The following is a 45,086-nucleotide window of genomic DNA, read 5'->3' as shown; positions in this document are numbered from 1 at the left end:
CACGGAAAGCGAAGTAATTAGTCGGAGCATTGCCAATATACATCAAACATTTCAAAATAACTACTTGGCTTAACGCAGTCATTGCACTGATTTTATACTTTCTTAACTTAGAACAAAAGCGCAAGCGACAAATAGAAACGGAGCGAGTCAACGGAGATAAAGGAAGCACGGTGAGCTTGCGAGCCGATGATGACTTAGCTTAGGGCGATTCGTGAATTCGCCTCGTTTCTGGGCGCTGGAGCTTGAGACACGGCTCAACACGCCCATTTTTATCCACATGGGCTAATTTTAATTTTTCTAGACAACAAAAAAACTGACAAAGATTGTCAGTCCTTTTTATAATGCATAGCAATTAAGGTAGTATCATCCTGGCGATTAGATTCACTTACATATTCAAACGTCTGCGTAATTGCCTTGACATCTTCATTTAAAAAATATTTTTCCGACAGATCTCTATCCGAAACTCCATCAGAAAACATGATAAACATCATATTTGATTCTAGCTTTTCTTGAATGATTTTAAAGGGACGGTGATAGCCTGCCAAATAACCAGCATTAGGTATATTTCGCTTTTTCTTTTGATTTTTCACGATGGTAAGGATACCAATGTTTCCAATCGAAGAAAAAGAGTACATTCCTGTAGTAAAATCGAGCTTAAGAATACCAACTACAACACCACGTTTGCCATATAACTGTTCGTTACATTTTTTTATAATACCTTCTATTGACGTATGAGCATTATCTTGAATAATATTAATCACAATTTGGGACGATTCCTTTGCAAATTCACCACTACCAAGTCCATCTGCCACAGCACAAATAAATTCTTTATCTGTTTCCTTGTAAAAGTAACTGTCCCCACAATAATAATTACCTTTCTTCGCTCTTTGAAAGACAGATACCTGTACACGTTTCATAATTATTCAAGAACCTCCGTACTTTCTGACTGTATGGCCTCTCTTAGCTTACGCAAGGATCGACGCTGAAGTCTAGAAACATGCATTTGCGAAATCCCTAGTAACTCTCCAGTTTCCTTTTGACTCATGTTTTCAAAATAGGTATATTTCAAGATTTGCTGTTCACGCTCAGATAAAATAGGGAGTATCTTTTCTAGTAGCATTCGTTGATCGATCGTATTATATCCAGCCTCTTCATTGCCAACCAAATCTAAAATTGCTACCGTACTACCATCGGAATCTGCTTCAATTTTTCTGTCTACAGATAATGCTTTATAGCTTTTTCCCATCTCCATTGTCTCAAGAATATCCTCTTCCGATACTTCTAGATAGTCTGCTATTTCTCTCACTGTTGGGGATTTCTGATTGTTTGTCGTTAGTGTATCTACTGCTTTTTTTATTTTTGGTCCTAGTTCTTTTATTCGTCTTGGTACATGGACACTCCAGGTTTTATCGCGAATAAATCGTTTAATTTCTCCGATTATAGTAGGTATTGCGAAAGATTCAAAGGATTTACCAAATGACGGATCATACCTTCTAACTGCAGCTAATAGCCCGATCATACCAACTTGAACAAGATCTTCATGAATAGCACTATTTCTTGAGTACTTGCGTGCAATCGACTCGACTAGATCCTTATAAGTAAGAACTAGCTTCTCTTGTAATGCTTCATCAGTCGGTTCTTGTTGGATAGCTTCAATTAGCTGGTAAACCTCATCTCTTCCGCTATTGTGTGGTTGAGATTTGGTCGTCATCAAAGTCCACCTCAGTTTCGTGTATATACTTAGTCATCAATACAATGACACCATAGTTATTGTTAATTTGTACTTTATCCATTAGTGCATCAATTAAGAACAGACCAAAACCCCCTTCTCTTAGATCTTCAATTGATTCCGTATTTTTATATGGTCCAATACCATCTTTGACTTCATTTAGGTTAAAGCTTCCTCCATGGTCTGCTACCATTACCTCTAAACGGTCCTCATAAACTCCAAAACCTATTGTTACTTCGCCATCATCCTGCTCATGATAAGCATGAGTCACAGTATTTGTAATTGCTTCAGAGATAGCGACTTTCAAATCCTCAATATCCTCGTAAGAAAAACCCATTCTATTCGCTATGCCTGAGATACTTAATCGAACAACACCGACATATTCTGCTTTCGCAGGAACTTTCAATTCAATAAAATCAAATCTCTCCATTATTCGCTTCCACCCCGAATCGCAGCATTTATATCCATAATTTCATCTAGTCCTGTTATTTTAAATAATCGAAGCACACGATCTTGTATATTTACTAGCCGCATCATACTTTCATGTTCTTTTGTAGACTTCAATGCACTAATAAATATCCCTAAACCAGTGCTATCCATATACGTGACATTTTCAAGATCAACTTCGACTATATTTCCACGTTGTTGCGTTAACGGAAGTAACGTCTCTTTTAATTGTGGTGCTGTATACGCATCTATTTCACCCGAAAGATTGACGATTGACTTTTTCGTCTCTTCCACTACATTAATGGTTAAATTCATAATTGCTTCCTCCTATATCTTCACGATAAGACATATTGTATAATATCGCTTCTTATAGTTTGACTTCTCCATAACATTTACCCACATAACACCACGATTAAACTTCCCGTCGTAATATAAGTAACGTAAAGTCATCTCGCAGTTCAAAATTCTGTAGACGTTCGAAGTATTTAAAAACCTGATTTACCATCTCTTGAGCGGGTAGATGCGCATATTGTCTGATGACACTCAATACTTCTTCACTTTCAATAAAACGATCACCATCTCTACACTCTGTAACTCCATCTGTAAGCATGATAACTAAGTCATTTTTATGAATGTTTAATTCATATTGACCATAATCGGCATCAGGGGTCACACCGAGCACGAGACCTTTTGTTTCCATCTCTTCAAATATATCCTTCTCAGCGTTATAATAAAACCCAGGCTCATGACCAGCTGAGGCGTAACGAAGTGTGTGTTCGGAAGGTATATATTGTGCATAACACATAGTAATAAACATACTGGGGTCAACATTTCTTTCGACTACACGATTTAGATTCTTTAAAATTGCCCTTGGTTCCATTGCCTCCTCAGGATAACTATCCATGGCATATTTAATCATAGACATACACAAAGCTGCTGGAATTCCTTTACCAATAACATCTGCCATAGCAATACCTAATGAACCATCACTTCCCTTTACAAAGTGATGATAATCACCATTCATTTGGTGCGCAGGTACACTAATAACACCAATATCCAGTCCTTCTATTTCTGGTTTTATTGTTCCAAGTAGTGTTTCCTGCATACTAGCGGCTACGGATATTTCGGATTTCAATTCAGACTGCTTTTCACGTAGCATTTGGTATTCCTGATGTGCGATACCATAGGCAATCATAGCTTCTAATAAAAAATTCATGGAAGACTGTATATCTTCACTTAGAGAAGGATACAGCTCCGCTAAAGCCTGAATGTGCATATTCACGATCTCATCTGGTAGGATATGATTTTTTATAAAGGATTTACTGACCTGCTCTACTTCATAAAGTGATTGTTCATCCTTTGTTTCAATGTAACGCTTCATCAATTCTTTATAATTTTCTACGTCTATTTTAACGGTATCATCCATACGTATCCCCCTAACATCCAACAAAAAGCAAGAGCATTTGACAGTATATATAAAGATAGGGTGTGCACTTCTTAATCATGTACACACCTCGGTTCCATTAAAGTGAAACTTCAATTAGTGGAGGTTTTGTCTTATCCCCCACGGATGGTTAGTACACTAAGGGTATGACCTCAAGGCCTTTGAACCAATTGGACATTTACTGCAGTCGATCTCCCACTTTCCATATAAATTTCACTTTATTGCATGAAATGGGGGTTTACTGCCAGTTATATGTGGGATAAAACTATCTTAACCACTTTATTGCTTTTATTCTTGTACCTTTCCCGACTTCTGATTGCAAATCAAACTCGTCCATTAATCGCTTTACTCCCGGTAATCCAGCCCCCAGTCCACCTGAAGTAGAATAACCATCCTCCATTACCTGACCAATATCTTCAATGCCTGGACCGACATCAATGGCTATCATACACATTCCTTTATGCTCAAGGTTATCAATAACTTCGAAACATATCTGTCCATGCTCCGCATATAAGTAGATATTCCTAGCCAGTTCAGATATTGTTGTAGCAATCCGAGCTTGATCAACGATACCGAAACCAACCTTCTTCGCAATATCTCTCCCTAATTGCCTGGCACCTACTATATCCCACTCTTTCTTTATATTTACGCAAGATTGAGGTTTCATAGGCTCTATTCCCCCAATTCCTGGTAGAGTTTGATAAGGCCTTGTTCTAAATTTAATGCAGTTGGAACATTTTTTAAATGAATCCCTAAATCAATTAATGTCATTGCAACTGCTGGCTGAATACCTGTTAAAACTACCTTCGCCCCCATAAGATCTGACATTGTAACCACATCACCTAAAACTTTAGCAATAAATGAATCAATGATTTCGACGGATGTTAAATCAATGACTACACCAGAAGAACCACTTTTATGAATTTTATCTAAGAGATCCTCCTGAAATTGAATTGCTGTTTGATCATCTATCTCTGTCTGAATGGAGATCAATAAATAATTATGGAGTTTTAAGATTGGTATTCGCAATGCCTTCACTCCCCTTTCAATGACTGAATTAATTCTTCAATACTTTCTTCTTTCGTTTCTAAATCAACTATCTTTCGGTTTGTTATTTCCAATGCGCTTCTAAAACCTTTTTTCAGCGAGCTCTTTGTCGGAAACTTCCCTAAATCAATACCAAGATTTACAATTGTTTGGGCAATTTCTGGGCGAATCCCAACAAGAATACATGTTGACCCGATTAAACGAACGGCTTCCGCAGCTTGAATAATATGATGCGCAACCATCGTATCTACAACAGGAACACCAGTAATATCAATTAGCACCACTTCCGAGTTATGCTTAATCACGCCGTCTAACAAATTCTCCATGATTAACTTTGCTCGCTCTGTATCGATCGTTCCAATTAATGGCATAATTGTAATACTATCCATAACAGGAATTAATGGAGCTGATAGTTCCTGAAGAGCGACTCGCTGTAAAGAAACAATATTCTCCCAGCTACCAGAATACTCATTTACCAATTGTCTAATTAACGGCTCCACCCATGCATCTACGCTTTTAAGAACATTAGAGATAAAAGCAGAGTCTACTTGTTCAGATTGACTTAAAATATAATCTACAGTGACTCGGCGAAATACTTGTAGACCATCAGTGATATAGCTTAATGGCCAACCAAGATTAATAATCTTTTCGGAAAAGCTCTCAACTGCCTTCGGTGGCCCTGCATTTTTTATACTTGTAAAGATAACATTAACAAACTCTCTATTGGTGCTTTCAAATAATTCATCGGAAATACTTGAAGTATAATTCCCATCTTTCAATGAATTGATTTCTTCCATCCACATTTGTACAATTGAGTCACTGTTTTCAATCGCAATCTTCTTAAATTTCTCGTCCATTGGATTACCCCCATTTATGGTTAAATGATTGTTAATGATTGTTATAGGTGTAAAGTGAAAGTTCTCTTCAAAGTGACTGTTACTAAGCAATATACGAAACTTTTATTATAGCTAACTAAATACAATTATGTCAGTTACGTTTATTGACTATTAACCCGCAATAAAACAATTTTTCATCTGACATTGCTACTTATTTTTTTGTTTATAACCCTGTCTTGTCAAAGTTAATTGTAACACAGATCAAAATTATGTATGAAGAATAATGTCGTATTTCTGCATGCAAAAACACCCTTGTTCTTCTATAAACAAGGGTGTTTTTATTGACCATACATATCTTTCAGCCCTAGACTGATTTCTAATGCTTGGTTAATCTTATTCATCATTTCTTTATCTAACTTTGTTATTTTATCTGTTAATCGTTGTTTATCAAGCGTTCTAATTTGTTCTAGCAAAATAACGGAATCCCGATCAAATCCATAACGTTTTGCGTTAATCTCCACATGCGTTGGGAGCTTCGCTTTCTGAATTTGTGCTGTAATTGCTGCGACAATAACGGTAGGACTGAAACGATTCCCGATATCATTTTGCAGGATCAATACCGGGCGCACGCCTCCCTGCTCTGATCCAACAACAGGGGAAAGGTCAGCGAAATATACTTCGCCTCTTTGTACGATCAAATGGTTACACCCCGATCACAGAGCGTTCCAAGGTATTTTTTGCCTCCTCTTCAGCTTGAAAAGCTTCTGAAGCAATTGTTAAATTAATGCGGCCCATTTCTTCATAGCCTCGTTGCATCGTTTCACGAAATTGTTGGATATGCTCATCTCTTTTGTGTTGAAGATAGCTTCTAGTTGCCTGACAAATGAAATCACTTAAATCACTATTCTCATATTTCATTAGACCATCCACCTCATTTAACAGGTTTTTCGGTATCTTAACTAATACTTCTTGTAAGCTCTCTGACAAAACCATCACACCTCCGCCAACTGTTGAACGAACTTTGTAAAAGTCATTTTTAATGATATCATTGAATTCGCCCATTTGCAAAGGGTTCCCTAATTTTTTTCAAAAAATATCTTGTTTTGTCGTTTATTCTTTCTCTAAATGTGGTATATCATGTAATTAAGTTAATTATGATGAGCTTTTCCTTAAAGGCCTTTATATATTCGTGGAATCCGCTTATTAATTACACAAGGAATCTCGTAATTAATTGTCTCTGCATGCTCGGAGATTTCATCCATTGCAATAAACGTGTCGTCTTGCCTGCCAATAAATGTGACCTTTGTTCCGACAGGGTAAGCGCGGTCCAGTCGAACCATGGTTTGATCCATGCAAATTCTGCCGACTATTGGTAATCGTTTTCCATTGATTAATACTGAAAAACCCTGCATTTTTCGCAGCCACCCATCACCATATCCAATAGGTATTGTACCAATCCATTCTTTTTCATTTGCCGTATACGTACAGCCGTAACTTACAGTATCTCCAGATTCAATTTGTTTGACATGCACTAGATTGCTGTGTAACGAAAAAGCCTGCTTTAAGTCTATCTCCCCCTTATCTTTTACTGCTTTAGAAGGATATAATCCATACATGGCAATACCAAATCGAATATAATCGTACATATCTTCTGGTAAACGAATAGCACTCGCACTATTGCCTATATGAATATCAAGCTCCCCAGCCCAATGCTGCTTCAGTTTCGATAACAGTATTTCAAATCGCTCCTTTTGCTGTAAAAAGTAAGCTGACTCTGGTTCATCTGCTGTTGCAAAATGGGTGTATACTCCTGTTAAATATATGCTTTTATTTTTATTTAATGCATATAGAATAGAATATAGCTCTTTCTCTGACCTTATGCCGATCCTCCCCATACCAGAATCGACTTTTAAATGAAGCTTTAATGGTTTAGCAAGTGTATAACTATTTACTTGATCTAGCCAATCCTGTTGAAAAAAGGTTAATGTAATATCAAGTTCGGCTGCTACAACAGCTGATTCAGGAGGAACCCAGCCCAATACCAAGATCGGCGCTGTTATTTGAGCCTTTCGTAATTCAATTGCCTCCTCAAGCAATGCCACAGCTAACGCTTCCGCTCCAGCTGTCAGGGCTTTTTTTGCTACAGGAATACTCCCATGACCGTAGCCATCCGCTTTTACAACAGCAATTACTTTACTTGTTATCGGGAGCTTTTGTTTTATTTGTTTTATATTATATGCAATTGCCTCCAAATCTATTTCAACCCAAGTATATCTATGTAATTCCACTAGCTCTAACTCCTTTCGCAAATAACGCGAGGTTTCTTACGTTAATGGTTATATAAATTGAAACTTCAATCAGTTCGTGAGTTGGTTTAGCCCCCACTGATAGTTCGTATCACAAGGATATGAACTAAAGGACATTGAACCCTCGAGCATTTACTGACAGTCGATCCCCCACTTACCAATAGTGGATTCTCTTTATCGCGCTTGAATTGGAGGTATTACTGCCAGTTATATAGGGATAAAAATAATAATACCCCTATTATTTCTTGGGGAGAGGTTGATGTCAATATTATGATAATGAGTAATTGCAAAACCTGAAGTAAAACCACAATCGAACGTCTTGAATATAGCTGCAATTCATTCGCTTAATCAGATCACTTATGTTAAAAATAACCAAAAATAAAAGCAGACCCCAAGTAATTGCGAGTCTGCTTGTTAGAATTTCATGTTACTTCACTTCTTTACTTTGCACAGATTGAGCAACCTGAATTAGTTCTTGCTTCGTTAATTCATCACTTGCTAACATGAAATCTACCCCATTATGAGACCACTCTAACTTGTTAGCTGAAATTGCTCCAACAGCAAATCCTAGATTGACAATTTCTCCCTTCACTTCATTTGGAGACATCATTGTCGTTTGTACCTTTGATTTTTCTTCGACCAACGTGAAATTTTTTTCACCCTCAAAGGTCAAAATTACACGTTCCCCTTCTTCCGTTGAGGCTTCTTTTTTCTCTGTTAATTCAGATCCTGCCATATAAGAAGGATAAAATACAGTAAGTGTATCTTCCACACCATCTCCAGAAACCTCTTCCTCAGCTACTGCTCCACTCGCCATATTCTTCTTCATAGTAAAGTCATTGTCTTTAAACGTAGCTTTTTTGTCAAAGCTCGAAAACTTTACTTCTACCAATGCATTCTTATCCTTATCTAGTACATTTACCTGAACAGGCTGAAAGGTTTTCTTATCAAAGTAAATTTCTTGATATGGCAAATTATTGTTGCTTTGATAATTTGTTTTTGTTTTAAAGATATAATGGGAGTCACTCACTTCAAATGCTGCTTCCTTATCTTTTTCAATATCCTTAACTAAGGATTGATAAAGATATGGTTGACTGCTATTATCTGGCCATTCTGATTGAAATTTAAAGCTTTTGCTTAATGCAGGCGTTAAAACAAATACACCATCTTTATTTTTTAGGATAATCTGATTTCCTTTTTCGTCTTCATTGTTAGATAAGGCAACGCGATAGAGATCATCCTTTTTATGCCAAACATCAATATTGAACTTTTGCTGCTCCTGGCCGGTATTCATACTCATTTCTGCTTTAGCTTTGTAACCATCCATTTCATCCAAATTGTCTTTTAATTCTGCAACAACATCCTCCTGTGATTTTTCTCCACAGGCTGATAATAATAGTACGAAGCCAAATACAATGATCCAACCGCCAATTTTTCTTTTCATGGACATATCTCCCTTGTCTCAGTTAAAAACAAAGGGAACGTTATCACCTAATACCTCTCAAGAAATAATACGAAATACCTTCGCAAGCCCATCGATCACATCACTAGCGAGTAGGTCATGATAGGAATGCTTTTCACTTATTAATTCATCTGCGGACCTTCCATGAATATAACAAGCATTACACAGCGCTTGAAAAATCGTTTGTCCCTGCATAATCATTGCTAAGATAATGCCTGTTAACACATCTCCACTTCCCCCTTTGGCAAGACCAGGATTACCAGACATATTCACAACTTGCTCACCTTCAGGAGATGTAATAATGGTAATCATTCCCTTGAGAACGACATAGGAGTTATTTTTAATAGCGAATTCACGCGAATACCTAAATGGTTCTAGGAGTAACTCATTTACAGTAATCCCTAAAAGCATTGCCATTTCTCCAGGATGCGGTGTGATTACTGTTGGATAACGCCTATTTTCTATATCTAAAAGATCCTCTTTTATATGATATAGGCCATCCGCATCTATCACAATCGGACATTCAGCTGTATGAACTAAGCTTCGAACCAAATCACCGGTACACGTTCTTCTTCCCATGCCCATTCCTATAGCGACAGCATGATAGCCTTCTAGACTTACATCAGTTCGGTTATCAAGAAAACCATTTGTTTCAGATAATTCTTTATAGGTAGCTTCTATACAATTAGCAGAAATCATCCGAATGACGCCTTCGGTAGTTGCTCCAGTAATGAGACCCGCTCCAGCTCGTAGCGAAGCTTTTAAACTCATAGCTAGCGCACCCGGCATCTCCTTACTCCCTCCTATCACCAGACCCTTACCGTGCTTTCCTTTATGATCATCTGGTTTCCGATCAGGTAAACTATTCCGAACATCATCTATTCCCCATACGAATCTAGATGTGTTAGTTTTGAAAGCACGGGAAGGTAAACCAATGGAAACAGGCTCCCACTTTCCGTAATAAGGAGAGGTGTGATTCAAAAACGCACTGACCTTCGGCGCACCTATAACAAAAGTATAGTCTGCTTGAATAGAAATAAATTCCCCTTTACCTTCATCTGCCGGTAGTCCCGAGGGAATATCTACAGAAATTACTTTTTTCGCTTCACGGTTAATATAATGAACCAACGATGCTAATGGTTCACGTAATATCCCCTTCGAACCAATGCCAATTATTGCATCAATGATTACATTATTACTAGTTATCATTGATGTACATTTACCATCAAATAAGGATATGATGCCTCCGCACCTTTCAAATAGTCGTTTATGATAATACGCATCTCCAAGGATTTTATCATTAGCAACCACCTGTAGTACCTGAACAGCATAACCTTTGTCTAGAAGTGTTCTAGCTATAACAAAACCATCTCCACCATTATTACCTGAACCAGCAAGCACGCAAATCTTGTCCGTATCCTTAACAATTGCTGTCACACGATCAGCAACAGCTCGTCCAGCATTCTCCATTAACAATTTCCCATCTAAACCAATTTCGGTCATTGCAAAGTGATCGATATCGTACATTTCCTTTGCGGTGACAATATACAATGTGTTCCCTCCTACCCGCACTAAAATATATGAGACAACCTGAGCGATTATGCATGTCCTTATAGAGCTTCAATCACAATTTGCGCAGCAGCATAATCAGCCGTATGTGTAATGGACAAAAATATTTTCTCTTTTCCATACCCTTTAGCATGTAAAATTGGAGCACCATTCTCTCCAATTTGAATCTCTATATCCTGAAAGCTAAGCCGTCCGATGCCTATTCCTACAGCTTTAGCAAATGCTTCTTTCGCTGCAAATCTACCAGCTAAAAATTCCACCTGCCTCCTCTTGTTATGGAGAGCATAGAATCTCTCCCTTTCGATCGGAGTTAAAATTCGTTCTATTATACGTGGAGTTCTCTGCATACTATTTTCTATACGATATAACTCAATAAGATCAATTCCTATTCCTCTGATCATGAACATCTTACTCCTTTTCAAACTGGCTAAAGTCGTTAAATACGCCTGAAGAATCCAATCGAATTACTTCTCTTATTATTGCATCAGTCTATTCGTGCAAATTACTATGTTTTTAATTATTATTTTAGTACGATAAAATTGGTCATACTATACATGATCGTATATTACAATAATAATAATAACAATAACGAATGGAATACCATAGTAATTCTATTTCTAAAAAAGTATAAGTCGGGGGAGTCCAATGTTTATACGAAATGAAAGAAGTATAAAAGAATTTAGGCAAGCATATCCTATTGTAACTACTTTAGTTATTATTCATCTTGGATTATGGATAATCATTGATCTTTTACAGTTACCATTCGGTGACACGCTCTATCAGTTCGGAGCAGGTAGCAATTACTATATTCATCAAGGAGAGTATTGGCGTCTAATAACACCAATTTTCCTTCATGTAAACTTGACACATGCATTATTCAATTCATTCTCCCTCGTATTATTCGGACCTGCTCTTGAGCAAATGCTTGGTAGAACAAAATTTATAATTGCTTATTTAGCAGCTGGATTTATTGGCAATTTAGGGACATATCTCTTCGGCTCATTGGATTTCTCCTTTGTCCATGTCGGTGCATCTGGTGCTATCTTTGGTTTGTTTGGGATTTATATATTTATGGTTACATTCCGTAAACATCTCATTGATCAAACAAGCTCACAAATAATACTAACGATCGTAATCGTGGGACTTATTATGACATTCATCCGTCAAAACATTAATATTTATGGACACATTTTTGGTTTTATTGGTGGATTCGCGATTGCCCCCATCGTACTGACAGGCGCAAAAATGTATAATCCCTGGGCTACAGTTGCCACAAGAAGAAATCATTCAGATGACTCGATCCAATTTGACCCTAATCGCTGGAATAAAAAACGCTTTCCAGCAAAATGGAAGAATCATATTTGGTGGATTATTTTTGCGATTTTAGTTTTTCTTGGATTAATGAGTAGAATTTTATAATTATCTTAAAAAAGGCTAACCCGCTCAGTACTCGGGTTGGCCTGTTCTGATTATCGTTCATAACTATACAAACCTATTACAGGAGAAAAAAATGACAAATATTAATGATATTGCAAAGATAGCCGGAGTATCCGTATCAACGGTTTCGAGAGTGCTAAATAATTATAAATACGTTTCTGAGGAAAAAAGAAACGCCGTTCAAAAAGTCATTAACGATTTAAACTACACACCTAATAAAAATGCGATTGATCTAATTCGCGGAGAAACAAATATAATTGGAGTAATCCTACCTTATAATAATAATCAAGCTTTTGATCAAATGTTACAAGGAATCCTTCATAGATCAGTAAAAATGGACTTTTCTGTCATTGTTCTTCCTACCAAATATGATAAAAAGAAAGAATTGGAATACCTCGCTATGCTAAAAAATAAATTACTAGACAGTATCATCATAACCTCAAAAGCAAATGCGTGGGATGAAATCTTACCGTTTACAACTTATGGATCCATCATCTCTTGTGAATATACAGACTTCAAGAAAATAGGCTGTTCTTATATTGACAGATATGCTTCCTATATAGACGCCTTTCAAACATTAAAGGAATTGGGGCATTCCTCTGTTGCTTTTACGACTGCTAGGGGAGAAGAAAGTCTTAGTACACAGCAAACTTGCCAAGCGTATAAAGAAGTATTCGGAGAACTTAGACCCGGCACGTATATTTCGCAATGCTATTGTCTAGAGGACGGCTTTCAGGCAGCCAAAAGGTTCTTCGCCCTTAATAATAAACCAAGTGCTATATATGCCAACGGCGACGAGGTTGCGGGTGGAATTTATCAATATGCGCAATCTTCTGGCTTAAAAGTACCTGAAGATTTGGCAATAATCGGACAGGAAAACCAACCAGTAGGGGTGGCACTGGGTTTAGCTACTGTAGATCATCATTTAATGCATGTTGGCGAGCAGGCTTTTGAGCTTGCTATCAGAAAATCCCGTGATAAAATAAAAATTCCATATAATATTATTCGGCGATCTTCAATCTGACTATTGACCTGAAATCCATTTCATCATCTACCATAAATGTATCATAAGATGGGAGATGAATAGGCATGTATAAAAGCTTTATATTTGATTTAGATGGAACGATTATTGATTCAGAAAGAATTGGGCTTGAGGCATTACAATCCACATTACGACAAATCGGAATTCTAAAAGATATTGAAGAGTTACGTTTTTCCATCGGGATTCCTGGATTAAGAACTTTGGAAATCCTTGAGATCGCAGATATTCCAACCACACTCAATACTTGGTTAGAAAAGCAAAAACCTTTCATGAAACATGTACCTGTATTTCAAGGTATGATTGAGGTCATTGCCAAACTTCCAAATACGGCAATCGTAACTTCTCAAAATAAGAAAGAATTGCAAGCCGGATTTGAAAAATTAAATATTGCTCATCACTTTCAATCCGTTATTTGTGCAGATGATACCGAAAAACACAAGCCTAATCCAGAACCACTAGAATTAGCACTTAAAATATTGAATTGTAAAGCAAGTGAGGCAATCTATATAGGTGATTCTGTATATGATTTAAGATGTGCAAAATCCGCTGGTGTTGATTTCGGGTTAGCCTATTGGGGGGCAAAATCCAAAGAAGGCTTTGAAGATGCAAATTATATATTCACTACCCCCATTGAACTATTAAATTGTAAGCAGACTATTTAGAAAATACGTGATAGAGAAACTAATACTGGAACATAAAAAGTTGGGGGTTTTGTTTATTCCCCACTAATGGTTAGTACCACAAGGGTATGACCTAATGGTCTTTGAAGCCATCAGACATATACTGGCAGTGAGTCACCTACTTACCACTATTGGTTTCACTTTATTGCTTGAAGTGAGGGTATTACTGCCAGTTATAAGTGGGGAAACTTCGAAAAAATTCAAAATTAATAGTGGAAGCATAGTTGTAAATAAAGCATTGCACCATCTTCTGCAAGCGCACGATTAGAAACGTAGCGACTGGAGCGAGTTAACGGAGATAAAGCTACTTGACGTGGCGTATATAGAATTCCCCTGCCTTTTCACCTGATCCCATTGCAAATTAACCAATCAGATATTCATATGCATCACCTAAAACATCACCTTTTTGTAAGGCAACCATATTTAAATTAGCACGTTATTAAAAAGCTGCCGAGAAAAAATTTCTCGACAGCTTGAAGCTTCTTACAACGAAGAAGTTGTAATGATATGATTAGGAATCACGATTCCTGCGCTTCTGGTAATTTCCCTTTCTATTACGTCCACCTTGATTGCGCCCTCCTTGGCCACCACGACCGCTTTGACCACGTTTACCATAGAACCGTTTATTATTTGATCGACGATTATCCTTAGAACGCTGCGCCTTCTTCACGCTAACAGGGGCTACAGAAGATATTTTGACTGGTGTATCTTTTCGTTCCTTTGTAAGCAATTTAAGAGCTGCTGCAATTACAGAGACAGAATCGTGCTCCTCTAACAATTGATTAGCAGTTTGATGATAATCCTTTAGATCTTTCTTCTCTATCGTATCCATAATTTTCTTCAGCGCTACCTGCTGTTGACCTTTTTGAGCATCATGATTAGTCGGTGGAACTAAACGCTTCATTTTACTCTTCGTTACTTTCTCGATCAACTGCAAGTGTGCCATTTCTCGTGGAGTAATAAAGGAAATAGCCTCACCTGTACGACCTGCACGACCTGTACGCCCAATACGGTGTACATAGCTCTCTGGATCCTGTGGAATATCAAAATTATATACATGGGTAACACCGGATATATCAAGACCTCTAGCAGCCACATCCGTAGCCACTAAAACATCGACACGCCCATTCTTAAACTTGTTTAACACTGACATCCGTTTCCCTTGTGTTAAATCACCATGAATTCCTTCTGCGCGATAACCTCTTGCTTGTAAACCTTCTGTTATTTCATCTACCCGCTTTTTCGTACGACTAAATACGATTGCTAGATCAGGTGAATGAATATCTAAATGATTATTCAACGTATCAAACTTATATTTTTCAGGAATTTCTATAAAATATTGGTCAATATTTTCAACTGTCATTTCCTTCGCTTTGATCTTAATCTCTTTAGGTTGCTTCATTAAATTTGTTGCAATATCACGTATTTCTTTTGGCATCGTAGCCGAAAATAGAAGTGTTTGTCTTTCTTCAGGTATGCCTTTTAGAATATCGCGAATATCATCAATAAAACCCATGTTTAGCATTTCATCTGCTTCATCTAAGACAGCAGTTTGAATATTATTTGTACGTATCGTTTTTCTACGCATATGGTCAAGTAATCTACCTGGAGTTGCAACTACAATTTGGGGACCATCCTTTAGTGAACGAATTTGACGGTCCATATGCTGTCCACCATATACCGCAAATGCACGTACCCCTTTTAATTTTCCAAGTCGATTAAGTTCTTCCGCTACTTGAATTGCTAATTCTCTTGTCGGGGCTACAACTAGCCCTTGGATTTTTCGTGCTTTGGCATCCAATTTTTCGATCATAGGAATACCAAAAGCAGCGGTTTTACCTGTTCCTGTCTGCGCTTGTCCAATAACGTCATTACCCTGTATCGCTAATGGTATTGTTTCTGCTTGAATTGGGGTTGCTTCTTCAAAACCCATTCTCTCCAATGCTTTCATTATGGGATTTGAGATGCCTAGTTCTTTAAATGTTGTCACCTATTCCTCTACTCCTTTTTTGTGTAAAAATTTTATTGTAAAAGAGGCCGTGTTGCTTCTATACTTTAGTCCTTGTTATGGTCCCCGCTTTCACAGCATCGTATTAGAGGATCTTCAAAAAGTCCATGAAATAGTATGCAGATCGTATTCTGCTCCTCAGACCATTATATTACTAACCATATAAAGGCTGTACTTCTTGATCCAATCTTGCCCTTTTGTAAGAACACACACTATAAAATTTATTTAAAGGGAATCTACACAAATCGTATCACTTAAAATTTATATTCTATTAATAGAATGTATTTTTATACTTCCTAAAGTACAAAAAGGCTTCACCTTATATGGTAAGAGGCCTCAATCGTAAACTCATGCAATCAATATCATAACATATTTTTCACAAGGATACTAATTAGATAAATGATTTTTTAGTAATACCATGATAAAATGAATGAGATATACAAGATAGAAATAAGGAGGTTTGGGATGCGTCTTCCTCCATTTAATCCATACATTGCAGTTGTAATCGGAGTAATTTCTGTATCGACGTCTGCTATATTTGTCAGGCTTGCTGATCAAGCACCTGCTTCAATAATAGCCAATTACCGATTAGTATTTGCTGTATTATTGATGGCTCCCATCATTTTATTAAAATATCGTCATGAATTAAAGTTAATAAATAGAAAAGACTGGCTTCTATCTATTCTTGCAGGAGTTTTTTTAGCCTTCCACTTTATATTATGGTTCGAATCCTTAAATTTTACTTCCGTAGCTAGTTCTGTCGTACTAGTATCCTTACAACCAATTTTTGCATTTTTAGGTACGTATTTCTTTTTTCAGGAACGTTTTTCATCTGGAGCAGTAATAAGTATGTTGATTGCATTAATCGGAAGCATTATCATAAGCTGGGGTGACTTTAAAATAAGTGGAATGGCTTTATATGGAGACATATTGGCATTGGGCGGTGCTATAACGGTTACGGCATACTTTTTACTTGGACAACGAGTTAGAAGAAGCCTTTCTTTGATGAGCTATACATTTGTAGTATATAGTGTTAGCGCCATTACACTTATACTATATAATTTAGCTTTTCAACATCCTTTTTTTGGATATCCAGCAGACCATTGGTGGGTTTTCTTAGCACTAGCTATCATTCCTACTTTTCTTGGTCATACCCTGTTTAATTGGGCGTTAAAATGGCTGAGCACAGCGACTATCTCAATGGGAATTGTATTTGAACCAGTTGGAGCCTCCATACTTGCCTATATTATTTTAGAAGAGAAGGTAACCGCCTTTCAATTACTGGGTGGTACCATCGTTTTATTTGGATTGTTCCTATTCATTTTAAGTACAAACCAGAAAAAGAAGGTAACCATTGCAAAAAAAGAACAACAAGATTAATTTATATGAAATGGGTGAAGGCATGCACATACAATTAATGACAGATGGCGGAGCTGATATTCCACAGCGTTTGCTTCGTAAAACAGAGATTATTCAAGTACCGTTATACCTGCACTTTAGTGATGGTCAATACAAAAGCGATGTCGATTTAGACTTACCAACTTTTCATAAAAAAATAAAGGAAATGAATGAACTTCCACGTTCTGCTGCTCCTAGTCCAAATGACTTTTACGAGGCATATAAACAAGTAAGTAAACAAACTCCTATACTTATGCTTAGTCTTACTAAAGGATTAAGCAGTACGTATGAAAATGCAGTTATGGGAATGAATATGCTGTTAGAGGAAGAGCCTGACCGGATCATTGAAGTGATTAATACGAAAACAGCCTCTTGTGGTATCGCTCTTCTACTTCACGAAGCAATCAATAAAATAGAAGATAATTACTCGTTTGGAGAGCTTGTGGATCACATACATTACCTAGTCGAGCATACAACTACATTATTTGTGCTCAAGACATTAGAAAACTTAGTACTAGGTGGTCGTCTAGATAAGGTTAAGGGGACAATTGCCAAAACTCTTAATATAAAGTTGTTAATGAAAGCTAGTGAAGAAGGAGCAATCGAAGTAACGGAAAAGGTTAGAGGCGATAAAAAATCGATTAGACGTTTTATTGAACAAATCGGAGAATACACAAAAAATTTCGAAGATAAAGTAATATCTATGTCTCATTGTAATGCAGAAGAAAGAGCGAAAAAAGTACTTGCCGACATACGTAGTAAATATCCCTTTAAGGATGCTTATCTCATGGATACCGGTCCGTTAATTTCAACTTATGGCGGGGAAGGAGCATTAGTTATCTCCTTTTTTAATACAAATAAATAATAGAAAATAAGATGAGGGATTTGCCACTGATTGGTAGTACCACAAGAGTATGACCAAAAGGTCTTTGAACCAATCGGACATTTACTGGCAGTTGCCCCCCTAATTACCCATAGTGGTTTCACTTTATTGCTTGCAGTTGGGGGATTACTGCCAGTTATATGTGGATAAAGTGTCCGAAGTAACTGAGTGTTAAAATGATATTACTACCGCCTATTCATTCGATACTGGTTCTTTCGTAAGGAAAGAAAACACCATCTGGTTCAGTGTATCCTTATCATCTCCTAGACATATTAAGTGCCTAGATCGTTCAAAAAAGACAACCTCTTTTCGTTTAGAAGTAATTTCTTTATTTAAGTAATATGCAGTTTTATATGGGACCATCCCATCCTGCTGGCCTTGTGCAATAAGTACTGGTGAATCAATTTTTCTTAAGTAACGACGTGTAAATTTCACCAATTTAAGAAATTCAATATTCGATTTTAACGGCACTGCTCCTATTTTTTTTCGATAATTTTGATACAATTTGTTTTTTCTTAAGTTCCCCTTCATAGCATCTGTTAATACACCAGCAACGTCTAATCCAATTTGTTTAAAGGATAAATATTTCCCTGATGTAGCTAGAAGGACAAGTTTATTGACGTTATATTTAGCTGCTAAATAAGCAGCTATCATTCCCCCCATAGAAAAACCAATAAGGTAAATCGTCTCAAACTTTGCCTTTAACTGCAGCAAGCTATTCTCAGCTGCCTTTATCCATTTCTTATGTGAAACATTCTTTAAGTTTAATTTTCTTCCATGTCCTGGTAACGTCGGTACCTCCACATGCCAATTCGTATTTTCTTGCAAATAGTTGGCTAAAGGTTCAACCTCATAGGGACCTCCTGTATATCCATGAATAACCAAACATGCTATCATTTATATTCTCCTCTTCAAGTCCTACCTTTCGTATACCCGATCATTCGTTAGATTATTACAAACTTCTTCGAGATACCGTGTGATTTTTACTCCCATGATTTCTAATTTTTAACAAAAGCAATTTCGTTACTCCTACAAAATAGCTTACAGCTTGACCTTAAAACGGTTGACAGAAAAAGCTGATGTGGCTAACATCAGCTTTTTAGCCATCAATTATCTAAATGCCTTTATTAATGAACCGAACTGTTTTACGATTGGCGATACTTGATGATACGTGTTTGCTAATTGACCTACCGTTGATAACATTTTATCTAAGTCTAATTGTTGCCCTGCTTCACCTGGTTGCTGTGCTTGCCCACTGTTTTCTGGAGCATGCATATTATGCATCTCTTGTTGAAAATTCGGCTGTGATGCTTGGGATTTAATACCTGGCCAGCTCATAGGTTGTTGCGGTTTAGTAAAATAGTCATAAGGGGTTTGGGGATAATAAGATTGAAAACTTTGCTGAATCGTTTGATGAAAGTTTTGTTGCTCGGGATCAATGTTCATATAGTGGGAAGTTGGTTGAGGATAGGGATAATTACGCTGGCCATCATAATGATTATATACATGATCAAAATAAGGCCGATTATACATTTGACACACACCTTCTCTAATTCTTCTTTTACAATAGCTTATGCAATTACGAAAGGTGTGTGACTGATACCGATACTACTTTCGATACCCCTCAAATAAGGAACTATAATGTGATATACCTGTATTTTCTAAACCCAAACGATATTTAATTTTATTTTTTTGGAAACCTAAAATTGGTTCACTTTCTTCTTTAATAAAGGTTGCTGGAGTACCGTATATACCCTTCTCTTGCAGTTCTTTCATATAATTGCTATTCTCGTTAACATTTTTTGTACGAAAAGAGATATCCCATTCCTTTAAATGTTTCAAAAGATTTTCACATTCTTTACAGTCACTGCTTATATAAACGAGCACATCTGATTCTTCCATAGCACAAACCTCCTTTAAAGCAACTAAGATTTCTAATTGTATAATACCCAGCAATAGAGTAACACAAACTGAATTATGTTAAAAACATTACAATTCATTTACATAATTTAGGTACTATTTCTTACACTGTCATTCGAATAGAAGAAAGTCACCCTTTTTAAACGATTATAGGCGGGATAAAATAAACCTACTTCTAGGATTACAACATACCTAGTAGTAGGTTTTAATTTAATCTCCACGCACAACATCTCCTTTTAGAAACCTTCAATCCATACAATATATAGGTTACAGCAATACTGTTTCCTATATGGGAAAAAGCAAAACATATATCTTCTATTGAGATAAATATTTTGCTTCTTCATTGCCAAGCATATATCGCTTGTCTATTCATTTTAAAGAGCAGGGATCCCACATCCCATTTGAATATTACCATATTTTTCTATTAAAGGCTGTGACATTTATCACACCCTATAAGTTATTTCTTGAAAGTAATCCTATAATGTACGAATGGACGTACCTAGCTTTTTTAATAGCTCTATTGCTATCTCTTTCTCCGCTACATTTAGTCCATTTGTTATCTCTTCGATTCTTTCCCAATGTCCTGGAAAGATCGTTTGCAATAAATCGGCTCCCTTCTCCGTAATCTCTGCAAATGTAACGCGACGATCATCCGGGTTTGGAATTCGTTTTAAATAACTCTTCTTCTCTAATTTATTGACAACATATGTAATACTGCCACTTGTTAGCAATATTTTCTCGCCAATATTTTTTAATGGTTGCCCTCCCTTATGATACAGTAATTCCAATACTGCAAAATCTGTTAAATTAAGCCCTCTACGTTGAATATCTGCTTCTACTTGTTCCATAATTGTTCGATACGCTTTTGATAATACAACGAATAACTTTAGAGAGGTGTCTTCCTTTTTTTCTTTTAATGTACGATCTATGATCATTCCCTCTCCTCCCTTTCCGAATCCATAATTAAACGTATGATAGCATAGTTCCTTCGTCATTTTGTAAATTAAGCGAACGTCTTTGTCACTACAATACTTACACTATCCATAACGATTGGTTTGTTGGATATTTTTCCCTATTCCTACGCATCATCCACTTAAAAGGATTCAAAAAACACAATTTCTTAGGAGAAATTTTCAAAAGAACTGCATGCTACGTTATTATCGTTTGTGCGGAGAAGAAAATATGTGAGAACAAGCATTACTCAGGGGTAGCTTGCCAAAACATAAAGATGATTACCTGCACCTATTCAAGTTGTGTTAGGTGCGAGTCTATTCGATGAAAACGACGAATACCATAATTTCCCAATCAAAAAAGCTTATGAAAACAGGGGTGTCTCTACAAGCTGACAATTGCTTATTCGGAATTGTGTAAAAATCAAATTCATTTTTTTATTTTACAGATCCACATATCATTTTCAGGTGTGATGGTACTACCTCAATGGTTGAAGGAGTACCAGCTGCTATTTCCCCATCGGTATCCACTTCTTTTTCCTCCTCTGTATACACCTCTAAATAATCCGTTTGGAAGTATGTGACTTCCCTTAAGTTGTCTGTATCCATTTCTGGATTGTTCATCGATAATAACTCTCGAAATGAAGCTAAGTTAGAGTTTTTCACAATTAAGACATCAAGTAAGCCATCAGAAGGATGTATCGATGTAATTGGAAGTTCCCTTGTTCCGATAAACTTGCCATTTAATACTAATATCATAACAGCTTCCCCATTATAGCTATCTTGTCTCGTAGTTATATTATATGTGAAGCTTTTCGCCTGACTAACCGTTTTAATTGTACTCATAAAATAACTAAGAACACCAAAATTTTTCTTTTGATTTGGATCAATATTTTGTGATGTCTCCGTTACTAGCCCCACGCCCCAAAAATTCAAAAAGTAACGTTCGTCTGCCTTTCCGATATCAATATCCATTATTGTACCTTCAAGGATCGTTTGTGCTGCTTCCTCCAAACTTTGCGGCATCAGCATCATCCTACTAAAATCATTTGACGTACCGCCTGGCAAGACTGCAAGAATTGGCCGCTCCTTCAAAGAAGCAATCTTATTTATACATGCGTGTACAGTACCATCGCCTCCAAGAATAATAATAAGTTCTACTTGCTTCGCATACATTTCACATGTGCGTTTAGCATCCTCGACAGAATTGGTTTGGATAACAGTAAGCTGCTTAATTGCCTGCGATAGTATAGGTATGGTTTGGGCTAGCTTATCTTCTATTACATCACCACCAGCATTACCATTATATAAGAATAGTGCCTTTTGAAATGTTGACATGACATTTCTCCACTCCTCTATACCTATTTATTACCTTCTCTAGGATAAAAGAAATCTACTCCGGTACAAGTATATCCTTATTTACAGCATTCGATAAACCACACTTTGTAATGAATTTGTAAATTTGTAGAATTTTTTTGAAATCAACCTAGCATTTTTGTCCTAAATAGTATTTAATTAAAGTGTACATTTTAATTTTTTAGGAGGGTCAAGATGAAAAAGTGGCTTAGTCTATTTTTAGTCTTATTTTTGGCAATTGTACTAGCAGCATGTGGAAGCTCTGATGAATCCAAAGATAGTAATGGGGACAAAAGTAGCGAAGGTAACAGTAAACCAGAGACATTAGTAATGGGGTTCGTTCCATCACAGGATTCGGATACGATTGCTGATACCGTTGAACCTTTAGCAAAGCGTTTGAGCGAAGAATTAGGTATAGAAGTAAAAGGTGAAGTAATGACAAATTACAACGCTTTGGTTGAAGCGATGGGTGCAAATCAGGTACATATTGGCTTTATACCAGCGTTTGGCTATGTTTTAGCAAATGAACAATATGACGTGGAAGTAATCTTAAAATCTATTCGATACGGCTCCGGTACATATAAAGCACAATATCTAGTTCGTTCTGATTCAGATATCAACTCATTGGCAGACTTAGAGAATAAAGTTTGGGCATATGCAGATAAAGGCTCTACTTCTGGATATCTTTTCCCTGCATATCAATTAATGCAAGAATTTGATTATGCTTCTGGTCCTGAACTGGAAAGTGATTTCTTTAGTGCAACTACTTCTGCCGGCGGTCACGATAGTGCTGCCATCGCTGTTTATGAAGGAGATGCAGATGTGGCAACAACTTTTGATGATGTACGCACGGAGCTAGAAGAAGAATATCCAGATGTTATGGATAAATTAAAAGTACTTGACTATACTGAAGAAATCCCGAACGATACGATTTCTGTCACCAAAGAACTAGATGATGAATTAGTACAAGAAATTAAAGAAACTTTCCTTTCCTTTAATGAAGATAAAGAAATGATAAAAATTATGAATGATGTTTATAATTGGGATGCAATTGATGAGGCAACAGACGAAGAATATGAAATCGTTAAAGAAACATACCAAAAATTCAAAGATGATATTGAACTATAGATTGATAGTGTAAATTGAATAATAAAAAGGGGGAGCACAATCTCTCCCTTTTTTTCCTAGTTCAGAAGATTACCGAACAATCTAAGTTTGTTATGGGGGAAATACATACAATGATTCAATTTAAAGACGTTGGGCTTATCTACCCAAATGGTACAGAAGGCTTGAAAAATATTAATGTAACCATTAACGACGGTGAGTTCGTCGTTATTGTTGGTCTATCAGGTGCAGGGAAATCAACATTTATAAGGAGCATAAACCGCCTTGTCACACCTACTAGCGGTTCATTATTGGTTGATAATGAAAATATATTAGATTACCGTAGCAGTGACTTACGTCAACTACGTACGAAAGTTGGCATGATCTTTCAAAACTATAACTTGGTCAAACGGACAAATGTGCTTAAAAATGTCCTAGCAGGTCGACTAGGCCATACTGGCACGTTACGTTCGATCTTGAACCTCTATAAAAAAGAGGATATTGGATTAGCATATGAAAGTCTAAAACGGGTTAACATTGATGAAAAAATTTATAGCCGAGCAGATGAATTAAGTGGGGGGCAACAGCAGCGAGTGAGTATTGCCCGAGTACTTACCCAAAAACCACATTATATTCTGGCAGATGAACCTGTTGCATCCCTTGATCCACCCACTTCTCATCAAGTAATGACATACTTGAAGAAGATAAATAAAGAAGATAACATTACAACGATTGTAAACCTGCATTTTATTGATATGGCAATGGAATATGCTGATCGTATTATTGGTATGCGAGCAGGTGAAGTAGTATTTGACGGACCCGTTTCTGAAGTGTCTGAGCAGACCTTCGAAGAAATTTATGGTCGCTCTATACGTGAGGATGACTTGCGTGGGGGGGCAGATCAATCGTGACAAAGAATACAACAGGTGGTGGTAAGACACCAGCGCTTTATCCAGTGAAAACGAAAGTGCAAATAACCATTATTTTCTTTATTGTTCTAGGCTTTTACTTGTTTAGTATGGTTTGGACACAACGGGAAATGGTTGGTGGTCTTGGTGACGCATTAGGTAATATGCTTGTTGTCATCGAAAAATTCTTCCCTCCCAATTTAGAGGTCATTCCGAAAGTTTGGGGAGAAATGGCACAAACGATTCAGATGGCAATTATTGCTACAACAGCGGCGGCAATATTAACTGTCCCCCTTGCCATCCTTTCAGCTCAAAATGTAACAACGTTTAAACCGTTATATTATCTAACTAGGACATTATTAAATATTTTAAGAACAATACCTGACCTTGTACTTGCAGTAATTTTTGTTGGCCTATTTGGAATTGGGGTATTACCCGGAATTTTAGCTTTATTTATTTTTTCTTTAGGCATTCTAGCGAAATTAATTAGTGAAACGATTGAATCTGTTGATATGAATCCTTTAGAGGCAATGCGGGCTTCTGGAGGCAATGTGTATCAAGTAATCTTTTTTGGACTAGTACCACAGGTTCTACCACAATTCACTTCATTCGTCCTATATGTGTTCGAGATTAATATCCGTGCATCTGTAGTATTAGGTTTAGTTGGTGCTGGTGGGATTGGGCTAGTACTAGATCAGCAGTTAGGGTTTTATAATTATCAAAACGCCATGGCAATTATCATCTTAATATTTGTTGTTGTTATTGTCATTGAATATATAAGTAATAAATTAAGGGAGGCATTGATATAATGGAAAATTATTCATTACCTCCAAAGCAAGAAAAATCGATATGGAAACGATTAAAACGAATCATAATTGCGCTTTTCGTCATCGCTCTATATGTCTGGACATTCGTAGGGATCGATATTGATTGGGGACGTGCGTTGGAACGGGTTATCAGTAATTTTGATCGTGTTATTCCAAAGCTATTTTCCCCCGATTGGACAGCAGTTGGTGAAGTTGGGTTAAAAATAGCGGAAACTGTGCTAATCGCATTTGCTGGATCATTTATGGCCGCAATTCTTGCCATTCCATTAGGCTTTCTAGCAGCGCAAAATATGACAGGGAGTAAAATCCTAGCAACAATTGGAAAATGGATTCTATCGGCAGTACGTGCATTCCCTGATATAATCCTCGCTATCTTGTTTGTAGTAGCCGTAGGACCAAATGCATTTGCTGGTGTACTGGCTATTGCAATTGGTTCAACCGGAATGTTAGGAAAACTGTACTCAGAAGTAATTGAAGCGATTGATATGAAGGTTGTTGAAGCAATGGAAGCAAATGGCGCAAATAAAATTCAAATTCTTTTTTATGGTGTTCTCCCACAAATTATTCCTGAATTTTTGTCCTATGCGATTTATCGATTTGAAATCGATATTCGTGCGTCTTCCATATTAGGGATAGTCGGTGCTGGTGGGATTGGGACAATGATCATCTTTGCTGCTAATAATCGAAATTGGAATGAAATGGGCTTAATTTTGCTAGCTATCATCATTGTCGTTACCATCATTGATTTTATTTCAGCAAGAATTCGTAGAAAAATTGTATAAACGCTCGTATTTGTCCCTCAGGAATCCTGCGGGACAGCTTCTTTTCATTTGAATTAAGTTAATAGAAAGGATGCTCACTTTGCAAAACAACACAGCGAAACTCACCATTTTATATACAAGTGATGTACATGGACATGTTATGCCAATTCATTATGGAACGAATGAGAAAGCAAATCTTGGACTTGCTAAATATGCGACTGTCGTAAAACAGACTCGAAAAAAATCAGATCACGTTATTGTATTAGATAATGGCGATTTGATTCAGGGAACCCCCCTAATGACGCATTATGTTAAACAACATACCGACAAAGAAAACCCAATGATAAAAACGATGAATACGATTAATATAGATGCGGGTGTTATCGGCAATCATGAATTTAATTTTGGCAGTAACATCTTGGCAGATGCTATTAATCAATCCAACTTTCCTTGGCTTTCCGCTAATATTATTGATAAAGAAACAGGGCGCCCAAAATATGGACCCCCATACACAATAAAGACTTTTGCTAATGATATCAAAGTCGCCATTATAGGAATTACGACACATTATATTCCGAACTGGGAATCTGCTGATCATATTAAAGGTATTTTATTCAAGGATGCACTTAATACATTAAAAGAATGGGTTCCCTACATACAGCAAAAAGAACAACCAGATATCCTTATCGTATGTTATCATGGCGGATTTGAAAAGGATTTGGAGACTGGCGAACCTACTGAAAGCTTAACAGGAGAGAATCAAGGCTATGACATGTGTGAAATTGAAGGTATTGATATTTTATTAACAGGACATCAACATCGAAAAATAACAGGAAGAATAAATGATGTACTTGTTGTTCAACCAGGAAATAATGCAGCTGCTTATGGTGAAGTAGAGATAAACCTTGAAAAAGTAGCAAATCATTGGTGTATTCGCAATAAAAAAGCCTTTATAAGACCGCTAGAGCACATACGTGATGATAAAGAGATTATGAGTAACATGGCTTTTCTCGAGGAGTCGACGCAAAAATGGCTTGATCAGCCAATTGGCTACATAGAAGGTGATATGACAATTGATGAACCATTTCATGCTAGGATAAACAAACATCCATTTATAGAGTTTATTCAAAAGGTACAAATGGAAGCAAGTGGAGCAGACATATCCGTAACCTCTTTATTAAATAACGAGTCCACTGGCTTTTCATCAACTGTAACCATGCGTGATATCGTTTCTAATTATATGTACCCTAATACATTAGTTGTTTTAGAATTAACTGGAAAAGATATTAAAGCAGCGCTAGAAAAAAGCGCAGAATATTTTATTCTCGATGACCAAGGAATTGTTACTGTAAATCCAGTTTTTGAACATCCAAAACCTCAGCATTATAACTATGATATGTGGGAAGGCATCCATTATACCATTAATGTATCAATGCCTATAGGACAAAGAATAGAAGGGCTAACCTATCATAATCAGCCTGTAGCGGATACTAAAAAATATCCAGTCGTCCTCAATAACTATCGTGCATCTGGTGGAGGCGATTATACGATGTTTACCAATAAACCGATCATAAAAGAAATTCAAAAAGATGCCGTTGAAATTATTCGTGAGTATTTTGAAAGATATCATACTGTAAAAGCAACGAAAACAGATAATTTTAAAGTGAAGCCAGTAAAAAGGGGCTGGGACATAACTAGCCTGGAGAAGTAAAAAAGAGATTCCAGTTATCAAAAATAGATAGCTGGAATCTTTTTCATTATCATAAATACATGAATTTTGTGTTATGGCGGTGTACTTTCTTAAGTTCACCGCCATAAAGGCAAATCCTAATTCATTTTCCACTTTCGAATTGCCTCTCACCGACATTCGAGTGAAACGCAAATTGGCCTTCAAAAATCCGAAGACAGGTTCTACATCTATTTTTCGTTTACCATAGATTTTTCCTGTTTCTTCTTTTGAAAGCTGCTCTCTTATATATGCTTTTTGCTGTTCCCATTGAGCATTGTAATAAATCTTTCGATTCCCTTTTGCTTTGGTACAATGAACGCGTAATGGACATCCCGAACAATCTTCACATTCATAGACACGAAAGGTTCGTTTAAATCCGGCTTTATCTGTTCGATTCGATAGATATTGAAAAGGTACTTTCTTTCCATTTGGACAAGTAAAAAAGTCTCCGTCTGAATCGTAGTCCCAGTTGGATACATGGAAAGGATTTGTTTTATATTTCTTTTTCTTTTCCATCCGATAGGAATTATAAGTAATCAGTGGCGTTCTTTTTCTATGAAGTACATTACTGTAATTTTGTTCACTACCGTAACCTGCGTCGGCGACAATATGCTCGGGCAATTGAAAGTACCTATCTTCAATACTATCGAGAAAAGGAATAAACGTGCGAGTATCCGTAGGATTTGGAAATACATCGTAGGCTAATGTGTATTGACCTTCGGTCGCAATTTGTACATTATAACCTGCTTTAAGTTGACCATTTTTCATATAGTCATCTTTCATTCGCATAAAAGTGGCATCATGATCTGTCTTAGAATAACTATTGCGATCGCCTAAGATTGCCATATCTTTTTGATATTTGTGTTTACGAGCTTCAAAATCTTGGAATTGTTTACGGTATTGCTTGGGTTCTTTTCGTTCGGAACGAAGTTGTTTGCGTTCTTTTGCTTCTTTGCTTTCTTCGATTGCATTATCATATTTTTCTACTTTTTCATCTAGCTTTTTAACCACTTCACTGAGTTCTTCCTTTGAAAGTTCATCGGAACTTTCCCTTTCTATTTCAGGAATAATTTCTTTTTCCAGTAATTCCTCATACATTTGATTCGACTTCTCTATTAAATCGGTGCTGTATTTTTCAATGGATTTTTTCCATACAAAGGTAAACTTATTGGCATTTGCCTCTATTTTCGTACCATCAATAAAAATAGCCTCTTCTTCAATCGCCTTCTCTTCAACAAGTTGACAACGAAATAAGACAAAACACTGACGTAATAATTCTTTTACTTCGGAATGAACACGAAAACGATTAATGGTACGATAACTTGGTTCATAGCCTTGTGCTAACCACATCATACGTACACTGTCTTTGATTAATCCCTCTATTTTTCTGCCAGAAAAAACAGACTGTGTATAGGCACATAAGATAATCTTCATCATCATGCGTGGATGGTATGCAGGACAACCTGTTTCACGCAAAAATCCCACAAATGATTCCTCTGGGATATGTTCTACAATATGGTTAACCGCATAGGCGATATCATTTTCTTGTAATTTCATTTCAAAATCTAAAGGCAAAACGACTTGATTCATGGTATAATGTTTAAACATAAAGGATACCTCTTTTCTAAGTTTTTGTGTAGTTACTTTAACTTTATCAGAAGGTATCCTTTTTGCGTATATAATAAATATTGAAAAAAGTAAAAAAAGTGATACGCCCTAAATTGGCGTACCACTTTTTTCAGTTACTGGGTTTTGTCCCAGCCCCTTTTTATCCCGCCTATAACTGGCAGTAATATCCCCATTTTATGCAATAAAGTGAAACCTATATGGTTACAGGGAATCAACTGCCAGTAAATGTCCGATTGGTTCGGGCCTACATGGAAGTAGGTCACAAAGGCGTTACCACAGGACGTGGCGAATGAAGCCTTTGTACGTATTTGTTTCAGTAAAAGCCGGATGGAAATTTCACTTTATTTAATCGTCATCGTCTTCTGTATCAATGTCCATTTCTATAATATCACCGTTCTTTGCATCAAGTTCAAAGTCTGCTTCTTTCTTACCATTTCTTAATTCAACTTCATATACTAGCTGATTGTCATCCTCATCTAGCTCAATGCTTATTACGTTACCATCAAAGTTTTGTTTAGCAATTTCTTTCGCTTTGTCAACACCAATGATAGCTTCCTTATCTAATTGAACGGATGAATCATCCTGCAAATCATCGTCTTTTCTTTCTGTGGAGCTTTCGTGTAGTACTTCTCCTGTGTTAGCGTCTAGCTTAATATCATGCTCAATATTCTTTTCTTTTACTTCTACTTCATACACCGCTTTATCCAAATCCTTTTCCAATTCTAATTCAGTAATCGTTCCAGAATACTGCTCCTCAACCATTTGACGAACCTGATCACTATTTATTTTTGGATTTGCTTCATCAGCTTGTGAGTGATAAATGCCTGTTCCAAAAATCGTAGCTCCTATAAGTGTTCCTATTACAATACTAAATGTTTTTTTCATTTTATTATTCCTCCTCATTTCTTGTTAGTTATATCATAACCATTAAGAATAAGAAGACCGTGTGAATAACATTAGAATTTAATGAGAAAAAATAAATCTATTTTAACGTAGCACATAATTACATGTAATCATTAATCTGTTAAGAAAAACAAAAGATGGTGAGAAAGTCTTTTCTGATTCAGGATGCTCTCCATTCCCCTTTTCATGCAAAAATAATAAAGCATGGGTGTATGAAAAGTAATGGCGTTTTAAAGAATAACTGCCGAGGCAACGCCTCGACAGTTTCTGAATAGCTCAAAGTGAAACTTCAATCAGTGGGGTCTTACTGTCAGTTATATGCGGAATCCACTTAATCATCATTATCTCTTTCTATATCTTTATAAATAACTTCACCTGTAAATGCATCAATGGTAATATCAGCCTCGTCTTCTCCTTTAACTAATTGCACCTCATAAACCATCCGACCATCATCTTCATCAAGTTCTAATTCTTCAATGGTTCCTTCAAATTGCTCTAAAGCAAGTGCTCGCGCTTTAGCTTTAGTAATAATAACTTCTTTTTCTGACTGCTGATTTTCCTTATCATTATTGGAATCCGCTTTTTGTTCCTTTTCTTTCTTCTCTTTAGACTCATGGGTAGAATCATCGTCAACAGAGATACTCAGCTCTTTTAAATTTAATACTTTTCCAGTATTTTCATCTATTTGAATATCGTAGGCTTTACCTTTATGATCAATAATTGCGTGAAAATAACCATGTGTTTCATCTTTTTCTACTTCACCATGAATACTTCCCGGATATTGTGATGTTATTATGTTTTCTGCTTCTAATTTAGAAATTTCTGCACCAGATGATCTAATGCTAAAATAAAATATACCCAAGCTTAGCAGGCTAATCGCTACAATACTAGCTATAATGGTACTTACTTTCTTATTCAAGTTCACCCCTCCTTACTTCCCAAAGTTACTAAACATATCTGAGAAGCTACGGTGATTCACATTAAAATTTACTAAGAATAGAGTGTTCGTTCTGTCACTTTTATGCGGAATAAACAATTGGAAGACTAACAGTAAAGGTTGAACCTTCTTTCATTTCACTTATAACTGCTATTTTCCCTTGATGTTCTTTTACTATTGCCTTTGCTATTGCAAGACCTAAGCCTGTTCCACCTGTATCCCTACTACGAGCTTTGTCTACACGATAAAACCTTTCAAAGATCCGATCCAGCTCCTGTGCAGGAATTCCAGCCCCATAATCCCTTACCGAAAAAACAGCCTGATTATTATTCGCTTCTAACCTAACTTCTATCTTTTCATTACTATATTTAAGCGCATTATCTATTAAAATGTAGATTACCTGCTCTAACTGATCACGGCTACCATTTACCAATAATTTTCGCTGTACTTGATCAAATTGTATCTCTCTGGAATAAGCGCCGCGAAACGTAGTGACTGTTTCTTCTACTAAGTCAGCTATATCTACTTTTTTCATGACAGCTGACTCCTTATTTTTTGCCAGGCTTAGCATTTGCTCCACGAGTTTGCTCATACGATCTGCTTCAGAATCAATAGCCTCGATAGATTCCTTAACTAGTGATGGATTGCCCGTTCCTCTCCGCTCCAACAATTGAGCATAACTTTTTACTATTGATATAGGAGTTTTCAATTCATGAGATGCATCAGATACAAATATTTCCTGCTTTTCAAAATTATCCTTTAAGTGATCAATCATCTCATTAAATGTCTTCTCCATCTCATAAATTTCATCCCGAGATCGTTTGTCTACATCAATTTTTTTCCAACTCGCTTCTTTCATATTTTCTCGCATGGTATGAATAAAAGCTTTTATTGGATTTAATAAAAACCGACTAAGTACATTTCCAGCGATAATAATTGGAATAAGCATGATTCCAGATGCAGCTAGCAGTACGTAAAACAAGGTAGTCATTGTATTATCTAAGGTTACAAGGTGCTTGGATACTTGTAAGGTAACTACCTCACCTGCATGTTTTCCTGTTTCCCAAATAATCGGTTTAGATACAACTGCAACATCGGGTTCATGCGCCTGCTTTTGTATCATTTGTGTTTCTGTATTCGTAAATTTAGGTGCCAACTTATAATTACTCGATTGAGAAGAACTTTTCATTGCTGTCTCTGACCGATCAACGATTTGGATCATACCTTGCTGCGGCGAAAATGAACGTAGCAGCTCTTTAGATGTAACATCAGGATGTTCTTTAATCGTTTTTACCAACGTATCTGTTTGTTCTGCCAACTGCTCCAATTGACTATCGGTAGAAATTTTATAAAACAAAACATAAATGGACGTATTAATTAATACAATTAATACGAGAATGAACAAGCTTGAAAACAATTGAATCTTTGTTCGCAACCTCATGAGACATGATCCTTTATCGTGTAACCAACACCTCGCACAGTTTGTATGTATGCTTGATCATAACCTTTATCCACTTTCTGGCGTAAATAACGAATATATACATCAACAACATTGGTATCTCCAAAATAATCAAATCCCCAAACCTGCTCAATTAATTGCTCTCTTGATAAAACAATGTTTTTATTTTTCAACAGACAAACAAGCAAGTCAAATTCCCTAGGTGTTAATTCAATTTGTTCATCCTCACGTTTCACTTCTCTGCTTTGTGGATTGATATGCAAATTCCCAACAGATAGCGTATCACCATTACTATCATTTTTCTTAACCGGAGTCCTTAAATGCACGCGAATCCGTGCAAGTAATTCCTCAATTTGAAATGGTTTCGTGATATAATCATTCGCACCTAAATCTAAGCCACTGACCTTATCATGCACCTGATCTCTTGCAGTTAACAAGATAATCGGTGTCCTCTCATCTGATCTTCTTACTCTTCTTAAAACCTCTAAACCGCTAAGCTCTGGAAGCATAATATCCAGAAGTACAAGATCCCAATCCTTAGCTTCTATTAATTGTAGTGCATCCTTTCCATTAGCTGCCACTTCTGTCACATACTGCTCATATTCTAATTCAAGTTGTAAAACTCGACTTAATTTCTGTTCATCCTCAACAATTAGTATATTTGGTTGACTCATGCTATCACCTGCTTTTTTATACTTATCTTGCTATCAAATCCAGCCTTTATTTGTAATTTTAAAAACATGTATCGTTATCCGTCTAGACGAATGATACATACCCTACCATTCTATCCTAGCATATATACACGTATTACGGAGCTCATCACTATCTATAGCTCGAGAATCCTGTCTGTGAATACCTTCCAAGGTGTAGCCTAGACGCTCGCATATTGCTCTACTTCGCTCATTTCGTTCATCACATTTGATCTCCACCCGGTTTGCTCCTAATGTTTGAAATGCAAATTCAGTCAGGCCCGCTACTGCTTCCGTCATATACCCTTTTCCTTGGCATCTAGAATCAATCCAATAACCAATTTCAAATTTCGAAACGTCCCAATCGATACGATGTAGACCTGTGCTACCAATAAAAGCTCCACTTACTCGGTCGAAAATAAGAAAACGTAAATCCTCCCGCTTTAAAAAATCCACATGCGATTCTCTTATATTTATTTCTGTTTCTTCAAGTGTCTGTTCACTTTTTGCAAAAGGAAGCCACTTTTTTAATTCTTTTCTACTTGCTTGAATTGCTTCATAGACAGCTGTACCATCTCCTGGTAGTGGTAAGCGAATAAATAGCCTTCTCGTGTGAAATTCTTGTGGGAATTCTTTTAATATTGGTTGCTGCATTGCTCCTTTTCCCCTTCATCTTTAATTTTTATCCATTATACTGAGTAACAAAGGAAATGAAAAGAAGTTTTAAAGGGAGGTCATCAAATGCTAGCATTAGATCATATTGTAATAGCCAGTAAGGATCCAGCTCATGCAGCGCATCAATTAGCTTTACAGCATGGTATAAAAATCGTGGAAGGAGGAAGACATGAGTTTTGGGGAACTTATAATTATTTAGCCTATTTTGCAAATGATTGTTATGTAGAATGGCTTGGGATTTTTGACAAGCCCGTTGCAGAGCAATCGTCTAATCCACTAATTAAGCAACTCGTTACAACTCTTCAACAAAATGAAGAACTACCTGTTCAAATTGCATTAAGAACAGATCATTTAGGTAAATTTATCGACCAATTTCAAGCCTCTTCGATGAAATACACTGGACCTGTCGCAGGACATCGAAGAAAACCTGATGGAACTAATTTGTCATGGAAAATGCTATTTCCACAAGGGCAAAGCAATCTCCCCTTCTTAATAGAGTGGGATAACCAGATAAATAAACCGGATAACGCTCAATTCCTTAATAAACAGCAAATTAAAAGTGTAGCTTACCCCTTTCCAAGCGACAATTTTAACAATATTTACCAAGAACAGGTTAAAAATGATGGAATTATATTAGCGAACACATATTTACACCTCAGAAAAGAAAAGGAGATTGATTTTCAGATTAAGTAAAACGTCTTGAGGGAGCAGAACTATTTTTCTCCCTCTATTTTTATAGAAAAAATACTAGTAAACAAACAGCGCATGTACAGTTAACCTTACAACGTCTATGTTCATCATAAAACACGCCTCTTATTTCTGAATATATTTTATTGCCCGAATAGTTTAAATTGGTAATTTCGGCATATTGTTCACAATATCATCCAATGCTAATCTATTAGCAAGGACTTATCCTATCAAATCAAGCTACATGACACTTATTTTCTTAAAGATGACCAAATAATTGAGATATCCACCATGCCAACGGGTTTGTTCTCATTACTTATAGCTCTATTTTGTAGATTTTAAAAAATTAAAATCACAAGGAGGAAGAAAATGAGTAACAGAAAAAAAGTTTGGTTTGAAGAGGCTGGTCGCAGACTCGATCCGAGTTTAGTAGAACAATTACGGATAAAACGCAGAGAAGATCCTTACGAAACAACAAATGAAAAATTACCAGTAATCGTATACTATTCTAGAGACACCGATGATAATAAGAAAAAAGATTTATTTCATAGTTGTCAACTAGACAACCATAGTAAATTAGACAAAGAAATTGGCAGAAGATCAATCTGTGGAGACTTAACCCCACAAATGATTAAACAGATTAAAGATCACGATGCCGTTTTTATAATCGTACCGTAACCGCCTTATTGATGTTGCCAGTAAACAGATTGGCTCTATCGACATCCAAGAACAGAGCGGACTAACTGGAAAAGGAGTTAGCATTGCAGTAATTGATACTGGCGTACATCCACATGCTGATTTAACACAACCCACCAATCGTGTGATCGCCTTCAAAGATTTTATAAATAATCAGAACGAACCATACGATGATAATGGACATGGCACCCATTGTGCTGGAGACGCTGCTGGGAATGGACATCAATCAGAAGGGTTATATACCAGCCCCGCTCCCGAGGCTTCGATCATTGGTGTAAAAGTACTTGACGAGAATGGTAGTGGTAGATTATCCACGATCATTGAGGGAATAGATTGGTGTGTAACTAATAAACATAACTACAACATTCGCATTATTTCGCTTTCATTAGGAGCACAGGCATATGAATCTTATCGAGATGATCCATTGGCCGTAGCAGTACAAGAAGCTTGGCATCAGGGGATTGTCGTTTGTGCAGCAGCTGGTAATAGTGGCCCTGAACAAACCACAATCACTACGCCTGCTATCAATCCCTTTATTATTACCGTAGGATCAACAATGGATCAAAATACAGAAGAACGTTCTGATGATCATATTGCTACTTATTCTAGCAGAGGACCAACCATTGACTCACTAATTAAACCAGATATCTATGCACCAGGTACGGATATAATCTCCTTATTAGCACCCAACTCTAAAATAGAACAACAAGTACCTGAGCAAGTTGTAAATGATTATTATTTACAACTATCTGGAACATCTATGGCTACTCCTATCTGTGCTGGTGTAATTGCACAAATGTTAGAAGCAAATCCGAATCTAAGCCCAAATGATATTAAAAGTATCTTGCAAACAACCTCCAAACCGGTGCTCAACGACCTTTGGGGATATATAGAGGCAACAAGTGCCGTTAATATGGCTACTGACTATATGCTTTTTCAAAAAACCGCAAAATAAGAATTGCCTTCTAACGTACCACAAATACATGAAAATATATAGTGAAGCTTCAATCTGTGGAGATCTTACTGCAAGCTATATACGGGATAAATTTCAAACGAGGCTGGAACAAAACACAACTTCTTTACTCAAAATACGGATAATCATGTTATCAATAGGAGGGGCATCGCCGCACCGTGAAAATATACGCGCTTTCCACGGGCAACGGCCTCAGCTAACTTGGCAAAGAAAAACACGTTACCACGTGGATCTTCGGACTCGTGCTGTTCCCGCCGGAGTCTCGCTTATTTCAGGTGCTAAAGAATGATTCTGATCAAAAAACGAACGATAATTAATTTCAACTAATCATCATTCATTTTTAATTGTTTCTCATTCTTTTGTCTCAGCCTCGTTTTTGTATGAGTAAAAGAAATCCTATCATTTGCTTGAATTTTTACTACATCTCCATTTTGTATTTGATAAATACCACAGCCTTCCGTTGCTTCTAATTTGCCATTAAGCAGGTAAATGCCTGCTCGTTCGTCTATTCCGTAATTATCGGAATCTATATGAGCTTGAACAGCTTGCTTTAAATGTTCCTCATCCTGCCACTGTGAGAAGTGAACGGCGATTACAAGCTTTGAAAGTAATCCTAGACCAGCTCTTTGTTGATAAATACCTTTCACATTATCTTTTGGCGAAATAATACAAAATTTAGGACTAATTAATGCCCCAGCTGAAAATCCCGCTACAGGGGCACCAAGCTCATACCGATGTTTAATTACATCGGAAATGGGTGAATCAACAATGTAATCAGCATAAAGGTTTGTATTTCCTCCGCCAATTAGAATTCCAGAGCTTTCTTTTACAGTATTTATGACAGTCTCTACTGGGGTACTCGGAAGCGGTAAATAATTAAAATTTCTAGCTCCTGCTTTCTCTAATAAATTTGTATATGTTGGCATATAAGCTCTCCAACCTTTTCGCTCGATAAAGAGGACGGATATAGAACCGGCAAATACATTACTTTGTTTCATAAAAAGACTAGCCATTTTACTAGTGAATGGTGGACCGCTACCAAAAAGAAATAGATGATTATCCATAGAGCACCTCTTTCCTTCAATTATTCATTTATACCTATAATAGGTTATGAAGACGTCAGTTGCATAGGTACCATCTCTCATTAAGTTGTTACTGTTCGGTAACAAGCGATCAAAAAACTGCCGAGAAAAGCTTCTCGACAGTTTTTTATAGTCTAGGAAATTTAGGAATTATAAAATTTACCCATGTGGATAAATACGGGAATGTTGATGCTACGTCAAGCTCCAACGCCCAGAAACGAGGCGACTTCACGAATGGCCCTAATCTAAGTCAGCATTGGCTCGCAAGCACATCATGATTCCTTTATCTCCGTTAACTTGCTCCAGTCACTAGTTTCTAATCGGGCGCTTACGCTTTTGTTCTTATCCTAGTTGTTGATGAAGGAATTCCGTAACTGATTCCGGAGTCTTTGTATAGGCACTATGCTGGTGTGCCTTTTTCTCCCCATTTTGGAAAATTAAAATACTTGGAATTCCCATAACATCATATTTTTCTGCGATGCCTTTAACCTCATCACTATTAATTTCGTACCATTTATAGTTATTGAATTCCTCCAAAATATCACCGATAAACATATCCATTCGCTTACAGTCTGGGCACCAGTCTGCAAAAAACTTAATAATTACCGGCTCTTCATGTTGGATAATTTCATTAAATGCTTCTTCTGATTTAATTGGTTCCATGTCTATCCCTCTCTTTCCTACTACGTCCATTGTAACGATTTTTACGAACTTTGTCTTATTGTTTGCTCTATTTTAATATTCTACTCTTCCTAATATATAAGCAACGAAAAGTCCTCCAGCAAACGAAACAATACTAGTAAGCACTAACGCCGGAGTTTCAGGCCATCCAGGAAACACCACAAATACAGATCCAATAACCATACCAATTATTACGGCAAATGTTGCTGTCTTATGATGTGTTAGGAAATAGTTGATAATCTTACTCATAATAACAATTCCAATCACAATCCCAATTCCTGTGACTACTATAATATCTAACTGAAAGTTACTAATTGCACCGATGACAGTTGGATAAACTCCAAGTATCAGTAACATAAATGAACCACTTATTCCTGGTAAGATCATGGCACTACTTGCAATAAAACCAGATATAAATAACAATATATACGTGGTCGTATTTAATTGGGTTATAATGGCACCCTCATCTGCATTTAAGAAAAACATCGATCCAACAATGATAATCCCTATAACCAGCAACAGAATATGCCTACCTTTAAATGTCGACCTTGCTTCTGCTTTACGAAATAAATACGGCAGCACACCAATAATTAAGCCTAAAAAAAAGAATTGTGTCGGACCAGGATAATGCTCGAAAAGCCACTCTATGACATGACTTAAGAGTAGTATAGCTGTTGCGACACCAATACCTAATGGTACTAAAAAGCCTAATTGTTTTTTCCAATCTTTGCTTAGGAATCCATTAATAGCAGCTATTAATCTATCATATATTCCTAATAATACAGCAATAGTTCCACCGCTCACACCAGGGATAACATCACTTGCTCCCATCAGTATTCCACGATAAATATTTTTCCATTCCATATTATAATCTCCTTAACTAGCAAAAAGTACGTAAGGCTAAATTTGGACATCATTAGCCAACGATAAAAATATCATATCAAATATTAACTACATTTTATAGAATAAGTTCTATTATTTATGAAAATGAATCAGATTTTATCTTTCAACTAATTCTAAAGTCGCTCAATAATCGTAGCATTCGCCATACCCATACCCTCACAAATAGCTACTAATCCGTACTGCCCTTGAATACGCTCTAATTCATGAAGGAGGGAAACGAGTAGCTTTGTACCAGTTGCACCTAATGGATGCCCTAAAGCGATAGCCCCTCCATTTACATTTAATTTACGTTGATCTGCATTTAAATCATGTAACCATGCGATAGGTATAGACGCAAATGCTTCGTTTACTTCATATCGATCTATGTCATCAATGGAGAGGCTTGCTTTATTTAATGCCTGCTTTGTAGCAGCAATTGGTCCAGTCAGCATCAGTGTTGGATCAGAACCAATCACAGTGCGCGCAATTATTTTTGCTCTAGGTTCCAAACCGAGCATAGCTGCTTTCTCCTTCGACATGAGTAATACCGCACTTGCTCCATCACTCATTTGACTCGAGTTCCCTGCCGTAATTCTTCCTTCCTCCATAAAAACTGCTTTTAACTTAGCCAATGCTTCTAATGTAGTATCCCTACGAGGACCTTCATCTGTATCAAACACACTATCCTTTTCTTCACTATGTATAGGTACAATTTCCTTTTGAAACCGCCCCTGATCCACTGCATGGATTGCATGTTTATGACTCCTTAAAGCGTATGCATCCAGCATATCTCTCGATATATGCCAACGCTGTGCAATCTTTTCTGCGGAAACTCCTTGATTAACAATTTCATAATTAGCCGTTAGCTTGTTACTTGGCTTTGTTTCTCCAACATTAGAAAACATTGGTGCCCTTGTCATACTTTCCACGCCACCTGCAATAACTACTTCCATGTCTCCGGAAGCGATAGCTTGCGCTGCGAAATGAACTGCCTGCTGGCTTGAACCACATTGACGGTCAATCGTCACTCCAGGTACATGTACTGGAAATCCAGCAATCAAAGCTGCAGTTCTAGCAATATTACCTGCTTGTTCATTACATTGAGTGACACATCCTAAAATTACATCTTCAATTATATCCTTTTTTACTCCTGCTCGCTTTACTAGTTCCTCAAGAATAATGGCAGCAAGCTCATCGGAACGATAATTCTTTAACGCTCCCTTTCTTCTTCCAACTGCTGTCCTACATCCCTCTACGATTACAACTTCACGCATATCCCTTCCCCCTTCTGGAATGTATATTTCTATTATAACCCTTCAAACTTGTATTCTGAAAGTTTGAAAAAGAATTGAATTTTCGATGGGATATTAAGTTAAACGGATTCTCTTCTAACAAGGTGGGAACTTCTTGGTATTAATTAAAAATGAATGTTTTATTTTATACACACAGGGTAGATAAATGATGTAACCATTTTTAAGAAAGGATTTTTTAAATGAGAAATACACAATATCAACCAACGAAAAACAAGCAACTTTCTGATGCACAAGAAGTCCATTATTCCAAGGATTTCAAACAAGCCGACATCGCTGGTGGATATCGTAAGCCTCGTGTAAAGCAAGCAAAAAATGAAAATCCAGATTTAGTGAAATAGCATAGGTTGCTGATGGATTGACTGTTATCCAGGTTGAACATTCTTAATCATATTCCCCCCTTAAATAGAGGTCTCCAAGATGTACAAGCTATATGCCATACATTTTGGAGATTTTTTTATTTTATTGAAACAAATAATATTATTATTTCGTACTAGTTATTAGCAATTTATTGGAGGTAGTATAGATGACTTTAGCAGCAATGGAATTAATCGATGTGAAAAGGTCAATTGGTAACAAAGAAATTATAAAGGGATTATCCTTTTCTATATATAAAGGAGAGGTCTTCGGTTTCATTGGCCCAAATGGCGCAGGAAAAACAACTACTATTCGTATGATGGTCGGTTTAATGAAACTGACAGATGGTGACATTCATATTTTGGGTAACAGTATTAAAACAAATTATAAAAAAGCGGTGCGTGAAGTTGGAGCGATTGTTGAAAATCCTGAAATGTACCCATTTATGAGTGGATGGCAGAATTTAATGCATTATGCAAGAATGATTCCTGGTGTTACAAAAGATAGAATTAATGAGGTAATTAATCTAGTAGGATTAGAGAAACCCATCCATGACAAGGTTGGAAAGTATTCCTTAGGTATGCGACAACGACTTGGTATTGCTCAGGCGCTGCTTCACAAGCCTTCCGTATTAATTTTGGATGAACCAACAAACGGATTAGATCCCGCTGGCATTCGTGAAATCCGTCAATACATAAGGAAGTTGGCAAAAGAAGAAGATGTTGCAATTATTATCTCTAGTCACTTACTATCTGAAATTGAGCAAATGTGTGATCGGATTGGGGTTATAAAAAATGGTGAATTAATATCCATTCAAGATGTTGGTGAACAAGCATCCGTAGATAATCTTACCAAAATCCAAGTGGAAGTAACGCCACTGGAAAAAGCCAAGAACTTGCTTAAGGAACATTATGATATAGAAACAATTGTAATGGACAACGGCCTTTCCTTCCAAGGCGAGAAAGAAAAAATACCTGCAATCATAAAAACGTTTGTTGAAAATGATTGTTCTATTTATCAAGTTAGCGTAACAAAAGGGACGCTAGAAGATCAATTCTTTGAACTGATTGGAGAGAATACCATTGAGTAGAATGTTAAAACTTATTTATAATGAACAACTAAAAATATATATTCGTAAATCAACATGGGCTATGTACATTATATTAGGCGTCATCATTATTGGTTTGGCAGTTATGACAAATAGCTTTGGCGAATTAGGTGAACAATATCAAGGTGATGATTGGCAGGAAGTACTACAGCAGGAAAATAAAGAATTGCAGAAAGAAGGAGAAGAGGACGAATTTGTAGGTAGCTTAAACGCAAGTATCATCGAGGAGAACAATTATTACTTAGACAATAATATTCAACCAACACCCTACGGTGCTTGGCAGTTCCTAAGGGAAAACATGTTGCTACTTTCCGTAGTAAGCTTATTGACAATTATAATTGCAGCTGGAATTGTTGCAAATGAATTTCGCTGGGGTACCATTAAACTATTATTAATACGACCAATCAGTCGTAGTGGTATATTATTATCTAAATATATTTCTGTCTTATTATTTGCCTTATTTACATCCATTTTTGTTTTTCTATTCTCCTTTATTATTGGCGCAGTATTCTTTGGTGTGGAAGGAATGAATCCATCCATAGTAAGTAACGAAGCTAGCGGTTATACGACTATTTCATTAATACCAACTATTTTCTCAGAATATGGATACAGTATGGTCAACCTTGTAATGATGACAACTTTCGCATTTATGATATCTACCGTATTCCGTAATAGTGCGTTAGCAATTGGTACTGCCATTTTCCTCATGATGGCTGGGAATTCGATTGTAGGCTTTTTCCAAGATAAGGAATGGGCAAAATATATCTTATTTGCAAATACAGATTTAAGTCAATATGCAGATGGTAGAACACCATGGATTGAAGGCATGACATTAGGATTTTCCATCACAATGTTAATTATTTATTATGTAGTATTCATCCTTTTATCTTGGTTATTTTTCACGAAACGAGATGTAGCAGGACAATAGAAAAGTGTTTTCAGCAATTTTCTATCCATTTTTCTTGGTTAGAACAATTCGTTCTAACCAAGAAAAAACATTATGATATAAATTTTACGAAACACATATTATAATAGATGCATACCATACTATTGAACTATTGACCTTAGCAATCGGGGTGTTTTTCGTGAAACGATACTTAACAGTATTTTTTATTGGATTGAGTGCTATTATATTAGTTGTTGGGCTAAGAACTAACTTCCAATGGAACGGAATTGTTTCTTGGGGATTGTCCTTTATATTCCTTTTATTTGCAGCTTATTTTACGAAGTATATTCCGAATGAGAAAGAGCGTAACAAGCATTAGACAACCCAACAATATCATTTTATTTTTTGAGATACTCCATCGGGCTGAGACATATTTACCAGCCCGTCTTTATTTAAATCAACCCCCGCTCTTCAGTTACGCACCATTGTCAAGGCGTTCAATTTTTAAACACTTTTGCCCTCCAACGCTATTAAAATGAATATTTCTCCTTTAACGATTGAGGTGCCATTTTCACCATCCATTGAAGTAAGAAAATTGCTACTGTCACATCATCCAGTAAGCCAAATCCTAATAAAAAATCTGGAATTAAATCGAATGGTAGAAGAAAATAACCGATGATAAAGCCTGCAAATAATAATTTCTTTGCTGTTGCAATATCCTCAGCAATGAAAAAGTCTTTTATAAACGGGACAGAACGAGGAAATGTAAATAAGAAACGTATTCTTCTTAATACCTTTTTCATGAGTAAAGCACTTCTTTCTATCTAATGTCTTCGATAATTTACCGATTGTACTTAAAAAGCTATTATATATTCTATATTGTCCTCCTAATGCGCCGACGATATACTAGGCTGTATTCCTATGATGTTCATTATGACCTATTCATTTCAGTTGTAAAACTACAGGATGAAACAAAGAGGTTCTAATTGTAAACAAAAACCATTATTGATGAAGCTGATTTTCTGGAATTGTTATATAAATCAACTTGTCATCCTCCTGTGATGGGCTCCCTCTCCCATCAGTATTATTGGTAATTACATATAACCCATGTTGATCTGCAAACACATCACGTATTCTTCCGATATCTGAAATAACCTCCACTTCACTTCCAGTCATTGGGTTAAATTGACGAAGTGCCTCTCCTCTTAATGATGCAAAATAGAAGTTTCCATGTAAATTAGCCATTCCAGAAGGTGCCCACGTCTGTTCGTTCGAGTGTACAATTGGCTGCTCCATCCCATCTTGCGCTTCATCTCCCTGAATAATTGGCCAGCCATAGTTGTTACCAGCTTTTATATGATTAATTTCATCGTGTGCATCGGAGCCATGTTCCGTAGCGTATAATTGCCCCTCCACATCCCAAGCAAGTCCTTGAGGATTACGATGACCATAAGAATACACATACGAATTACCAAAAGGATTATCTTCTGGGACAGTCCCATTTAATTCCATCCGTAATATTTTTCCTGCTAAACTATTTTTACTTTGTGCCAATTCTGGATTCGTCGCATCTCCAGTTGTAATATATAGCCGATTATCTGGTCCTATTTCTAACCTTCCACCTTGGTGATATTCACCACCCGGTATTTCATCGATCATACGCTCTGTCTCTATCCAGTTACTTTCTTTTTCCTCTATTTTAACCACTCTTTGAAAATAAGCTCCACTTTTTTCGTAGGAATAGTAAGCAAATGCTGTTTGTGTTGATGAAAAATCTTCTGGAAATGCCAGCCCTAATAAGCCAGCCTCCGATTGCTGAGATAAATCTGCAGCAAACTCCACTCGCTTGCGCTGTACCTTTCCTTCCTTTACTGTAACAATATGACCTGTTCGTTCACTAATATAAATACGATCATCTACAACCTCGATCTCCCATGGCTCTTGTAGGTTAGTTGCTAGTACTCTACGCTGATCACTTGAGGTAGTTACGTTCTCTTTTTCCTTTTCAGGTTGTTGATTTTTTTGATCTGCAAAATCGCTTTCATCTTCCGTACAGCCCGTTAAAAATACCATTACAACAAGTACTATAAGAAAAAAAATGAAGTTACGGATTGTTAACACCTCAACATATGATTATTTTTGTTTAGTATTCCCATTCGTATATAAGAAAAACGGAGCAAAATTCGCTCAGTCCTTATCACTACATGCTCAGATTTACGCTTCCTCTAGTAGCTATTATGGAATAATAGCTACTGCTTGACCACCACTCCGGCTGCCCACTTCCCTTTC

49 protein-coding genes and 2 pseudogenes are annotated in these 45,086 nt (G+C 36.6%); 18 read left to right on the top strand and 33 right to left on the bottom strand.

The genetic code is table 11. The annotated features are described in order from the left end of the window. Nucleotides 1-326: 326 nt before the first annotated feature. The 14 genes from RVS70_RS13230 to acpS all read right to left on the bottom strand — a co-directional run bounded on the left by RVS70_RS13230 (nucleotide 327) and on the right by acpS (nucleotide 11,241). Nucleotides 327-917: a protein phosphatase 2C domain-containing protein gene (locus tag RVS70_RS13230; RefSeq protein ID WP_026680367.1), complete on the bottom strand. Its 591-nt coding sequence runs from the start codon at nucleotides 915-917 to the stop codon at nucleotides 327-329. Between the two features lie 2 nt (nucleotides 918-919). Beyond that, the gene (gene sigB / locus RVS70_RS13225; protein ID WP_166530330.1) at nucleotides 920-1,711 is read right to left on the bottom strand and encodes an RNA polymerase sigma factor SigB; all 792 of its coding nucleotides are present in this window, start codon (nucleotides 1,709-1,711) and stop codon (nucleotides 920-922) included. Continuing rightward, the gene (rsbW, locus tag RVS70_RS13220) at nucleotides 1,683-2,159 is read right to left on the bottom strand and encodes an anti-sigma B factor RsbW (protein WP_026680365.1); all 477 of its coding nucleotides are present in this window, start codon (nucleotides 2,157-2,159) and stop codon (nucleotides 1,683-1,685) included. Before rsbW ends, sigB begins: the two co-directional genes overlap by 29 nt. Next, nucleotides 2,159-2,491, bottom strand: coding sequence for an STAS domain-containing protein (locus RVS70_RS13215; RefSeq protein ID WP_166530329.1), 333 nt, complete (start codon nucleotides 2,489-2,491; stop codon nucleotides 2,159-2,161). Before RVS70_RS13215 ends, rsbW begins: the two co-directional genes overlap by 1 nt. 97 nt (nucleotides 2,492-2,588) lie before the next feature. Further along, nucleotides 2,589-3,602, bottom strand: a complete 1,014-nt coding sequence (locus RVS70_RS13210) for a PP2C family protein-serine/threonine phosphatase (protein WP_026680363.1) — start codon at nucleotides 3,600-3,602, stop codon at nucleotides 2,589-2,591. Between the two features lie 283 nt (nucleotides 3,603-3,885). After that, the gene (locus RVS70_RS13205; protein ID WP_026680362.1) at nucleotides 3,886-4,287 is read right to left on the bottom strand and encodes an anti-sigma regulatory factor; all 402 of its coding nucleotides are present in this window, start codon (nucleotides 4,285-4,287) and stop codon (nucleotides 3,886-3,888) included. A 5-nt stretch (nucleotides 4,288-4,292) separates the two neighbouring features. Beyond that, nucleotides 4,293-4,649, bottom strand: a complete 357-nt coding sequence (locus RVS70_RS13200; RefSeq protein WP_026680361.1) for an STAS domain-containing protein — start codon at nucleotides 4,647-4,649, stop codon at nucleotides 4,293-4,295. Between the two features lie 5 nt (nucleotides 4,650-4,654). Further along, complete coding sequence (locus RVS70_RS13195) at nucleotides 4,655-5,524, bottom strand: RsbT co-antagonist protein RsbRA (RefSeq protein ID WP_026680360.1); 870 nt, start codon at nucleotides 5,522-5,524, stop codon at nucleotides 4,655-4,657. Between the two features lie 317 nt (nucleotides 5,525-5,841). Beyond that, a complete protein-coding gene (locus RVS70_RS13190) occupies nucleotides 5,842-6,201 on the bottom strand; it encodes a type II toxin-antitoxin system PemK/MazF family toxin (protein ID WP_026680359.1) in 360 nt (119 codons plus the stop codon). 4 nt (nucleotides 6,202-6,205) lie between these two features. Further along, the gene (locus RVS70_RS13185; RefSeq protein ID WP_026680358.1) at nucleotides 6,206-6,490 is read right to left on the bottom strand and encodes a CopG family ribbon-helix-helix protein; all 285 of its coding nucleotides are present in this window, start codon (nucleotides 6,488-6,490) and stop codon (nucleotides 6,206-6,208) included. Nucleotides 6,491-6,672: 182 nt separating this feature from the next. Then, nucleotides 6,673-7,791, bottom strand: a complete 1,119-nt coding sequence (gene alr / locus RVS70_RS13180; protein WP_034678655.1) for an alanine racemase — start codon at nucleotides 7,789-7,791, stop codon at nucleotides 6,673-6,675. 445 nt (nucleotides 7,792-8,236) lie between these two features. Next, on the bottom strand, nucleotides 8,237-9,253 hold the full coding sequence (locus RVS70_RS13175) for a LolA family protein (RefSeq protein WP_026680356.1): 1,017 nt from the start codon (nucleotides 9,251-9,253) through the stop codon (nucleotides 8,237-8,239). A gap of 57 nt (nucleotides 9,254-9,310) precedes the next feature. Next, nucleotides 9,311-10,822, bottom strand: a complete 1,512-nt coding sequence (locus RVS70_RS13170; RefSeq protein ID WP_321133612.1) for an NAD(P)H-hydrate dehydratase — start codon at nucleotides 10,820-10,822, stop codon at nucleotides 9,311-9,313. A gap of 59 nt (nucleotides 10,823-10,881) precedes the next feature. Then, nucleotides 10,882-11,241 (bottom strand): holo-ACP synthase, encoded by a 360-nt coding sequence (gene acpS, locus RVS70_RS13165; RefSeq protein WP_026680354.1) that lies wholly within the window; start codon nucleotides 11,239-11,241, stop codon nucleotides 10,882-10,884. Nucleotides 11,242-11,485: 244 nt separating this feature from the next. Between acpS and RVS70_RS13160 the strand changes: the two genes are divergently transcribed. From RVS70_RS13160 to RVS70_RS13150, 3 genes are all read left to right on the top strand, one after another. Continuing rightward, a complete protein-coding gene (locus RVS70_RS13160) occupies nucleotides 11,486-12,259 on the top strand; it encodes a rhomboid family intramembrane serine protease (protein WP_121604536.1) in 774 nt (257 codons plus the stop codon). Between the two features lie 91 nt (nucleotides 12,260-12,350). Continuing rightward, on the top strand, nucleotides 12,351-13,301 hold the full coding sequence (locus RVS70_RS13155) for a LacI family DNA-binding transcriptional regulator (RefSeq protein ID WP_121604535.1): 951 nt from the start codon (nucleotides 12,351-12,353) through the stop codon (nucleotides 13,299-13,301). A gap of 65 nt (nucleotides 13,302-13,366) precedes the next feature. Then, nucleotides 13,367-13,981 (top strand): HAD family hydrolase, encoded by a 615-nt coding sequence (locus RVS70_RS13150; RefSeq protein ID WP_321133609.1) that lies wholly within the window; start codon nucleotides 13,367-13,369, stop codon nucleotides 13,979-13,981. Nucleotides 13,982-14,301: 320 nt separating this feature from the next. Here RVS70_RS13150 and RVS70_RS23405 read toward each other — a convergent pair. Together RVS70_RS23405 and RVS70_RS13145 are read right to left on the bottom strand one after the other, a co-directional pair. Continuing rightward, nucleotides 14,302-14,432: pseudogene (locus RVS70_RS23405) on the bottom strand (N-6 DNA methylase); the annotation flags it as partial. 78 nt (nucleotides 14,433-14,510) lie between these two features. Further along, nucleotides 14,511-15,989, bottom strand: coding sequence for a DEAD/DEAH box helicase (locus RVS70_RS13145; RefSeq protein ID WP_026680349.1), 1,479 nt, complete (start codon nucleotides 15,987-15,989; stop codon nucleotides 14,511-14,513). 483 nt (nucleotides 15,990-16,472) lie between these two features. Here RVS70_RS13145 and RVS70_RS13140 point away from each other — a divergent pair, with 483 nt between their 5' ends. From RVS70_RS13140 to RVS70_RS13130, 3 genes are read left to right on the top strand one after another with little or no spacing between them, the layout of a single operon-like run. After that, the gene (locus RVS70_RS13140; protein WP_026680348.1) at nucleotides 16,473-17,387 is read left to right on the top strand and encodes a DMT family transporter; all 915 of its coding nucleotides are present in this window, start codon (nucleotides 16,473-16,475) and stop codon (nucleotides 17,385-17,387) included. A gap of 22 nt (nucleotides 17,388-17,409) precedes the next feature. Then, nucleotides 17,410-18,270 carry a DegV family protein gene (locus RVS70_RS13135; RefSeq protein ID WP_026680347.1) on the top strand — a complete coding sequence of 287 codons (861 nt, stop codon included), beginning with the start codon at nucleotides 17,410-17,412 and terminating at the stop codon, nucleotides 18,268-18,270. A 30-nt stretch (nucleotides 18,271-18,300) separates the two neighbouring features. Next, nucleotides 18,301-18,438, top strand: a complete 138-nt coding sequence (locus RVS70_RS13130; protein WP_321133607.1) for a hypothetical protein — start codon at nucleotides 18,301-18,303, stop codon at nucleotides 18,436-18,438. A 42-nt stretch (nucleotides 18,439-18,480) separates the two neighbouring features. On the opposite strand, the gene RVS70_RS13125 is transcribed toward RVS70_RS13130, so the two are convergent. The 5 genes from RVS70_RS13125 to RVS70_RS13105 all read right to left on the bottom strand — a co-directional run bounded on the left by RVS70_RS13125 (nucleotide 18,481) and on the right by RVS70_RS13105 (nucleotide 22,496). Then, entirely contained in the window at nucleotides 18,481-19,185 is a 705-nt protein-coding gene (locus RVS70_RS13125; protein ID WP_026680346.1) for an alpha/beta hydrolase, read from the bottom strand. A 213-nt stretch (nucleotides 19,186-19,398) separates the two neighbouring features. Next, nucleotides 19,399-19,821 carry a YppG family protein gene (locus tag RVS70_RS13120; RefSeq protein WP_051388271.1) on the bottom strand — a complete coding sequence of 141 codons (423 nt, stop codon included), beginning with the start codon at nucleotides 19,819-19,821 and terminating at the stop codon, nucleotides 19,399-19,401. Nucleotides 19,822-19,896: 75 nt separating this feature from the next. Next, nucleotides 19,897-20,190, bottom strand: coding sequence for a glutaredoxin domain-containing protein (locus RVS70_RS13115; protein ID WP_026680345.1), 294 nt, complete (start codon nucleotides 20,188-20,190; stop codon nucleotides 19,897-19,899). 494 nt (nucleotides 20,191-20,684) lie between these two features. Beyond that, on the bottom strand, nucleotides 20,685-21,143 hold the full coding sequence (locus RVS70_RS13110; protein ID WP_026680344.1) for a MarR family winged helix-turn-helix transcriptional regulator: 459 nt from the start codon (nucleotides 21,141-21,143) through the stop codon (nucleotides 20,685-20,687). Nucleotides 21,144-21,596: 453 nt separating this feature from the next. Beyond that, nucleotides 21,597-22,496 (bottom strand): diacylglycerol/lipid kinase family protein, encoded by a 900-nt coding sequence (locus tag RVS70_RS13105; protein WP_026680343.1) that lies wholly within the window; start codon nucleotides 22,494-22,496, stop codon nucleotides 21,597-21,599. A gap of 213 nt (nucleotides 22,497-22,709) precedes the next feature. Between RVS70_RS13105 and phnD the strand changes: the two genes are divergently transcribed. The 5 genes and pseudogenes from phnD to RVS70_RS13080 form a co-directional block, all read left to right on the top strand. Continuing rightward, on the top strand, nucleotides 22,710-23,642 hold the full coding sequence (gene phnD / locus RVS70_RS13100) for a phosphate/phosphite/phosphonate ABC transporter substrate-binding protein (RefSeq protein WP_026680342.1): 933 nt from the start codon (nucleotides 22,710-22,712) through the stop codon (nucleotides 23,640-23,642). 110 nt (nucleotides 23,643-23,752) lie between these two features. Next, the gene (phnC, locus tag RVS70_RS13095) at nucleotides 23,753-24,529 is read left to right on the top strand and encodes a phosphonate ABC transporter ATP-binding protein (RefSeq protein ID WP_026680341.1); all 777 of its coding nucleotides are present in this window, start codon (nucleotides 23,753-23,755) and stop codon (nucleotides 24,527-24,529) included. Next, nucleotides 24,526-25,335 (top strand): phosphonate ABC transporter, permease protein PhnE, encoded by an 810-nt coding sequence (gene phnE / locus RVS70_RS13090; RefSeq protein ID WP_026680340.1) that lies wholly within the window; start codon nucleotides 24,526-24,528, stop codon nucleotides 25,333-25,335. Before phnC ends, phnE (RVS70_RS13090) begins: the two co-directional genes overlap by 4 nt. After that, nucleotides 25,335-26,135 carry a phosphonate ABC transporter, permease protein PhnE gene (gene phnE, locus RVS70_RS13085; protein WP_026680339.1) on the top strand — a complete coding sequence of 267 codons (801 nt, stop codon included), beginning with the start codon at nucleotides 25,335-25,337 and terminating at the stop codon, nucleotides 26,133-26,135. The genes phnE (RVS70_RS13090) and phnE (RVS70_RS13085) overlap by 1 nt, the downstream gene beginning before the upstream one ends. A 70-nt stretch (nucleotides 26,136-26,205) precedes the next feature. Next, nucleotides 26,206-27,612, top strand: a pseudogene (locus RVS70_RS13080) (bifunctional metallophosphatase/5'-nucleotidase); the annotation flags it as partial. On the opposite strand, the gene RVS70_RS13075 reads toward RVS70_RS13080, so the two are convergent. From RVS70_RS13075 to RVS70_RS13050, 6 genes are all read right to left on the bottom strand, one after another. Then, the gene (locus tag RVS70_RS13075) at nucleotides 27,574-29,451 is read right to left on the bottom strand and encodes an IS1182 family transposase (protein ID WP_321133602.1); all 1,878 of its coding nucleotides are present in this window, start codon (nucleotides 29,449-29,451) and stop codon (nucleotides 27,574-27,576) included. The pseudogene RVS70_RS13080 and the gene RVS70_RS13075 sit on opposite strands and share 39 nt — an antisense overlap. Before the next feature lie 366 nt (nucleotides 29,452-29,817). Continuing rightward, nucleotides 29,818-30,357 (bottom strand): PepSY domain-containing protein, encoded by a 540-nt coding sequence (locus RVS70_RS13070; RefSeq protein WP_026680337.1) that lies wholly within the window; start codon nucleotides 30,355-30,357, stop codon nucleotides 29,818-29,820. 349 nt (nucleotides 30,358-30,706) lie between these two features. Beyond that, a complete protein-coding gene (locus tag RVS70_RS13065; RefSeq protein ID WP_026680336.1) occupies nucleotides 30,707-31,294 on the bottom strand; it encodes a PepSY domain-containing protein in 588 nt (195 codons plus the stop codon). Between the two features lie 100 nt (nucleotides 31,295-31,394). Then, nucleotides 31,395-32,753 carry a sensor histidine kinase gene (locus RVS70_RS13060; protein ID WP_205389553.1) on the bottom strand — a complete coding sequence of 453 codons (1,359 nt, stop codon included), beginning with the start codon at nucleotides 32,751-32,753 and terminating at the stop codon, nucleotides 31,395-31,397. Then, nucleotides 32,750-33,445, bottom strand: a complete 696-nt coding sequence (locus RVS70_RS13055) for a response regulator transcription factor (protein WP_121604527.1) — start codon at nucleotides 33,443-33,445, stop codon at nucleotides 32,750-32,752. The genes RVS70_RS13060 and RVS70_RS13055 overlap by 4 nt, the downstream gene beginning before the upstream one ends. 102 nt (nucleotides 33,446-33,547) lie before the next feature. Beyond that, the gene (locus tag RVS70_RS13050) at nucleotides 33,548-34,114 is read right to left on the bottom strand and encodes a GNAT family N-acetyltransferase (protein WP_026680333.1); all 567 of its coding nucleotides are present in this window, start codon (nucleotides 34,112-34,114) and stop codon (nucleotides 33,548-33,550) included. 87 nt (nucleotides 34,115-34,201) lie between these two features. On the opposite strand from RVS70_RS13050, the gene RVS70_RS13045 reads away from it, so the two are divergent. From RVS70_RS13045 to RVS70_RS13035, 3 genes are all read left to right on the top strand, one after another. Beyond that, entirely contained in the window at nucleotides 34,202-34,828 is a 627-nt protein-coding gene (locus RVS70_RS13045; RefSeq protein WP_121604526.1) for a VOC family protein, read from the top strand. 363 nt (nucleotides 34,829-35,191) lie between these two features. Continuing rightward, entirely contained in the window at nucleotides 35,192-35,500 is a 309-nt protein-coding gene (locus tag RVS70_RS13040; protein WP_321133598.1) for a hypothetical protein, read from the top strand. A gap of 7 nt (nucleotides 35,501-35,507) precedes the next feature. Next, nucleotides 35,508-36,473, top strand: coding sequence for a S8 family peptidase (locus RVS70_RS13035; protein WP_321133619.1), 966 nt, complete (start codon nucleotides 35,508-35,510; stop codon nucleotides 36,471-36,473). Nucleotides 36,474-36,814: 341 nt separating this feature from the next. Here the strand turns inward: RVS70_RS13035 and RVS70_RS13030 are convergent, their stop codons facing one another. The 4 genes from RVS70_RS13030 to RVS70_RS13015 form a co-directional block, all read right to left on the bottom strand. Continuing rightward, nucleotides 36,815-37,555: a Type 1 glutamine amidotransferase-like domain-containing protein gene (locus RVS70_RS13030; protein WP_121604524.1), complete on the bottom strand. Its 741-nt coding sequence runs from the start codon at nucleotides 37,553-37,555 to the stop codon at nucleotides 36,815-36,817. A 360-nt stretch (nucleotides 37,556-37,915) separates the two neighbouring features. Further along, nucleotides 37,916-38,236, bottom strand: a complete 321-nt coding sequence (locus tag RVS70_RS13025) for a thioredoxin family protein (RefSeq protein WP_026680331.1) — start codon at nucleotides 38,234-38,236, stop codon at nucleotides 37,916-37,918. A 72-nt stretch (nucleotides 38,237-38,308) separates the two neighbouring features. Then, nucleotides 38,309-39,118: a DUF368 domain-containing protein gene (locus RVS70_RS13020; RefSeq protein WP_026680330.1), complete on the bottom strand. Its 810-nt coding sequence runs from the start codon at nucleotides 39,116-39,118 to the stop codon at nucleotides 38,309-38,311. 152 nt (nucleotides 39,119-39,270) lie between these two features. Further along, nucleotides 39,271-40,410, bottom strand: coding sequence for a thiolase family protein (locus RVS70_RS13015; protein WP_205389552.1), 1,140 nt, complete (start codon nucleotides 40,408-40,410; stop codon nucleotides 39,271-39,273). A 218-nt stretch (nucleotides 40,411-40,628) separates the two neighbouring features. On the opposite strand from RVS70_RS13015, the gene RVS70_RS13010 reads away from it, so the two are divergent. From RVS70_RS13010 to RVS70_RS12995, 4 genes are all read left to right on the top strand, one after another. Then, complete coding sequence (locus tag RVS70_RS13010; RefSeq protein ID WP_080668632.1) at nucleotides 40,629-40,787, top strand: YfhE family protein; 159 nt, start codon at nucleotides 40,629-40,631, stop codon at nucleotides 40,785-40,787. Between the two features lie 185 nt (nucleotides 40,788-40,972). Further along, nucleotides 40,973-41,893, top strand: coding sequence for an ABC transporter ATP-binding protein (locus RVS70_RS13005; protein WP_026680328.1), 921 nt, complete (start codon nucleotides 40,973-40,975; stop codon nucleotides 41,891-41,893). A 1-nt stretch (nucleotide 41,894) separates the two neighbouring features. Continuing rightward, nucleotides 41,895-42,839, top strand: a complete 945-nt coding sequence (locus RVS70_RS13000) for an ABC transporter permease (protein WP_308036061.1) — start codon at nucleotides 41,895-41,897, stop codon at nucleotides 42,837-42,839. Nucleotides 42,840-42,996: 157 nt separating this feature from the next. Continuing rightward, nucleotides 42,997-43,176 carry a hypothetical protein gene (locus RVS70_RS12995; RefSeq protein WP_026680326.1) on the top strand — a complete coding sequence of 60 codons (180 nt, stop codon included), beginning with the start codon at nucleotides 42,997-42,999 and terminating at the stop codon, nucleotides 43,174-43,176. A gap of 151 nt (nucleotides 43,177-43,327) precedes the next feature. Here the strand turns inward: RVS70_RS12995 and RVS70_RS12990 are convergent, their stop codons facing one another. Together RVS70_RS12990 and RVS70_RS12985 are read right to left on the bottom strand one after the other, a co-directional pair. Next, on the bottom strand, nucleotides 43,328-43,600 hold the full coding sequence (locus RVS70_RS12990; RefSeq protein ID WP_026680325.1) for a YkvA family protein: 273 nt from the start codon (nucleotides 43,598-43,600) through the stop codon (nucleotides 43,328-43,330). A 199-nt stretch (nucleotides 43,601-43,799) separates the two neighbouring features. Next, on the bottom strand, nucleotides 43,800-44,870 hold the full coding sequence (locus RVS70_RS12985; RefSeq protein ID WP_051388272.1) for a PQQ-dependent sugar dehydrogenase: 1,071 nt from the start codon (nucleotides 44,868-44,870) through the stop codon (nucleotides 43,800-43,802). Nucleotides 44,871-45,086 lie beyond the last annotated feature (216 nt).

Source organism: Virgibacillus sp. M23 (assembly GCF_034190895.1).
Lineage (GTDB): Bacteria > Bacillota > Bacilli > Bacillales > Amphibacillaceae > Virgibacillus > Virgibacillus salarius.
Note: the sequence above shows the minus strand (reverse complement) of the source record. Positions and strands in the feature narration are given on the sequence as shown.

Coding starts and splice junctions, on each gene's coding strand:
- RVS70_RS13230 (WP_026680367.1), bottom strand. CDS start 917: ATGAAACGTGTACAGGTATCTGTCTTTCAAAGAGCGAAGAAAGGTAAT.
- sigB (WP_166530330.1), bottom strand. CDS start 1,711: ATGACGACCAAATCTCAACCACACAATAGCGGAAGAGATGAGGTTTAC.
- rsbW (WP_026680365.1), bottom strand. CDS start 2,159: ATGGAGAGATTTGATTTTATTGAATTGAAAGTTCCTGCGAAAGCAGAA.
- RVS70_RS13215 (WP_166530329.1), bottom strand. CDS start 2,491: ATGAATTTAACCATTAATGTAGTGGAAGAGACGAAAAAGTCAATCGTC.
- RVS70_RS13210 (WP_026680363.1), bottom strand. CDS start 3,602: ATGGATGATACCGTTAAAATAGACGTAGAAAATTATAAAGAATTGATG.
- RVS70_RS13205 (WP_026680362.1), bottom strand. CDS start 4,287: ATGAAACCTCAATCTTGCGTAAATATAAAGAAAGAGTGGGATATAGTA.
- RVS70_RS13195 (WP_026680360.1), bottom strand. CDS start 5,524: ATGGACGAGAAATTTAAGAAGATTGCGATTGAAAACAGTGACTCAATT.
- RVS70_RS13175 (WP_026680356.1), bottom strand. CDS start 9,253: ATGAAAAGAAAAATTGGCGGTTGGATCATTGTATTTGGCTTCGTACTA.
- acpS (WP_026680354.1), bottom strand. CDS start 11,241: ATGATCAGAGGAATAGGAATTGATCTTATTGAGTTATATCGTATAGAA.
- RVS70_RS13160 (WP_121604536.1), top strand. CDS start 11,486: ATGTTTATACGAAATGAAAGAAGTATAAAAGAATTTAGGCAAGCATAT.
- RVS70_RS13155 (WP_121604535.1), top strand. CDS start 12,351: ATGACAAATATTAATGATATTGCAAAGATAGCCGGAGTATCCGTATCA.
- RVS70_RS13150 (WP_321133609.1), top strand. CDS start 13,367: ATGTATAAAAGCTTTATATTTGATTTAGATGGAACGATTATTGATTCA.
- RVS70_RS13140 (WP_026680348.1), top strand. CDS start 16,473: ATGCGTCTTCCTCCATTTAATCCATACATTGCAGTTGTAATCGGAGTA.
- RVS70_RS13135 (WP_026680347.1), top strand. CDS start 17,410: ATGCACATACAATTAATGACAGATGGCGGAGCTGATATTCCACAGCGT.
- RVS70_RS13125 (WP_026680346.1), bottom strand. CDS start 19,185: ATGATAGCATGTTTGGTTATTCATGGATATACAGGAGGTCCCTATGAG.
- RVS70_RS13120 (WP_051388271.1), bottom strand. CDS start 19,821: ATGTATAATCGGCCTTATTTTGATCATGTATATAATCATTATGATGGC.
- RVS70_RS13115 (WP_026680345.1), bottom strand. CDS start 20,190: ATGGAAGAATCAGATGTGCTCGTTTATATAAGCAGTGACTGTAAAGAA.
- RVS70_RS13110 (WP_026680344.1), bottom strand. CDS start 21,143: ATGATCATAGATCGTACATTAAAAGAAAAAAAGGAAGACACCTCTCTA.
- RVS70_RS13105 (WP_026680343.1), bottom strand. CDS start 22,496: ATGTCAACATTTCAAAAGGCACTATTCTTATATAATGGTAATGCTGGT.
- phnD (WP_026680342.1), top strand. CDS start 22,710: ATGAAAAAGTGGCTTAGTCTATTTTTAGTCTTATTTTTGGCAATTGTA.
- phnC (WP_026680341.1), top strand. CDS start 23,753: ATGATTCAATTTAAAGACGTTGGGCTTATCTACCCAAATGGTACAGAA.
- phnE (WP_026680339.1), top strand. CDS start 25,335: ATGGAAAATTATTCATTACCTCCAAAGCAAGAAAAATCGATATGGAAA.
- RVS70_RS13075 (WP_321133602.1), bottom strand. CDS start 29,451: ATGTTTAAACATTATACCATGAATCAAGTCGTTTTGCCTTTAGATTTT.
- RVS70_RS13070 (WP_026680337.1), bottom strand. CDS start 30,357: ATGAAAAAAACATTTAGTATTGTAATAGGAACACTTATAGGAGCTACG.
- RVS70_RS13060 (WP_205389553.1), bottom strand. CDS start 32,753: ATGAGGTTGCGAACAAAGATTCAATTGTTTTCAAGCTTGTTCATTCTC.
- RVS70_RS13055 (WP_121604527.1), bottom strand. CDS start 33,445: ATGAGTCAACCAAATATACTAATTGTTGAGGATGAACAGAAATTAAGT.
- RVS70_RS13050 (WP_026680333.1), bottom strand. CDS start 34,114: ATGCAGCAACCAATATTAAAAGAATTCCCACAAGAATTTCACACGAGA.
- RVS70_RS13045 (WP_121604526.1), top strand. CDS start 34,202: ATGCTAGCATTAGATCATATTGTAATAGCCAGTAAGGATCCAGCTCAT.
- RVS70_RS13040 (WP_321133598.1), top strand. CDS start 35,192: ATGAGTAACAGAAAAAAAGTTTGGTTTGAAGAGGCTGGTCGCAGACTC.
- RVS70_RS13030 (WP_121604524.1), bottom strand. CDS start 37,555: ATGGATAATCATCTATTTCTTTTTGGTAGCGGTCCACCATTCACTAGT.
- RVS70_RS13025 (WP_026680331.1), bottom strand. CDS start 38,236: ATGGAACCAATTAAATCAGAAGAAGCATTTAATGAAATTATCCAACAT.
- RVS70_RS13020 (WP_026680330.1), bottom strand. CDS start 39,118: ATGGAATGGAAAAATATTTATCGTGGAATACTGATGGGAGCAAGTGAT.
- RVS70_RS13015 (WP_205389552.1), bottom strand. CDS start 40,410: ATGCGTGAAGTTGTAATCGTAGAGGGATGTAGGACAGCAGTTGGAAGA.
- RVS70_RS13010 (WP_080668632.1), top strand. CDS start 40,629: ATGAGAAATACACAATATCAACCAACGAAAAACAAGCAACTTTCTGAT.
- RVS70_RS13005 (WP_026680328.1), top strand. CDS start 40,973: ATGACTTTAGCAGCAATGGAATTAATCGATGTGAAAAGGTCAATTGGT.
- RVS70_RS13000 (WP_308036061.1), top strand. CDS start 41,895: ATGTTAAAACTTATTTATAATGAACAACTAAAAATATATATTCGTAAA.
- RVS70_RS12990 (WP_026680325.1), bottom strand. CDS start 43,600: ATGAAAAAGGTATTAAGAAGAATACGTTTCTTATTTACATTTCCTCGT.
- RVS70_RS12985 (WP_051388272.1), bottom strand. CDS start 44,870: ATGGTATTTTTAACGGGCTGTACGGAAGATGAAAGCGATTTTGCAGAT.